Origin of the sequence: Mesorhizobium sp. CAU 1741 (assembly GCF_039839275.1) — a bacterium.
Lineage (GTDB): Bacteria > Pseudomonadota > Alphaproteobacteria > Rhizobiales > Rhizobiaceae > Aerobium.
On sequence record NZ_JBDOQP010000002.1, the window covers coordinates 335,138 to 392,808 of the forward strand.

46 protein-coding genes, 1 tRNA gene, 2 pseudogenes and 1 riboswitch (2 of these 50 running past the window's edge) are annotated in these 57,671 nt (G+C 62.8%); of the genes and pseudogenes, 20 read left to right on the forward strand and 29 right to left on the reverse strand.

The features are described from left to right. The 3 genes in view from AAFN84_RS08565 to AAFN84_RS08575 are tightly spaced (at most 28 nt apart) and all read right to left on the reverse strand, a layout consistent with a single transcriptional unit that may run on beyond the window. On the reverse strand, positions 1–396 hold the 5' portion of the coding sequence (locus AAFN84_RS08565; RefSeq protein WP_347514143.1) for a TRAP transporter small permease subunit. It extends 135 nt beyond the left edge of the window; the window shows 396 of its 531 coding nt (coding positions 1–396); its start codon is at positions 394–396; its stop codon lies beyond the left edge, outside the window. Further along, a complete protein-coding gene (locus AAFN84_RS08570) occupies positions 393–1,385 on the reverse strand; it encodes a TRAP transporter substrate-binding protein (RefSeq protein WP_347514144.1) in 993 nt (330 codons plus the stop codon). Before AAFN84_RS08570 ends, AAFN84_RS08565 begins: the two co-directional genes overlap by 4 nt. 28 nt (positions 1,386–1,413) lie before the next feature. After that, positions 1,414–2,736 (reverse strand): TRAP transporter large permease, encoded by a 1,323-nt coding sequence (locus tag AAFN84_RS08575; protein WP_347514145.1) that lies wholly within the window; start codon positions 2,734–2,736, stop codon positions 1,414–1,416. Between the two features lie 125 nt (positions 2,737–2,861). On the opposite strand from AAFN84_RS08575, the gene AAFN84_RS08580 reads away from it, so the two are divergent. Next, a complete protein-coding gene (locus AAFN84_RS08580; RefSeq protein WP_347514146.1) occupies positions 2,862–3,521 on the forward strand; it encodes an XRE family transcriptional regulator in 660 nt (219 codons plus the stop codon). A gap of 5 nt (positions 3,522–3,526) precedes the next feature. On the opposite strand, the gene AAFN84_RS08585 is transcribed toward AAFN84_RS08580, so the two are convergent. From AAFN84_RS08585 to AAFN84_RS08615, 7 genes and pseudogenes are all read right to left on the reverse strand, one after another. Next, positions 3,527–4,666, reverse strand: coding sequence for a DUF1501 domain-containing protein (locus tag AAFN84_RS08585; protein WP_347514147.1), 1,140 nt, complete (start codon positions 4,664–4,666; stop codon positions 3,527–3,529). A 3-nt stretch (positions 4,667–4,669) separates the two neighbouring features. Next, positions 4,670–6,024 (reverse strand): annotated as a pseudogene (locus AAFN84_RS08590) (DUF1800 domain-containing protein). Positions 6,025–6,105: 81 nt separating this feature from the next. Continuing rightward, entirely contained in the window at positions 6,106–6,576 is a 471-nt protein-coding gene (locus AAFN84_RS08595; protein ID WP_347514148.1) for a periplasmic heavy metal sensor, read from the reverse strand. Continuing rightward, entirely contained in the window at positions 6,573–6,977 is a 405-nt protein-coding gene (locus AAFN84_RS08600) for a hypothetical protein (protein ID WP_347514149.1), read from the reverse strand. The genes AAFN84_RS08595 and AAFN84_RS08600 overlap by 4 nt, the downstream gene beginning before the upstream one ends. A 2-nt stretch (positions 6,978–6,979) precedes the next feature. After that, positions 6,980–7,528: pseudogene (locus AAFN84_RS08605) on the reverse strand (RNA polymerase sigma factor); the annotation flags it as partial. A 186-nt stretch (positions 7,529–7,714) separates the two neighbouring features. Next, entirely contained in the window at positions 7,715–9,523 is a 1,809-nt protein-coding gene (locus tag AAFN84_RS08610) for an FG-GAP-like repeat-containing protein (RefSeq protein ID WP_347514150.1), read from the reverse strand. 214 nt (positions 9,524–9,737) lie between these two features. Then, positions 9,738–9,811, reverse strand: a tRNA-Gly gene (locus AAFN84_RS08615). 351 nt (positions 9,812–10,162) lie between these two features. Here AAFN84_RS08615 and AAFN84_RS08620 point away from each other — a divergent pair. The 6 genes from AAFN84_RS08620 (at position 10,163) to AAFN84_RS08645 (ending at position 28,393) form a co-directional block, all read left to right on the forward strand. Next, positions 10,163–10,819: a response regulator transcription factor gene (locus AAFN84_RS08620; RefSeq protein ID WP_347514151.1), complete on the forward strand. Its 657-nt coding sequence runs from the start codon at positions 10,163–10,165 to the stop codon at positions 10,817–10,819. Between the two features lie 733 nt (positions 10,820–11,552). After that, positions 11,553–23,507, forward strand: a complete 11,955-nt coding sequence (locus tag AAFN84_RS08625; RefSeq protein WP_347514152.1) for a CBM35 domain-containing protein — start codon at positions 11,553–11,555, stop codon at positions 23,505–23,507. A gap of 165 nt (positions 23,508–23,672) precedes the next feature. Continuing rightward, complete coding sequence (locus AAFN84_RS08630) at positions 23,673–25,400, forward strand: type I secretion system permease/ATPase (RefSeq protein ID WP_347514153.1); 1,728 nt, start codon at positions 23,673–23,675, stop codon at positions 25,398–25,400. Next, on the forward strand, positions 25,390–26,700 hold the full coding sequence (locus AAFN84_RS08635; RefSeq protein WP_347514154.1) for an HlyD family type I secretion periplasmic adaptor subunit: 1,311 nt from the start codon (positions 25,390–25,392) through the stop codon (positions 26,698–26,700). Before AAFN84_RS08630 ends, AAFN84_RS08635 begins: the two co-directional genes overlap by 11 nt. Further along, complete coding sequence (locus AAFN84_RS08640; protein WP_347514155.1) at positions 26,697–27,431, forward strand: hypothetical protein; 735 nt, start codon at positions 26,697–26,699, stop codon at positions 27,429–27,431. Before AAFN84_RS08635 ends, AAFN84_RS08640 begins: the two co-directional genes overlap by 4 nt. A gap of 173 nt (positions 27,432–27,604) precedes the next feature. Continuing rightward, complete coding sequence (locus tag AAFN84_RS08645) at positions 27,605–28,393, forward strand: ion transporter (protein ID WP_347514156.1); 789 nt, start codon at positions 27,605–27,607, stop codon at positions 28,391–28,393. A gap of 6 nt (positions 28,394–28,399) precedes the next feature. Here the strand turns inward: AAFN84_RS08645 and AAFN84_RS08650 are convergent, their stop codons facing one another. Beyond that, positions 28,400–29,491 (reverse strand): 2'-deoxycytidine 5'-triphosphate deaminase, encoded by a 1,092-nt coding sequence (locus AAFN84_RS08650; protein WP_347514157.1) that lies wholly within the window; start codon positions 29,489–29,491, stop codon positions 28,400–28,402. A gap of 76 nt (positions 29,492–29,567) precedes the next feature. Then, a riboswitch (SAM riboswitch) is annotated at positions 29,568–29,645 on the forward strand. Between the two features lie 44 nt (positions 29,646–29,689). Here AAFN84_RS08650 and AAFN84_RS08655 point away from each other — a divergent pair. The 3 genes from AAFN84_RS08655 to phoU all read left to right on the forward strand — a co-directional run bounded on the left by AAFN84_RS08655 (position 29,690) and on the right by phoU (position 32,797). Continuing rightward, on the forward strand, positions 29,690–30,883 hold the full coding sequence (locus AAFN84_RS08655) for an O-succinylhomoserine sulfhydrylase (RefSeq protein WP_347514158.1): 1,194 nt from the start codon (positions 29,690–29,692) through the stop codon (positions 30,881–30,883). Between the two features lie 45 nt (positions 30,884–30,928). Next, entirely contained in the window at positions 30,929–31,975 is a 1,047-nt protein-coding gene (locus tag AAFN84_RS08660; RefSeq protein ID WP_347514159.1) for an ATP-binding protein, read from the forward strand. A gap of 93 nt (positions 31,976–32,068) precedes the next feature. Beyond that, positions 32,069–32,797 carry a phosphate signaling complex protein PhoU gene (gene phoU, locus AAFN84_RS08665; protein WP_347514160.1) on the forward strand — a complete coding sequence of 243 codons (729 nt, stop codon included), beginning with the start codon at positions 32,069–32,071 and terminating at the stop codon, positions 32,795–32,797. A 124-nt stretch (positions 32,798–32,921) separates the two neighbouring features. Here phoU and AAFN84_RS08670 read toward each other — a convergent pair whose 3' ends face one another. Further along, a complete protein-coding gene (locus AAFN84_RS08670; RefSeq protein ID WP_347514161.1) occupies positions 32,922–33,431 on the reverse strand; it encodes a GcrA family cell cycle regulator in 510 nt (169 codons plus the stop codon). A gap of 387 nt (positions 33,432–33,818) precedes the next feature. Here AAFN84_RS08670 and AAFN84_RS08675 point away from each other — a divergent pair, with 387 nt between their 5' ends. The 6 genes from AAFN84_RS08675 (at position 33,819) to AAFN84_RS08700 (ending at position 37,819) form a co-directional block, all read left to right on the forward strand. Further along, on the forward strand, positions 33,819–35,024 hold the full coding sequence (locus tag AAFN84_RS08675) for an aspartate aminotransferase family protein (RefSeq protein ID WP_347514162.1): 1,206 nt from the start codon (positions 33,819–33,821) through the stop codon (positions 35,022–35,024). Next, complete coding sequence (gene argF / locus AAFN84_RS08680) at positions 35,021–35,941, forward strand: ornithine carbamoyltransferase (RefSeq protein ID WP_347514163.1); 921 nt, start codon at positions 35,021–35,023, stop codon at positions 35,939–35,941. Before AAFN84_RS08675 ends, argF begins: the two co-directional genes overlap by 4 nt. A 125-nt stretch (positions 35,942–36,066) precedes the next feature. Beyond that, positions 36,067–37,059, forward strand: coding sequence for an Hsp33 family molecular chaperone (locus AAFN84_RS08685; RefSeq protein WP_347514164.1), 993 nt, complete (start codon positions 36,067–36,069; stop codon positions 37,057–37,059). Positions 37,060–37,116: 57 nt separating this feature from the next. After that, positions 37,117–37,284, forward strand: a complete 168-nt coding sequence (locus tag AAFN84_RS08690; RefSeq protein WP_347514165.1) for a hypothetical protein — start codon at positions 37,117–37,119, stop codon at positions 37,282–37,284. A 63-nt stretch (positions 37,285–37,347) separates the two neighbouring features. Next, a complete protein-coding gene (locus AAFN84_RS08695; protein WP_347514166.1) occupies positions 37,348–37,602 on the forward strand; it encodes a hypothetical protein in 255 nt (84 codons plus the stop codon). A gap of 73 nt (positions 37,603–37,675) precedes the next feature. Then, positions 37,676–37,819: a hypothetical protein gene (locus tag AAFN84_RS08700; RefSeq protein WP_347514167.1), complete on the forward strand. Its 144-nt coding sequence runs from the start codon at positions 37,676–37,678 to the stop codon at positions 37,817–37,819. A 6-nt stretch (positions 37,820–37,825) separates the two neighbouring features. Here the strand turns inward: AAFN84_RS08700 and apaG are convergent, their stop codons facing one another. After that, positions 37,826–38,218, reverse strand: a complete 393-nt coding sequence (gene apaG / locus AAFN84_RS08705; protein ID WP_347514168.1) for a Co2+/Mg2+ efflux protein ApaG — start codon at positions 38,216–38,218, stop codon at positions 37,826–37,828. Positions 38,219–38,380: 162 nt separating this feature from the next. Here apaG and ppk2 point away from each other — a divergent pair, with 162 nt between their 5' ends. Further along, positions 38,381–39,280, forward strand: coding sequence for a polyphosphate kinase 2 (ppk2, locus tag AAFN84_RS08710; RefSeq protein ID WP_347514169.1), 900 nt, complete (start codon positions 38,381–38,383; stop codon positions 39,278–39,280). Here ppk2 and AAFN84_RS08715 read toward each other — a convergent pair. Continuing rightward, the gene (locus tag AAFN84_RS08715; protein ID WP_347514170.1) at positions 39,202–41,253 is read right to left on the reverse strand and encodes a glycosyltransferase family 2 protein; all 2,052 of its coding nucleotides are present in this window, start codon (positions 41,251–41,253) and stop codon (positions 39,202–39,204) included. The two genes, ppk2 and AAFN84_RS08715, sit on opposite strands and share 79 nt — an antisense overlap. A gap of 354 nt (positions 41,254–41,607) precedes the next feature. Between AAFN84_RS08715 and AAFN84_RS08720 the strand changes: the two genes are divergently transcribed. After that, on the forward strand, positions 41,608–42,456 hold the full coding sequence (locus AAFN84_RS08720; protein ID WP_347514171.1) for a transporter substrate-binding domain-containing protein: 849 nt from the start codon (positions 41,608–41,610) through the stop codon (positions 42,454–42,456). A 1-nt stretch (position 42,457) separates the two neighbouring features. Here AAFN84_RS08720 and AAFN84_RS08725 read toward each other — a convergent pair whose 3' ends face one another. Beyond that, positions 42,458–42,871 (reverse strand): tellurite resistance TerB family protein, encoded by a 414-nt coding sequence (locus tag AAFN84_RS08725; protein ID WP_347514172.1) that lies wholly within the window; start codon positions 42,869–42,871, stop codon positions 42,458–42,460. 154 nt (positions 42,872–43,025) lie between these two features. On the opposite strand from AAFN84_RS08725, the gene AAFN84_RS08730 reads away from it, so the two are divergent. After that, the gene (locus AAFN84_RS08730) at positions 43,026–44,684 is read left to right on the forward strand and encodes a lysine--tRNA ligase (protein ID WP_347514173.1); all 1,659 of its coding nucleotides are present in this window, start codon (positions 43,026–43,028) and stop codon (positions 44,682–44,684) included. Here the strand turns inward: AAFN84_RS08730 and AAFN84_RS08735 are convergent. From AAFN84_RS08735 to AAFN84_RS08760, 6 genes are all read right to left on the reverse strand, one after another. After that, positions 44,607–45,389, reverse strand: a complete 783-nt coding sequence (locus tag AAFN84_RS08735; RefSeq protein WP_347514174.1) for a thermonuclease family protein — start codon at positions 45,387–45,389, stop codon at positions 44,607–44,609. The two genes, AAFN84_RS08730 and AAFN84_RS08735, sit on opposite strands and share 78 nt — an antisense overlap. Continuing rightward, positions 45,390–46,031, reverse strand: coding sequence for a helix-turn-helix transcriptional regulator (locus AAFN84_RS08740; protein WP_347514175.1), 642 nt, complete (start codon positions 46,029–46,031; stop codon positions 45,390–45,392). Between the two features lie 80 nt (positions 46,032–46,111). Further along, positions 46,112–46,726: a 2-hydroxychromene-2-carboxylate isomerase gene (locus AAFN84_RS08745; RefSeq protein WP_347514176.1), complete on the reverse strand. Its 615-nt coding sequence runs from the start codon at positions 46,724–46,726 to the stop codon at positions 46,112–46,114. Between the two features lie 93 nt (positions 46,727–46,819). Beyond that, on the reverse strand, positions 46,820–47,368 hold the full coding sequence (locus tag AAFN84_RS08750; protein WP_347514177.1) for a thioesterase family protein: 549 nt from the start codon (positions 47,366–47,368) through the stop codon (positions 46,820–46,822). Positions 47,369–47,378: 10 nt separating this feature from the next. Continuing rightward, a complete protein-coding gene (locus tag AAFN84_RS08755; RefSeq protein ID WP_347514178.1) occupies positions 47,379–47,687 on the reverse strand; it encodes a DUF2218 domain-containing protein in 309 nt (102 codons plus the stop codon). Between the two features lie 91 nt (positions 47,688–47,778). Continuing rightward, a complete protein-coding gene (locus tag AAFN84_RS08760; protein ID WP_347514179.1) occupies positions 47,779–49,992 on the reverse strand; it encodes a 3-hydroxyacyl-CoA dehydrogenase NAD-binding domain-containing protein in 2,214 nt (737 codons plus the stop codon). Between the two features lie 154 nt (positions 49,993–50,146). Here AAFN84_RS08760 and AAFN84_RS08765 point away from each other — a divergent pair, with 154 nt between their 5' ends. Then, the gene (locus AAFN84_RS08765; protein WP_347514180.1) at positions 50,147–50,923 is read left to right on the forward strand and encodes an EAL domain-containing protein; all 777 of its coding nucleotides are present in this window, start codon (positions 50,147–50,149) and stop codon (positions 50,921–50,923) included. Positions 50,924–50,952: 29 nt separating this feature from the next. On the opposite strand, the gene AAFN84_RS08770 is transcribed toward AAFN84_RS08765, so the two are convergent. From AAFN84_RS08770 to AAFN84_RS08805, 8 genes are all read right to left on the reverse strand, one after another. Then, positions 50,953–51,096 carry a hypothetical protein gene (locus AAFN84_RS08770; protein WP_347514181.1) on the reverse strand — a complete coding sequence of 48 codons (144 nt, stop codon included), beginning with the start codon at positions 51,094–51,096 and terminating at the stop codon, positions 50,953–50,955. A 12-nt stretch (positions 51,097–51,108) separates the two neighbouring features. After that, on the reverse strand, positions 51,109–51,753 hold the full coding sequence (locus AAFN84_RS08775) for an FMN-binding negative transcriptional regulator (RefSeq protein ID WP_347514182.1): 645 nt from the start codon (positions 51,751–51,753) through the stop codon (positions 51,109–51,111). 2 nt (positions 51,754–51,755) lie between these two features. After that, positions 51,756–52,964: an acetyl-CoA C-acetyltransferase gene (locus AAFN84_RS08780; RefSeq protein ID WP_347514183.1), complete on the reverse strand. Its 1,209-nt coding sequence runs from the start codon at positions 52,962–52,964 to the stop codon at positions 51,756–51,758. 67 nt (positions 52,965–53,031) lie between these two features. After that, positions 53,032–54,204 carry an acyl-CoA dehydrogenase family protein gene (locus AAFN84_RS08785; protein ID WP_347514184.1) on the reverse strand — a complete coding sequence of 391 codons (1,173 nt, stop codon included), beginning with the start codon at positions 54,202–54,204 and terminating at the stop codon, positions 53,032–53,034. Beyond that, positions 54,201–54,629, reverse strand: coding sequence for an endonuclease domain-containing protein (locus tag AAFN84_RS08790; protein ID WP_347514185.1), 429 nt, complete (start codon positions 54,627–54,629; stop codon positions 54,201–54,203). Before AAFN84_RS08790 ends, AAFN84_RS08785 begins: the two co-directional genes overlap by 4 nt. 134 nt (positions 54,630–54,763) lie before the next feature. Then, positions 54,764–56,554: an acyl-CoA dehydrogenase C-terminal domain-containing protein gene (locus tag AAFN84_RS08795; protein WP_347514186.1), complete on the reverse strand. Its 1,791-nt coding sequence runs from the start codon at positions 56,552–56,554 to the stop codon at positions 54,764–54,766. A 296-nt stretch (positions 56,555–56,850) separates the two neighbouring features. Further along, positions 56,851–57,273: a VOC family protein gene (locus AAFN84_RS08800; RefSeq protein ID WP_347514187.1), complete on the reverse strand. Its 423-nt coding sequence runs from the start codon at positions 57,271–57,273 to the stop codon at positions 56,851–56,853. 260 nt (positions 57,274–57,533) lie between these two features. Further along, positions 57,534–57,671 carry the final stretch of a MerR family DNA-binding transcriptional regulator gene (locus tag AAFN84_RS08805; RefSeq protein WP_347515083.1) on the reverse strand. 306 nt of this gene lie beyond the right edge of the window, so only the last 138 of its 444 coding nucleotides appear in the window; its start codon lies beyond the right edge, outside the window; the stop codon is at positions 57,534–57,536.

Sequence of the window (57,671 nt, forward strand, 5' to 3'; positions counted from 1 at the left end):
GCGCGCCGACATGCGCACCATGAAGCTGCGCGCCGGATCGAAACCCGCGCCGAACAGCGAATAATAGAGGATCGGCACGATGAAGATCGCGGCGGTCAGGCCGATCGCCAGCTTGGCGACCATCGCCCGCCGGTCGCGCGCCGTTTCATCCACGCGAACCACCGCGGGATCGGCGGCGCGCCTGAACGCCGCCGTCGCGCCAAGAAGTCCGCCCCAGACCATAAGATATCGTGCGAGTTCCTCGGTCCACACCGGAGGCTGGCGCAGGCCGTATCGGGATACGACCTGCACCATGATGACGCCGACCATGCCGATCAGCGCCGCCTTTGCCAGCGCAAGGCAGACACGGTCGACTGACGCGCTGAGCGCGACGATGGCGGCGCCGGCCTTTTTCATTGACGGGTCTGCTCGGCGGCGGCCGTGAAGTCAGCGATGGCGTCCTCGGGCATCAGGCTCGGCCATGCCGCCTTGGAACGCTCGACGAATTCGGCGCGGGCTTCAGGCGACAGGCTGGTCACTTCGACGCCCTTTTCGCGGAGCTGCTCGATCTCCATCGCAGCCGCCTTCATCGTCCATTCGCGGTTCTTGGCGTTGGCATCGGCCACGGCGGCATCTACCTTGGTGCGGTCTTCGTCTGAAAGGCCCTCATACCAGTCGTTCGACATCAACGCGGAACGGAATGGCGTGCCCGAGCCTGAGTCGGTGTAGAACTTCAGAAAGTCGGTGTGCTGGAAGATCAGCGCGACCACCGGAGGATTGACGTAGCCATCGACCATGCCCTGCTGGAGGCCGGTCATGAATTCCGGCATGTCGATGACGACCGCCGATGCGCCCCATTCCTCGATGAGCTTGGTCTGCGTCGCGTCGATGGCGCGGATACGCATGCCTTCCATGTCGGCCAGCGACGTGATGGGCTTCTTGGAGTTGAAGACGCCGACCGTGCCGCCGAGGCCGGTCAGGCCTGCAATGCGAATACCCTGCGCCTGCATGTTGGCATCGATGGAGTCGAGAATGTCGGTCTCGTCCAGCGCACGGAACATGTGCGGCATGTCGTCGAACATGTAGGGCGCGATGAAGCCCTGCACGCGCGGGTCAATCTCGTTGATCATGACGAAGTTTGTGACGCCGAACTGCAGCAGGCCCTGCGCCATCTGGTCGACGAGTTCCGGGTCCTTGCCGAGCGAGCCGCCGGTATAGACGCCTGCCTCGAGCCCCTGTTCCTTGAGCTTGGCAGCAAGGTCCTCCGCCCAGACCCAGTCGCCGCATGCGGGCACCGCCGGGCAACCGACGGCGATGCGGATTTCCTCGGCCTGCGCCGACGCGCCCCAGGCCGCCGACGATGCCAGGAACGCGGCACCGAGCAAGAATCGTGATGAGATGTTCATTTGCATTCCCCTTTTTCTGGTCGATCTATCATTGGACGAAGCCCGCCTGTCTTGGGATGTAGAGGGTGATTTCGGGCACCAGCACGAGCACCAGCAGCATTGCGACAAGCAGGATGAAAAGCGGCAGGATCGCACGCGCCAGCCTCAGGTAGCTGACGCCGCTCATCGTGGAGACGACCATCAGCACGCCACCCACCGGAGGCGAAACGAGGCCGATCGTGAGATTGAGACAGACGACGACGCCGACATGCACCGGATCTGCGCCGCCGGCTATAGCCGTCGGGATGAGCAATGGCACCAGCAGCACCATCGCCATCATGTTGTCCATGAACGCGCCGATGATGAGGAACAGCACCGTGATCATCAGCAGGTAGCCGACCCCGCTGATGCCGGCGGCGTCGATGATCGCCGCTATCTGCTGCGGCAGGTTCTGGATCGCGACCAGATAGCCGAAAATGGCGGCGGCAAACAGGATGACGAAGATCGCACCGGTGAGGATGGCGGCACGCTCGAGCGCTGCGCCGACATGGCCGGCGAAGTCGCGCAACGCCTGGCGTGAGCTGACGCCGGGTTGCAGGTAGGCGTAGGCGGCGCCGGTCGCCGTGGCGATGACGACGGCAAGTGCGGCCGCCTCCGTAGGCGTGACGATGCCGAAAACGATGCCGCCGAGCATGACGGCTGGAACCATCAACGCAGGCAATGCCCTGAGCAAGGTTTCCACGACCGGAGGCATCTCGACATCGCGGCCGCCTGGAAGGTCATAGCGAACGGCAGCATAGGCGTTGTAGGCGAAGAGTCCCGCCGCAATGAAAAGGCCAGGCAGGATGCCCCCTGCGAAAAGCGCAGCGACAGACACGTTCATCAGCGCGCCGTAGAAGATCATCACCACGCTTGGCGGGATCAGCGGGCCAAGTACGGAGGATGCGGCCGTCAGGGCGGTGGCATATTCCCTCGGGTAGCCGCGCTTTGTCATTTCCGGCACAAGAGCACTCGTGGTCGCGGCGGCATCGGCGACCGCCGAACCCGACATTGACGACATGAAGACACTGGTCGCCACGTTGACGTGGCCGAGGCCGCCGCGGAAGCGTCCGACCACCAGCATCGCCAGATCGATCAGCGCACGCGTGATGCCGCCTCGGCTCATCAGTTCGCCGGCGAGGATGAACAGCGGCATCGCGAGAAAGGTAAACACGTCGAGCTGGCTGAGGACACGTTGCGGCAGGATCGCGAGGTGGCGCGCCTGGTCGGCAGCAAGAAAGCTCAGCACCGCCGCCGCCCCCGTCACGTAGGCGATCGCGGCGCCGCCGCCCAGCGACAAGGCTACGAAGACAATGATCGCGATCCAGGCCATTCAGCTCCCCTCAGCTCGGCTAAGGATTTTCCTATTAGAAAATTTTGTCAAACAGATTTTCTGATGTTAAAACTGATTTGTTGAATCTTGGGCTCCCGACCCGCGCGTCATTGAAGGATCATCCGGTGGAAGAAGGGGTCGTTTTCGGGCCGCATCTGCGCACGCTGCGTCAGGCTGCCAGCATGACGTTGAAGCAGGTGGCCGACCGGGCCGGGCTGGCCGTATCGACCATCTCGAAGATCGAGAACGACCGGATGTCGCCGACCTACGACGTGCTGTTGAAGCTGGCGCGCGGGCTCGAGGTCGATCTCGTCACGCTGATGGCAGGACCGGCGCGTGCGGCGTCGGAAGGCCCTGCCGGCAGAATGGACGTGACGCGCGCTTCCGAGAGGCGTGCCTATCCTACCGGTACATACGTCTACGAACCGTTCGCGATGCGGCTCACCAATCGGCTCATGGATCCGACCTTCGTGCGGGTGACGGCGCGCTCGATCGACGAGTTCCCGGATCTGGTGCGCCATCCGGGCGAAGAATGCGTCTACATCCTGTCAGGCAGCGTGGAGTTGCATCTGGAGTTCTACGCTCCGATCCGGCTCGAGGCTGGCGACAGCGTCTACTTCGACGGTCGCATGGGCCATGCCTACATCTCGCTGAGCGCGGTCGACGCGGAACTGCTGAACATCTGCGCGGGTTTCCGCGAACAGGATCTTCACCAGCTCACCAACGGCGCGCTCGGCCGGCCGCAGGTGCGCAAGGCGGTGGAGCGTGCCGAGCCGGACGCGTAGGGCCGTCAGTTCCTGACGATGCCCGAAAGTGCTGCACTATGGCGCCCGTCCGGAAACAGGGTGCGCATCGTCCGTTGCGGGTCGAGGCCGAATGTCTCGGCAGTCGTAACGGCGATCAAGGCGTCGAGATCAAGTGTCGGCGCAAGGTCGCGCCCCTCATATAACGCGCTCGTCGCCAGGCCCGGCCAATCGGCCATCACCCGGCCGCCATTGACCGCGCCGCCGGCAAGCAACGCGGCCGACGCCGTCCCGTGGTCCGTGCCACCGGTACCATTGGCGGCAGCGGTACGCCCGAATTCCGTCGCAACAAGCACGGTCGTCTGCGCCCAGGCGTCGCCCAGTCCGGTACGCAGCGCGTCGATGAGGGCATCCAGCGCCCGGAGCTGGTTTGCCAGCCGGCCCGCCTGCCCGCTATGGGTGTCCCAGCCGCTCGTCTCGATCATGGCGACACGCGGCCCATCCGGCCGGGCTAGGAAGCTCGCTGCAGTCTTGCCGACGCTCGCGGCATCCCGCCTCTTTTCCTCCGGAGCGCCGAGTGCGCGGGCCTCCATCGCCGTGTTCCACAGCGAATGGAGCTGCTCGTCGGCCTCATAGAGCTTGCCGACCCGCAGGATCAGGTCGTCCGGCGCCTCCGGCAGTGCGGATGGAGCAAATGAGGCGACCGTCCTATCACCTCGCAGGGCCAGTGGAATGGTGGGCGCAAAGGCGATTGCCTCGGACTGGGACTGGGGCAACATGCCGACCAGCCGGTTGAGCCAGCCGTCCTTGCGCTGGTACGGCGAGGTGCCGCCGCTTTCGAGCACGTTCTGCCCGTCGAAATGCGATCGCTCGCGATAGGGCGACGCGACGCCATGAACGAACAGGGCCTGCTGCTCCTGATAGAGCTTGCCGAGGCCGGCCAGCGACGGATGCAGGCCAAACATACCGTCGAGCCTGATCGAATCCTCAATGGCGAGGCCGCCGCGCAGTTTGCCGTACGCCGGATCGGCATAGGGCACGATCGTGTTGAGCCCGTCCGCGGCGCCGCGCTGGATGATGAAAACGAAGCGCCGGTCGCTTTCGACATTGGCAAAGACGATGCGCGGAGCGATCAGCATGGAGCCCAATCCGGCACTGGCGAAGGTCAGGAACTGGCGGCGTTTCATGGCTCACCTCCTCTGGAAATCTGGAGAAACAAGCAGCAGGGCGAGAGCGGTACGCGGGCTTTCCGCGCGTTCGATCTCGGCTGCGGTCATCGCACTGAGCGAGCCGGCGAATATCTGGTCGCCGAGCGTGCGTGCGTCGAGATCGCCATGGCGCGCCGCGATCAGTCGCGCTGCCTCGACGCGACGCACCAACGCATCGGGCGCCCTCCACCCGCCGGCCGTGTCGTCGTACCCGGCCGGGGAGCCCGGTCGCCAGACCGGCTGCCTGAGCTGGTTCAGCAGTTGCACCGGGCGCGGCCTTTCCTCCGCGTCCGCGCCAACGGCGCGCAATGCCGAGATGGTCCATTCCCATGGCGTCTTGAATTTCGCCGGTGCCGGTTCCCAGGCTTCCGCGCTGTCGATCAGTGCCCGGTAGACGATCGTCAGATCGCCCGCGACCGCCGAAACGCCTCAGCCAGCCGCGTGACCACGGCGGGCGGTGGATCGTCGGCAATGAAATGGCGGGCGAGCTTGGTGGCGACATGCATCGCAGTGGCGTCCGCGACCGCAAGATCCGCCAACACCGTACGCGCCTGCCGCTGGCCGCGCTGATCGTAAACCCTGCCAAGGATCGAGCGCGTGCCGGGCTCATGCATCCCCGGCCGAAACACATAACCCCCGGCCGCGCCGCCGCGTGCCCCACCACCAACGCTGGCGCCGGTCAGCGCCAGCGCGAATTCCGCGACGTCTGCCTGGCCATAGCCCGAGCGTACACCGAGCGTGTGCAACTCCATGATTTCGCGCGCAAGGTTCTCGTTGATGCCGCGCTGGCGTCCCCGCCCCGCGGCGCGGCCCGCAATCCTGGAGTTGGGGCCGATCGAACGCACCTGGTCGAGATAATGCAGCATGGCGGGATGCCGCACGGCTGCAACGAGCATGTCCTCGAAGCGGCCCAACACATTCGGGCGGATCGCCTCACGTTCGAACGCCCCGGCCATCAATGTCACTTGCGGCTTCTGCGCCGATATCGTGAAGTGGTTCGACCAGAAATGCACCAGCCTTTCGACGAACGGCGCCGGCGCTTCGAGCGCTGCGCGCACCCGCATTGCTATTTCGGCGCGATAGACCGCTTGTGCTTCGCGCCGCATCTTCTTTCGCGCGGCCATGCGTTCAGCGGCCTCGATGTCGCGCACACGCGCCATCGCTTCGGCATATTCACCGCCCAGTGCGGCGGCATTCCGTGCGCCTTCAAAGGCCGCTGGCGCCGGCTCATACGCGTCGAGCTGATCGCGAAGCCAGGCGCGTGGATCAGCCGGCACCGCCTCGTCGTGCCGCGCGCCGAGGCCGAAGCGGTTGAGTGCGATCGCGGCGTCGTTCATGTCTGCCAATCGGGCCTCCTTCGCGATGATGGTTCGAAGGGTTTAACGTGGCTCGCCCGAAAATCCGTCGCGCGCAGAGCGCTATTGTTGGTCGGTCCCCCGCAGCATTCCCGTGCGCGCCCGCAATCCATCGGCGAGACGCGCGCGTTCATCAGGCGTGAGGCCGGCTGCAAACCCGGCAATCGCCTCTTCGAGGCGGGCACGCAGGGCCATGTCGGATTGTCGCGTCGCCGCGAGCGCCGCTTCCACCGCAGCACGATCGAAGGGCTCGGTGGCCAACAGGCGCGCCACCTCCTCGCGCCCGGCACGAGCGCCATCGATGTCGGAAGCCGATTGCCGGCGCGCGTCCGCCAGAGCCCCCCGGAACGCCCTGCGCTGGTCGCGCGACAGTTCTTCTGCGGCAAAGCGCAGGCCGCGCTGTTGTCCTGCGCCCGGCGCATCCGGCTGCCCCTGCGCCAGCCACATGAAGCCTGCCCCGACGACCGCGCCGAACACGAACAGGTTGATCGCCAGAGATGCGGCGAGCAGAAACCGTGGCGCACGGTCGCTCATGGCAGGTCCTCCGAAACGTCACCGAACACGGTCAGTTCATAGGGGTCGCCGACATAGCTGGGTGCGTCGAACGGCAGCAGAGCGGCGACAGCAAGGGCTCCGGCAAGCGCGCCGGCCGCACCGATGCCTGCGAAAGCAGCGCCGCGCAGAAGCGGCCGGAACCGTGAACGGGAACTAGGAAAGGCAGAAGCCGCGATGCGCCTCGTCAGCGTTGCATTGGGCGATGCCACACGGTGAGCCGAGAGCATCGCGTCAAGCTTGTCCTGCGATGCGATGGCCGCCCGACCTTGCCCGGGATTGGCCTCAAGGAAGTCGAGGGCAGCCGCGCGCTCCGCCTGGGGCCATCGGCCTGGCGCGCCGCCATAGGCAGCGACGAGTTCTGCGAACCTCTGCGGCGTCATGGTCACTCTCCTTGGTCAATGAGGGTTGCGCGCAACTGCCTGCGGGCGCGCGCGAGAAGACTTTCCAGCGCCTCGACGGAAATCTCCATCACGTCGGCGGCGTCCTTGTTGGACAATTCCTGGTAGTAGTGCAGCACGAGCGCCTCCCGCTGGCGAAGCGGCAATGTATCGAGCGCGCGCTGGACGAGGCGCTGTTCTTCCGCTGCGAGCAAATCCGCCTCCGCGCCCTGCCGCTCGTCTGGCCGATCCGGCGGTACGGCAACCACGACCTCGCGTCGCTTCCTGAGGCGGTCATGGCAAAGATTGAGGGCGACGCGATGCAGCCAGGTGTCGAAACGAGCCTCGCCGACTTTCCATTCCGGCGCAATCCGCCAGATGCGGATGAAGGCTTCCTGCGCAACGTCCTCGGCGTCACCCCGATCCCCGAGCATGCGCACGGCAAGCGACAGCAGGCGCGGCAGCTTTCGATCGACCATTGCCCGCGCTGCAGCCGCGTCCTTGCGCGCGATCAGTGCCAGTAGCCGCTCATCCGTCTCTTCCACATCCTGCCTTCTCGTCCGGTCGCTCGACGGCGAGACAACCGCCGCGGCCTTGCCAAACGTTCAACGCGCGGCGGCGGCTATTCCGTCGCAACGCGCGTGAAAAATCGTCAGCAGGCTGGGTGCGCCCAGTACCGCTCAGCGGTCGGGTTACCCGGATCGGTGCGAGTACCGGCGAAAACCGGCACAAGACGGAAGCTAGGCGTACCAGATACCGTCCGCGATCGCTGGCGCGACACCGGTGACGTTTTCCGGGCTTTCCGAAAACCCGGCGAGCACCTGTGCGCGCGTGACGCCGCCTTGAAGCTGTCCCACCCAGAACTCGATGCCCGCAGCCTCGCCGTCCCGCCCGAGCACGTTCTCATACAGCGTCGAAACGAACGTTTCATTGCTGGCGTCTGCGCCGTAGACATCGGCGAATTCCGCCGAACTCACGAAACCGCTCGCGACGTCGATCAAGGCTGTTCCGGCATCCATGCTCTTGATCCAATAGCTCAGACCGGCAGTGTCCGGTGTCCGATCGAAGGCGGCCTGGTAGATGCGATAGGCCTGGCCTGCAATCCCATCGAGATCGAAGGCGAGCGTGCCATCGGAGAATCCCAGGCGCTCGACGGAACTCAAGGTGACGGTGTAGGCATCGCCCGTCAGACCGATCGATCCACTGCCATTCTTGGAGATTGCAAACGCGGATCGTGCAGCGTCGAAGGTTGCGGTATCGACACCTCCGAGGCCATCGACAGTCAGCGTACTCGTACGAACGCTGATGGAGTCATTTGCAGCCGTCCCTGTCTGGCTGGCATCTGGCGGCGTTTGGTTGAGGAAGATTGTCGTGAAACCACCCCCCTCGATCGTGCCGAAGTCAGGCGTTCCGTTGCCATCGAAATCGCCGACGAAACCCAGATTGGACGTGGCAAAATCCAGGCTCGTACGCGCAAACTGGCCACCATCGTTGATCCAGAGTTCGGGCCTAGGTGCATCGGAACCGTTGTAGGTGGCAAAGATATCAAGGTCGCCGTCGCCATCAAAGTCGACAAGTTCGTTCCAAAGCCGGAAATATGGCGCTTCCTCGTTGTCGACGCCGAAGCGGAGAAGCGCCTCATCAATGAACGAGCCGTCGGCCTGCTGGACAAGCATCTGGGTGCCGACGCCGGTGAAATCATAGCGGTAGGAGTTCACCAATATATCCGTGCGGCCGTCTCCGTTCACATCGAAGAAATCGATATCGATGGCCTGGGAGTCTCCTCCGAAAGCAGCGGGGAGACTCGTGCCCGTATCGGCAAATTTGCCGGTCCCATCGTTCCAGAGGATGCGGTGGTAGCCCAAGGCCGAACCCAGAAACAGATCCGGCGCGCCATCGCCGTTGATATCGCCGAGTTCGAGATGAGAGTAAAATTCGTTTGGCGAGGCGTATGCGGATGAGGGAAGTGCGCCAGCCGCAATCGAGAAGTTTCCGGCACCATCATTGGCCAGGATATAGGGACCGTAGACCTCGTCTCCGGCCATATTTCCGACCATGATATCCAGATCGCCATCGCCATCTACATCCGCGGTCGATGTCGAGTGCGTGAAGTCGGGAAAGTTCGGCAGTCGAGCCTCGGAGAAACTCAGGCCGCCGTTTTCGGTCAACAGCAGACGATTGAGCATTCCCGGAAACGGCTCGGAATCATACCCGTGATCGGCGATGAACACGTCTTCAAGGCCATCGCCATTGAAATCAACCGTAATGATCTCTCGTGGGTGTACAACCGTTGGAATGCCGCCTGCGATGCTGTCTGTCACATCGCTGAACGTGCCATTGCCGTTGTTCCGTACGACGATCGTCGGGAGCAACTCCTCTGTAGGGGGCCAATTGAGCGGGCCGACGACCAGGTCGTCGTACCCATCCCCGTTGAAATCGAAAACACCGGCTGCACCTGCCGGAGCACCAGACCTCGTATCCACGACAAACGTGTAAGCCTGTACGAACGTGACCATCGTCAGTTGCCCCCAACCGGAAGGAATCTCCAAGCTTAGCGTTTTTCCATTCGTGAGGCGGGTGTGCAACAAAAAGTTGTCAGGCGTGAGCGACTGGGTTGTTGCAGCAGGATTTGAAAGTGCAGCGACCGCTAATCAGCGATTGATCTCACAGATAGCCTCGCAGTCGCACTTTTCGACGCGGCAAGCCTGCGGAAGAGCGTTATGGCGTGAGATATTGTGTCAGCTCGATCAGCACATAATGCTCTGGAGCGGGTGAAGGGAATCGAACCCTCGTATTCAGCTTGGGAAGCTGCTGCTCTACCATTGAGCTACACCCGCGACCACCTCATTTGTCCGCGCGACCACTGCCGTGTCAAGCAGCTTGCGTGGGATCGAGCGAGGCCGATTGTTACCCAGCGCGCCCGCGGTATCATTTTGCGACCCGCAAGGGGCTGCGCGGCCCGGCCTCGGCAAGAACTGCGCTTCGCAAACAGGTAATTCACGCCTGCGCACGAAACTTTGGGCGCCCCAGAAACGTTTAGATACTCGCGCAACGTCGTCTGATGCCGTGTTTTTGCCGGCGAAAGCTGCGAGCGGAACCAATATTAACTTTAACGCCTGGTAAATTCATCCTCCAGCTATATCTCCCCCGGCTTTAGGATTAACACTTCGCTAACGTAGGAGCGGCTCATGCCTTTGACCAGAGCGATCATTGTTAGCGATAGTTCGCTTCTCTCTTCAGCGCTGGCGGGAGCAATCTCCACGCACTTCAAAACTGTATTAAAGTTTAACAGTCTATCTGCAATCCTAATCGACGAGGATTGGGAAAGTACGGTTGTCATCATCGACGCCCCCTATCCTGCCGCTTCAATTGAAACTCTCAAGTCGCTTGCCACGCGCGCCGATCTCAGCCGAACGATATTGCTGCTACGTGGCAATCAAACGCCAAACGAGTTCAAAGGACTGGTTGGTCTCGTCGGCGCAATATTGCCTAACAGCTTCACCCTGGAAGAGATTGGCCTTGTTGCCCAACTCGTCCGCGGAGGACTGTTTCTGCTGCCGGCTGACATGTTGCCAGCGATAGCCCTAAACGAAGCGGGACCGTCCCGCATTGGGGGGTCATTCGAGCAATTGACGGAACGAGAACAGAGCGTTCTCCTGCAGATCTGCGAGGGGGCCGGAAACAAGGCAATCGCGCGCAAATTGAACATCAGCGACAGCACCGTGCGGGTGCATGTGCGCGCAATCCTACGCAAGCTTGGCCTTCAAAACAGGACGCAAGCCGCGCTCCACGCCTTCAAGAACAGTTCCGGTGCGGGTGGAAAGAGCGCCCCACCACCACAATAGCGGATCAGTCGACGTCTCGTATGTCAGGCCAATAGCTTGACATACGTCAAGGTCACGAAAACGATATCTCCCGTCGTTTATCGCGGTATCGGTGCAGTTTCTCGCCGAAGCCGATCAATTGCCGTTGGTGCAGCGTAACGCCCCGTATCAACGTTGAGAGCGTGCAAAATTTGTGGCCTCACCACAAGCCTCCAATGAGCGAAGTTCAGTACTCATTTGGACTAGTCACGCCAATCGGCGCATCAGCCACAACACCCAGATCCAAGGAAGCCGAGGACAGGGACTCGTCTCGCGAGGACACCGCGTCATCGACCGCCTGACGAAACAGCCGCGCGAGGCGTCCGCCTAAACATTTCGATCACAGCATTTGACACGTTCTACGCCTTTATTTCCGGGCGATCGGCAATATACACGATGGTCACATCGCAAGCTTTAGTTGAAGCTTAACAAGTTATTAATGGATGTGACTTTGTGCTGCCTGCAAGGCAGCGTTGCGACACGAATGCGGGCACCGACGGCGACGGGCCGTGGGCCTGCAGGGTAAAGCGAAATCCCCGACCTGGCACTCAGATCTAGCGCTCGACGCGTGATGTGGGCCGTCGCCGATTGGCTTGTCAAGAAAGTGAAAATTCAGCGCACGCCCCGCCGGCTCGGCGGGGCTGGGCGGAGCTATGAAGAAAATAAGCGCCTCAGGCCGTGACGGCCGCGGCTGTGTCAGTTCAGGGAGTTACAAATGGCTAGCATTCAGGGAATTTACGTCGCGCTGTTCGGCCGTCCCGCCGACCCTGCCGGCCTGGAATTCTTCAACGACCTCACCAATGAAGGGGCAGACCTGACACCGATCATCGGCGCGCTGACCGCAACGGACGAGTTCGTCGCCCGGTTTGACGGTATGAGCGATGCCGCCGTGATTAACGCGATTTACCTCTCTCTCTACGGACGCGACGCCGACGCCGGCGGCCTCGCCTTCTTTCTGGCCGAGTTGCAGGCCGGACGCCAGACCATCGAGACGATCGCGATCAATATCCTCGACGGCGCACAGGGCGACGACCGCGTGACGCTGCAGAACAAGCTCGACGCTGCCAACATGTTCACGGCACAGCTCGACATGGATACGGAAGTCGACGCCTATGCCGGCGACTTCGCGATCCAGGTGGGGCAGGAGTTTCTTGAATCCGTCGGTTTCGGGGCCAGCACCCGCGCCACTGTTGCCTCCACGGACGACGCGATCCTGCGCCTGTTCCCTGACGAGGGCCAAGAGCCCGGTGACGGTGGCACGCCGGGTGACGGTGGCGGCGATGGCGAGCCGCCGGTCAACCAGCCGCCGACATCCGTCATGCTCACCGCTGTCACGGTCGCCGAGAACGACGCCGGCGCCGTGGTTGCAAACATTGTTATCGTCGACCCGGACAGCACCTACACCGCCGCCAACATCACCGTGAGCAACCCAGCGATCTATCGCGTCATCATGGGCGAAGGCGGTCTCCAGCTCGCGTTGCAGGAGGGTGTCTCGTTGGACTTCGAGGCGAGCGTCCAGCCGAGCGTTACCATCACGGCAGGCGGCGTCACCTCGGCTGCGTTCGCGCCCACGCCGAGCGACGACGAGTCCGATAATGGTCCCGTCGACCCGGAGGCGCCGACGAATATAGTGCTGTCCGGCGCGACAGTCGCCGAGAACGATGCGGCGGCCATTGCCGGTACACTGAGCGCGACAGATCCCGATGGCAATTCGGCGGCGATCGTCTTTTCAACGACGGATGAACGCTTCGTCATCGACGGCACCACTCTTCGCCTCGCAGATGGCATCAGCCTGAACCATGAGGTTGACGCCAACGTCAGCGTCTCGATCGTCGCAACCGACGAAGACGGGGTCTCGACAACCAGCAGCGTGACGATCGCGGTCAGCGACGTCAACGAGGCGCCGGTTCTCATTGCCGGTGCAGACGTCGACGATGTGACTCTCACGGAGGGTTCTGGCCAGACGATCGACCTTGCTGCCGCTCTGGGTGCAACCGACCCGGACGATGGTGATACCGTCATCTACGAGGCAACGCTTGCCGGCGGGGCTGCGCTTCCTGCGGGCATCACACTGGACGGAACTGACCTGGTGGTCGGCAATACCGTTGCGGCCGGAACCTACCAGATCAGCGTCCTTGCCACCGATGGCGAACTGGACTCGGAATCCGTCTCTTTCACTGTTGAGATCGAGGAAGAAGACGAGCCGGTCGACCAGCCTCCGACATCCGTCACGCTGACGGCAGTCGCGGTCGCTGAGAACGTCGCCGGCGCCGTGGTTGCCACCATCGCGATCGTCGATGGCGACAGCACCTACACCGCGGCCGATATAACGGTGAGCGACCCGGCAACCTATCGCGTCATCATGGGCGAAGGTGGCCTGCAGCTTGCGTTGCAGGAAAACGTGTTGTTGGACTTCGAGGCCGACGACCAGCCGAGCGTTACCATCACGGCCGGCGGCGTCACCTCGGCTGCGTTCGTGCCAACGCCGAGCGATGACTCATCCGACAATCCCGTCGGGCCGTACGTCTTCGAGGTTCAGGGCGAAGAGTTTCTTATCACTGATACGGAGGCCACCCCGGATACGGTCTACCGCGTGCCAGGTGCAAATACCGATGAGCCGGGTGCAAATGCCGGCAACAGCGGTCCTGGGCTGACCTACGACGCATTCGGCCTCCGGCCCGGCTACGAAGGTCAAGGCTATCTCGACATGGGCGGGGAGGTCGGCGACGCCGGCTCGTTCGCCGTCACCCCGCCAGCCGCGGGCACCTACCAGATGACCGTCCGTTATGCGAATGGCGGCACTAGCGACCGTCCGATGACGGTTACTGTCAACGGCGTGGTCCAGACGATTGATTTTGAGAGCACCATTCCCACTGGCGGCACCGCAGACGCCGGCTGGGCCAACTGGACCGACGTGACGATCGACGTCGTGCTTCAAGATGGCCAGAACACCGTGTCCTTCGCCAACACGATCACCTCCGGTCCGAATATCGACGTCGTCACGATCAGCGGCGATGGCGCAGAGCCTCCGGTCAACCAGGCGCCGGTGCTTGCTGCTTCAGCAGAAATTGACGACGTTACGGTAAGCGAAGGGACGGCCCAGACGATCAGCATCGCCGCCGCCCTCAGTGCCACCGACCCGGATGGTGACACCGTCAGCTACGAGGCAGCCCTTACCAACGGGAACCCGCTTCCTGCGGGCATCACGTTTGACGGAACCAACCTGGTGATCGGCGACACGGTTGCAATCGGCACCTACCAGATCAGCGTCCTTGCCACCGATGGCGAACTGGACTCGGAATCCGTCGACTTCACCGTGACGGTTCAGGAAGACGATGCTCCGGTGCCGTTCAATCCGCTGGTCATCCAGGCTGAAACCGGGACCATCGCACTGGCCCAGGCGCCGGACGCAAATCGCACACAGGTCCGCGACGCCAGCAATCCCGAGGCCGGAAATTTCAACGGATTGCGGCCCGACTTTTCCGGAACCGGCTATCTCGATTTCGGCAATGATGGCGGCGACACCGCCACCTATACCGTGAGCGTCGCCGAGGCCGGCACCTACGACCTCAATATCCGCTACGCATCGAACGACCTGCGACCACTCAATCTTGCCGTCAACGGCACGGTCGTTGCGACGCCAGACTTCACGTCGACCGACACCAACGCTGCCGGCGTGGCGCCAGAGGGCTTCGACGTCTGGGATTTTCTGACGGTCCCGATCACGCTGCAAGCTGGGTCGAACACCTTCTCCTTCGCAATCCCCGCCGGTGCCACGAAGGGCCCCAATTTCGACCGGTTCGAAATAACGGAAGCAGGCACCGGACCGATCGTCGTCGACACTTCCGCCGACGCAGATGGCAATCTGGCGCTCGTTGCGCCCGCGTCCGCTGTAGACGTTGATGACGCAGCAGCGATCACCCTCACCGTCAGCGGCGTCGACGCGGACATCGTCAAGGTCGAAATCAGCCTCGACGGAGGCACGACGCGTGTCGACATCACGGATCTGATTGGAGACGACGGCACTTACGTCTTTGACGGCAGCGCACTGCCGGAAGGCACCACAACCGTGACCCTCATCGTCACCGACGATGCCGACAACGAAGCCCAGGCTACCGACACCGTCACCATCGTCGACGGCGAAGAGCCTGTCACGGTCGATCCGTTCACCATCCAGGCGGAAGATTTGTCGCTGGTGACGGTCTCGGACACGACGCCAACCGGCACCACAGGGTCCCCGACCCGTGTGGTCGATGCGCAGAACTTCGATCCCTTCGGTAATTACCGCGCTGGCGCCGTCGGCGGGGGATACATGGATTTCGGCGCCGAGCCGGGCGATGCGATCTCCATCAGTGTCGATGCGCCTGCGGCCGGGACGTATCTCGTCACCTTCCGCTACGGCAATGGCGCGGCTGATTCACGATCTTTGGCGCTGACGCTCAACGGAGATGCGGTCACGACCCTTCCCTTTGCACGTGGTCCGGGTACGGGCGATGCGGCCTGGAACAACTGGGTCGAGCAAACAGTCGAGCTGGAACTCGTCGAGGGACAGAATACCATTGGCCTGGCGATTCCCGCCGGCAATGTCGGCGGACCAAACATCGACCAGATTTCCTTCGCGTATCTCGACGGAAACAATCCGGTACAGCCATTCTCGCTGACGATAGAGGGCGAGACTTTTACTCCCGATGATACCACCAGCGCCGTGGCCCGGGTCCCCGGCACCCCTGAAGCCAGCATTCCTGCTGGCGGCGACACCAATGGCGATGGCCTGTGGGACGGCTTCACGGGCACCGGCTATCTCGACATGGGAGGGCAAGTCGACGACGGCGCATCATTTGACCTCGATGTGCCCGCAGACGGTCTCTATACGATCTCCTTCCGCTATTCGAACGGCGGAGGCGGCGGCAACGGCGATCGGCCGATGCAACTCACCATCAATGGTGAGGTATCCGACGTCGACATGTCGTTCCCCGGCACCAATGTGGACGGCTGGAACAACTGGCAGCAGACCGTCGAACTCGAAGTCGAGCTCACCGCCGGCTCCAACACGATCCGCATCGCCAATACGGTCGCCAACGGACCAAACATCGACAGCGTCACGATCAGTCGCGATGACGTGCCCGTCGATCCGGAGGAACCGAGCGAGCCCGGTCCACGCGAGGAGATCAAGATCAACTTCCAGGACGGCACGGTGTCGAAGGCCCCGGGCTATCTTGTCGCCAACTTTGTCGGCTACGGCGATCGCGGCAATGGACTGTCTTACGGTTTCGTCACGCAGGCTTCGGCAATCGATGCCGACGGCTCAACCGCGACACCGATCAACGGCGCATCATATCCGGCGATCGCGATCAACGAGCGTTCCGGCCAGGGCGAAAGCTCCAATGTCGATGACGGTCGCAATTTCGACAGCTATGACCCGCGCCTCACCGGTTACGCGCACTTCGATCTCGGTGGGACCTTCCCGGCCGGCGAGGCGAATCGCGTTGCCTTCGAGGTCGGCCTGGAGAACGGTTGGTACGAGGTCACCGCGGCCGTCGGCGATACCGGCGGCTCCAACGACAGCAACAACCAGCTCGTGATCGAAGGCACGCTTGCATCCAGCTATACGCCGACAAATTTCTACAAGACGGAACTGACGACGGTTCTGGTCGAAGTGCAGGACGGTCACCTCACCCTCGCAGCGCCGAATGGGTCTATCACCGAGATCCAGTATCTCGACATTCGCGCGCTGCCGGATCTGACGCCTGACGACAACCGTGAAGCGCCCGAGGATTATGCGTCGTTCACAAACCCTATGGCAATCGGAGGCATTGGCGAGGATACCGTCACGGTCGACCTTGATCCGGCAAGCGGCGCCGTGATTGACGTCGATCCCACGTCGGACCTCATTCTTGGCATTCAGGTTGCTCCCGGTCGCGGTGGCGCCTTGCTGGAAAGCCTGACGGATGGCTCGATCAAGCTCTACGAAACGCTCACCGGTGACGAAGTCGGCTTCTCGGTCAACACCACGGCGGGCTTCGACTCCTTGACCATTTCGCCCACCGGCGGGCTCGAGGAATTCACCAGCTATACGCTGCTGATCGACGGCTTCCGCGATCGCGGCAGCAATGCCGACCTGGATGCCCCGACGCGCGAGTTCCAGAAGTTCTCGACCACCTTCACGACCACGGCCCAGCCGGAGGTCGAAGCGCGCGAGGTTGCATTCGTCGAAACCATCGAGATCAACGGAGCTGCGGACGATGCATCCCTGTTCACGACGATCGAAATGTCGCCGGACGGGCAGTATCTTTACGTCGGCACGTTGGACGGCCAGATCAAGCGTTGGGACGTCAGCGCGCAAGATGGGTCGCTCTCCAACGAGCAATCGATATCACTGCCGTATTTCCGGGACGGCAACGATGCACGTGGGATAATAGGCTTCGTGTTCGACCCCAATGATTCCAACACCATCTGGGTGACGGACAACTACAAGGTCCCACTCGACGGGCGCGACAACGGCGTGCCTGATTTCTCGGGCCGGGTGTCAAAGGTCACGATCGGCGATGGTCCGAACCTGACGGCAACGGCAGAAGCTTACATTACCGGCCTGCCGCGCTCGAACGGTGACCATGTCACCAACAGTCTTGAATTCCGTGAGAACCCTGATGCGGGAATCGACGGCGCGCCGAGCCACCTGCTCTACCTTATCCAGGGCTCGAACTCCGCCATGGGGCAGGCAGACTCCGCCTGGGGCTTCAGGCCGGAACGCCTTCTCAACGCCGCCATCCTGGAAATCGACCCGACACGCGATGCGCCCCAGGGAGGTTTCGATGTCTCCACGGAGCCGCTGCCAGACAATAATGCTAACCGCCGTTTTGGCTACGACTTCGTGAACGGCCAGTATGCACCGACGGATGACGGCAATCTGAAGAATGGCGGCATCGCGATCAACAGCGGCGAATTCGCCGGGAATTTCCTTCATTTCGACGCCAACGGCGTTGCGTCGGTGCGCGACGGGGAGCTCGCCTCAAGTGCTCTGGTCGAGGACTTCTACAACCCCTATGCCGAAGACGCGGTGCTGAAGATCTTCGCCACCGGGCAGCGCAATGGCTACGACCTGGTCTGGCACTCGAATGGCAATCTCTATGTATCCGCGAACGGCTCGGCCGCTGGCGGCAACGTGCCCGACGATCCAAACACAACGGCAAACGAAGGCCGCAACAATGTCGGCACGCAGCATGACTACTTCTTCCGAATCGAGGAGGGAAAATATAGCGGCCACCCCAATCCGCTTCGCGGCGAGTTCATCCTCAATGGCGGCAATCCGACTTCCGGCAATGATCCAAACCAGGTCGGCGAATACGCGGTGGGAACACAACCCGATCCCGACTATGATGTGGACGCCGCTTTCTCGCTGGGCTTCAACCGGTCTCCGAACGGCGCCATAGAATACAAGAGCAACGTCTTTGGCAGCGGCTTGCAGAATGCGGTCCTGTTCACGGAGTATTCGAGCGGCAACGATCTGCGTGCGATGATCCTCGACGATGAAGGCAACGTCGTCGACAACTTCATCATTCGCGATCCGAACGGCAACGTCATCTCCCACCCGGACCCACTGGACGTCATTGAGGGTGCTGACGGACGTCTCTACCTGATGACGCTCAACCGCAGTAACGGTCAGAGCCAGATCGTCCGGCTCGATCCAGCACCAGGCGGCATCGTCGTCGACAACACCGCCGATGCCGGTGGCGATCTCGCCATCGTGGTGGTCGATGGTTCCGACCCGGCCGCGACGCTCTTCCAGGTCAACGGGCTCGACGACGACATCGTCAGCCTAACGGTAACGTTCGATGGAGGAACGACCCAGCAGACTGTAACCCTCAATGGGCAGGACCGCTTCACGACCGATGTCAGCACCTTCGGCTCGCCGGTGACCGCGGTATTGACCGTCACCGACGCGGTCGGCAACACCGCCACGGATGACGTGGCCTTCGTCCCAGGCGAGGCGCCTACGGAGCTGATTTCACTGATCGTGATCCAGGCAGAGGACAGAACGCCTGCAGACGGCACCTCGGTGACGACGCCCAACGACGTCGACTCACAGATCGAAATTCGCGATGAGGACGCACCGGAAACCGGCTCAGGAGCCGGATACGTCAACGGACTGCGCCCGGGTGCCTTCGGGATTGACGGCAATACCGACAATCTTGACGGAACGCCCGGCGGCTATGCCGATTTCGGGTCGTCCAATGCCGATTTCATCACCTTCAACTTCGAGGTTCCCTCGGGGAGCGCGGGCGCCTCGGTGCTGCGCTTGCGCTACTCCAATGGCGGCGACGTCAGCCGTCCGCTGCAGATCGAAGTCAACGGCACGATCGTCCAGGCGTCACAGGCCTTCGCGCCGACCGCGACACCAACGGTCACCGACGGCTGGACGGTCTGGAGCACCGTGGACATCCCGGCAAATCTGGTGACCGGCTCGAACCAGGTGACGCTGCGCTCGATCGCCAATACCGGGCCGAACATCGACCAGCTCGAAGTCTTCGTCGCACCAGGCGGTGTCGGTCCCAACGACGGCGAGGAAGTCGTCGACGGCATCACCTACGTCGTCTACGAAGCCGAGAATGCATCGTTCACCGGCGACCCTGCGGTCGTCAGCGAAGATCGCACCCAGTCCGGCGACTTCGTCGACTTCATCGGCCCCGATACGGAGACGATCACCTGGACCGTCGACGTGGAGGAAGCGGGCAGCTACGCGCTCGACATCCTCTACTCGCTCGGCACCAACAAGACCGCACGTCCGATGACGCTCACTCTCAACGGCCAGTCTGCGCAGACCCTGGCATTCACGCCGAACAGCAATACCGCGGAAACCGAATGGGGTCCGCAATCGGCGCTCGTTGACCTTCTTGCCGGCGAGAACACGATCACGATCTCCGCTCCCGGCGGCGTCGGACCGAATGTCGACTATCTCCGTCTCTCGAAAGAGCCCATCTCCGTATTCGAACCGGACTACGCCGACATCACCGGCGCGGGACGTATCGAGCTCGAAGCACAGGACGGGTCGACCAACACCGTCAACGGCAGCACCGTCGACTTCTACTTCACCGTTGGAACAACCGGCTTCTACAAGCTGGACGTGGCGGCCAATGCCGGCGCCACGAACGGCCAGGGATTGACCTGGTTCCTCAATGGCGCGGAAATCGACGAAAGCGATTTCCCGGGAACGGGAGAGGCAGGCGAAGAGTCGGTCTACATCCAACTGACGGCTGGTGAAGAATACCAGCTTCGGGTGGTCTCCGACGCGCCCGGCGCAAATGGCATCGACTATCTCGACCTTTCGCCGATCAACGGCAACGCCAATGCCGACATCAGCATCGACAGTCTCGATCCGACATTCCTCAACGATCGCCTGCAGTTCTCCTATCTGGAGGATCCGAACGGCGTCGGCGCGGGAGACCGGGACTTCAAGGACAGCGGCACGGTTCGCATTTCCAACACGGGCACCGAGCCGCTCGAAGTAATCGAAGCGGAGCTTTCCGGCCCGTTCAAGCTGTCCAATCCGGATGTCTTCACCGGTCTGACGCTGGCTCCAGGCGCCTCGATCGACGTGGTAGTGCTGTTCGATCGCGAGGCCTATTCGCCGCCGACGAGCAACATCGATGGGACGTCGACCATCTTCAGGGGTGACCTGGAAATTCGCACGAACGACGCGGACACCCCGGTCGTCACCGTCGATCTCGCCGGTTTCTGGCAGGCACGCGACGAAGGCAATCAGGAACCCAACGTCAACGAAGTCTGGAACGTCTTCGGCTTCGGCAATGTCATCCCGGGACTGACCACGCTCGGCGGTGGGCAGAACTCGGTGCTGAGCACAAACGACGTGTTTGCCAAGACCGACCCCAACGAGGTCCTGTCGCCGTACTGGAAGATCGCCGAAGGCTTCACCGAGGCAAAGATCACGCAGATCGCGGCGTTCCACAGCCCTGGTGGCGCAACCATCGGCATCCACCAGCCAAAGACGTTCGCCGATACCGGCACACCGATCCAGAACCAGGGGCTCGGACAGAACATAAACTTCTGGAACCATGAAGGCACCGACAATCAGCAACTGCTGCCCAACGGCGCCAACGGGACCAGCTTTGCCACCCGGACATTCACCAACGCCGATATCACCGACAGTTGGCTCGGCAATGAGATCTTCGGGATCAGCGTCGCCGGTCAATCCACCGATCCGCGTCTCAATCCGCGCGGCGATGTTGTCGTCGCCGGTGCCCAGCAGGGCCACACAGTCAAGATTTTCCAGGCGTTGGACGGAGACGGGAATGTCATTCCGAACGTGTTCCTCGGGATCATGGACTACACGGGCATCAACTACGACTACAACGACAACCTCTTCGTCATCGAGGGCGTCGCCCCTGTAGGGTTCGGGCAGTCGATGGTGGTTGGCGGGCTGGACGATGCAGCCGCCGATGATAGACTGGTCTTCACCTCCATCGACACTCCGGCGAACGCTCAGCAGAGCGTGCGCGACGAGGCGGTCGTCACCATCTCCAACGACGGCTTCGCCGCGCTCAACATCGATGGCATCACCATCGGAAATTCATCGGCCTTCGAGATCGTCGGGACAATCCCGACGACCATCGCGGCCGGTGGGAGCGCCCAGATCACGGTCCGCTTCACCGGAAACCATACCGGCACGACCGCCGGGGCCGAGCTCTTCAACTCGACTCTCACCATCGCCTCGGAAGACCTGCCGCTCGGCAACAAGGTCATCCAGCTCGCGGGCCTCGCCCAGGAGTTCTCGGAGAACGGCTCCGAGCCTACTGTCGCCCAGATCGTCGCGGCATTCGGTTACGGTACCGACGTCGCCCAGGCGCAGATCCCCGGTGGTGGTCAGGTCGAGACCGTCGGTGACGAGGTGCTGATGCCCTACATGCAGCGGCTCGACGGCTCCAGGCCGGTGGAGGTGATCCAGATCGCCGCCTTCCTGCAGCAGAACAACGTCGCCCGTCTCGGCTTCCATGGCCTCGAATCCGACCAGGTCACCAACCTGTTCGCACAGGATGACCAGGAGTATCAGACGGTTTCTCCGAGCTCCCTTGTTGCGGGGACCGGGTCCGGTTCGGGCGTGGCCCGGGGGACCATCAACCAGAACGGCCCGTTCGGCCTGTTCATCTCGGTCGACGGACGTCCGACCTACGCCTCCTGGAGCGATCCTGAAGCCAACAAGATCGATCCGAACTTCGGGCAACTGGTCGGCAACGACCAGGGCCACCTGATCCGCTACTTCCAGGCGCTGGACTCGAACGGCAAGGTCATCGAGGGCACCTATATCGGCATTCAGGATTATCCGGGTGCAGGCAATTACGACTACAACGACCACATGTTCGTGGTGAAGAACGTCCAGCCCTACGCACTTTCGGATGAAGACGATGCCAATGGCGACGGCGTCAACGACGCCCTGCAGACGGACACCGACGGCGATCTCATCGTCGACTTCTTCGACGACGACACGGTATCCGGCAACAGGGGCGACTATGTACTGGGCATCAACTTCGGAGGCGGCGCAATCGCCAACGATCCGGTGCTCGGAGTGGCACTTGTCGGCCAGAATGACTCGCGGGTAGCCCTGTCGGGAAGTATCAATCCAGGGGCGGGCGTTGATGCGCCTTCCAACGCAAACGGCGCCAATGCAACGCCTGGATCTGCCTTTGCCACATACGAAGACGGATCGGACTGGACGGCGACCATCTCGGTGCCCAATGGCGTATACGTCGTCGTACTGCACACGCAGGAAACCTACTGGAACGCCGCCGGTCAGCGCCAGTTCGACGTTGCCGTGAACGGCCAGCAGGTCATCACCAACCTCGATCCATTCGCTGAGGCGGGCGGAGACGAGCCTATCGCAGTCGAAGTCATCGTTACCGTCACTAACGGCCAGATCGCCATCGACCTGTCGGCGGATATCGACAACGCTGCCCTGAATGCGGTGACGATCTACGAGTATGTCGAAGCGGGTTCGGGCCAGCAGCCGGTCAACGGCACCCCGTTCCTGGTCGACAGCGACGGGGTCACGATCGACGCTCTCGACTACGATAATGGTGGACAGGGTGTTGCCTACAACGACAACACGGCTGGCATCGTGCAGGGCGCTAGCAATGGTGGCCGTGCGGGAAGCGACGTCGAAGCGACCTCGAGCGGCGACGTCGGCTGGATCGATCCGGGCGAGTGGCTGGAATACACCGTCAATGTCGGCACGGCGGGAGAGTACGACCTCGATCTCCTGCTCGCCAATGGCGGCGGTGCAGGCCGATCGGCGGTGGTAAGCTTCTACCGAGCCGGCGAATCCCAGCCCTATGCGACGACCGGTGCGATCGCCAACCCGCAAACGGCGAGTTGGACAAGCTTCGCGGAGCGTTCGGTGGGCGGGATCGAGCTGGAGGCCGGCGAGCAGATCGTGCGCGTCGCCTTCTCCGGGGGCAGCCAGGACTTCCGGTCATTCAGCCTGACGCCAGCAAGCTCGGCGCCGCAGCAGATGATGTCCCTCGCCATGCTCGACAGTGTGGGAACGCCATTCTCGCAGTTTGGGATCGATGACGACATCATCCAGTTGCCGGACGGCCTGGACGATGACGGACCAGGCTTCGGCGGCGATGGAGCGCTCGGCTACGACCTGCTCACCTAGGCGACGGTCGACGCGTTGCCGGCTCGGTTCGATATCGAGCCCGCAGCGTGACGCGAAGTGTCCCGCGCAAACGCGCCGGACACGGAATTCCACAGAACCGAACTGGCGTGCCGCACCCTCCCCTTTCCGGAGCACCGCGCGGACGCTGCAGACAAGGCAAGTAACATGTTGAAGCGTCGAGCCTCACCTTCGGTCGGGGAAGCGATCAAGACCGCGAGGTCTGCCTTTCTAGGCATATTTGTCGTCAGCGCGGTCATCAACGGCCTGATGCTGACCGGCCCGCTCTTCATGCTGCAGGTCTATGATCGTGTGCTGGCGAGCGGCAGCGTTCCCACCCTGGTCGTGCTTTCGGTGATTGCGCTCGCGCTTTACCTCGTCAGCGGGATGCTCGACATCCTTCGCTCTCGTGCGCTCAACCGCATCAGCATGCGGGTCTACAACGCGCTGTCGAACCCCGTCCTGCGCGCGAATATGCAGATGCCGATCGTCGGCGGCCAGAAGGCATCGAGCGTTCAGCCCGGCAGAGACCTCGACGCCGTGCGCCGCTTCCTCGCCTCGCCTGGTCCGGCGGCGGTGTTCGACCTGCCCTTCATGCCGTTCTATTTCCTGCTGATCTTCCTCTTCCATCCGTGGATGGGGTTCTTGGCGCTGGCCGGTGGAGCATTGATCTTCACGCTGGTGGTATCCAACGAACTGACCTCGCGGGCACCGACGCGCGAACTCAACGGGCGCAGTGCGAACCAGTCCAAGATGATGGAAAGCTCCCGGCGCAACGCGGAAGTCGTCGGTGCGATGGGTATGCTTGACCGGATTTCCGATCGGTTTGGCGACATGCTCGCACCTTATTACGCGGCGCAGGAAGCCGCATCGGACCGAAGCAATTTCTACTCCTCCGTGATCAAGATGCTGCGCCTGGTGTTGCAGTCGGCGATGCTGGGCCTTGGAGCCTATCTCGCCATTCATCAGCAGATCACGGCAGGCGTGATGATCGCGGCGTCGATCATCATGGCGCGCGCGCTGGCTCCAATCGAGCAGGCCGTGTCGCACTGGCCGTCATTTGTCGCATCGCGGCAGGCATCAGCGCGGCTCAACGAAGCCTTCAAGCAGTGCCCGGAAGACAACGGGCTGGCGGGACTGCCGCTGCCGACGCAGGAGGTTCGGATCGAACAGCTTGCCACGGGCGCACCGGGAGATGGCCAGGTCATTTTGCAGGGCGTCGATTTCACACTCCATGCCGGCGACGGGCTCGGCGTGATCGGTTCCTCCGGATCCGGGAAGACAAGCCTCGTACGTGCGCTGGTCGGCGTTTGGCCGATCCTCCAGGGCGCCGCCAGATTTGACGGTTCGACGATTACCCAATGGGCCGAAAACGATCGCGGACGGTTCATCGGCTACATGCCCCAGGACGTCGAACTCTTCGATGGGACGGTGGCCGACAACATCTCGCGCTTCGCCAAGGATCCGAATGTCCTCGACATCGTCGCCGCCGCCAAGCTGGCCGGCGTTCACCGGCTGATCGTTGGACTGCCGGAAGGGTACAACTGCATGGTCGGCGAGGGCGGAGCGCGCCTTTCGGCGGGCCAGCGCCAACGCATCGGCCTTGCCCGCGCGCTCTTCGGCAATCCGTTTCTCCTCGTCCTGGACGAGCCGAATTCCAATCTCGACGTGGAGGGCGAACAGGCTCTCACCCTCGCGATGAACGCGGTGCGCGAAAGAGGCGGCATCGTCGTCGTCGTGGCGCATCGCACGAGTGCGCTCGCCGCGGTCAACAAGGTTCTCATCCTCCAGAACGGCCAACAACTGAGCTTCGGCGCGCGTGAAGACGTACTGGCGAACGTTACGGTTCTGGCGCGCCCGTCCGAATCAGGAAAGGTCTACAGCCATGCGCTCTGAGGATATCGACAAGTCGATAGCAAAGTCGCTTCGCAAGCAAATATCGACGGCACTGATTGTCTGCCTGGCGCTGGTGGTCGGTTTCGGAGGCGTCACCGCCTATGCCGAAATCAGCGGCGCGGTGATCGGCTCCGGCAAGATCATCGTCCAGGGCCGGACCAAGCACGTCCAGCATCCCGATGGCGGCATCATCGGCGAGATCAGCGTCGCGGAAGGCGACAAGGTTGAAGCGGGACAGGTTCTGTTCCGTCTCGACGGCACCTTGGCACTGGCCAGCCTCAACATCATCGACAGCCAACTCGACCAGTTGCTGGCGCAGGAAGCCCGCCTCCTGGCGGAACAGGCACGCTCCCCCGACATCGAGTACCCGGCGCAACTGACCGACGACGACACCGACCGCGCCATCCTCTTGATGGAAGGCCAGCGAAATCTGATGTCGACACGCCGGTTGACGATACAAGGCCGCAAAGCGCAGCTCGACGAGCAGACCAGTCAGTATCGCGAGCAGGTTACCGCTCTGGAGGCCCAGCGCGACGCGATTGGCGAGAATGTCACGCTCCTGGACGACCAGATCGCCGACTTCAAGATCCTGCACGAGCGCGGCCTGGTGATCGACTCACAGATGATCACCATCCGGCGCGAGCGAGCCTCCCTCATCGGCAGCCAGGCGTCGTTGACCGCCGAAATCGCTGAAGCGAAGCAGGCGATTACCCAGACCGCCTTGCAGCGCGTCCAGGTCGACGAGGAATTCAACGAAGCCGTATTGACCGAGCTGGACCAGAAGCGGACGGAGATCGCCAGGCTGAGCGAGGAGCGTATCGCCGCCCTCGACCGTCTCAACCGGCTGGAAATTCGCTCTCCCCTGGATGGTTATCTCCACCAGTTGGCGGTCACCACGGTCGGCGGAATCGTGTCCGCCGGCGAAACCCTGGTCAGCGTAATTCCCGCCAACGACTCGCTGATTGTGGAAGCGAAGCTTCTGCCGACGGACGTGGATCAGGTCTATCACGACCAGCAGGCGAGAGTGCGGCTCAGCGGGCTCAATCAGCGCATCACGCCGGAGCTGTATGCCAGTGTGATCGACATATCGCCCGATCTTTTGACCGACGAGCAGACCGGCGTTTCCTACTATCTGGCACGTCTCTCCATCAGTGACGAAGAATTTGCGCGGATCAATCGCGACGAACTGCGGCCGGGCATGCCGGTCGAGGTCTTCGTCGAGACCTCAATGCGCTCGATCCTTTCCTATCTGGTCAAGCCGATCGCCGACCAGTTGAACCGGGCAATGCGCGAAAGTTGAGCGCTGCACCGACTACAGATTACGGTTTTCGAGAGATCACACAGATGAAAAAGCAACTGAAGCAGACTGAAACGAAGACCGACGACCGCTTGCAGATCGAAGGGTTCGAGCCGAGCCCCGCGCCCCCGCAAGAGCCGGTCGGCATCGCAGCGCGAACGACGCCGAGCGTCATGCCGGCCATGGAGAGGCCGCGCATCCTGCGCGTCGGCGCGGGCAGCAAGAATGCACCGCGCGTGGAGGCAGCTCCCGATCCGTCATTGAGGCTGCTGGAGCGCGTCTATGACGATCTCGCGGGGCTCAAGCAGGGCCTGCTCGAACAAGCCGGCGCTTCCGCCAACGGCGATACCAAAGGTGCCACGGTCGCACTCGATGCCGTCGAGGCACAACTCAAGGCGATCGCCCAATCGGTCGAGTTCACCGAGGCCTATGTCACCGCCGGACTGGCCAACCGTATCGGCGAGATGCTGCGCGAGGAAACGGCCACATCATTGAAGTCAGCTCAGACGACGATGCGCGCCCAGCGTCACACACGGATCGCGCTTTTGCTGGTCGGCGCACTTGGCGGGTTGCTCGCGGCGGAAATAGCCAGCGATGCGGTCAGCACCGGCGGGACGAATTTCGCCCTTCATTATCAGGCCGCCATTAAACCAGCTCTGATCGATTTCTTTACCTGGACGACCTTTGTCGTGGGGGAAGGCGCAGCACAAATTCGGGCGATGACGGGCGGATAGGGCCAATCAGGCCTTTGTACCTTGGCCGGCGCCGGATTGGCATCTGACGATGCGTCCTGCAGGGCCGCCCACCTTTCGAGCGGCATAAATCCGATCGGTGGCGCTTGCAGCGGCTTGACGCGCGGACGCGCGCGTTTCACTGGTGCGGTTGAAACTCACGGAGACGACCGACCTTGAACGCGCTGAAGTCGCTGATCGAATCTCGCCGATTCGAATTGGTGATCACTGTCCTGATCATCATCAATGCCATCACGCTGGGCCTCGAAACCTCACCGACGATGATGGAGCGGTTCGGGCCGTTGCTCGTGCTTCTCGACCGGGTGGTTCTCGCGGTTTTCGTCGCCGAATTGCTGGCCCGGTTCGTCGTCTACCGCGGCAGGTTCTTCCAGGATCCGTGGCGCATCTTCGACCTGGTCGTCGTGGCCATCGCGCTGATGCCCGCGACCGGCAATCTGTCCGTGTTGCGCGCGCTGCGCATCCTGCGTGTCCTGCGTCTGGTCAGCGTCGTTCCATCGCTGCGGCGCGTGGTCGGCGGGCTCATTGCCGCCCTGCCCGGCATGGGCTCGATCGTCCTGCTCCTGGGCCTCGTCTTCTACGTGTTCTCGGTGATGGCGACAAAGTTGTACGCGGCAACCTTTCCGGACTGGTTCGGATCGATCGGCGAGTCCGCCTATACGCTGTTCCAGATCATGACGCTCGAAAGCTGGTCGATGGGCATCGTGCGGCCGGTGATGGAGGTCCATCCCTATTCTTGGATGTTCTTCATACCCTTCATCGTGCTCACCTCGTTCGCCGTGCTCAACCTGTTCATCGGTATCATCGTCTCCGCGATGCAGGAGGAGCACGATGCGACGGCGTCCGAAGAGCGCTCGGCGATGCAGCACGAGCAGGAGATGATACTGACCGAAATCAGGGCACTGCGCGAGGACGTGCGCGCGCTCAAGGGCGAGCGCAGCCGCTAAGCCGCCTCACCCCGCGCGGAAGTGCTTCGAGAGCTTGAGGCCCTGCGCCTGGTAGTTCGATTTCAAGTCCACGCCATAGAGCCTGTCTGGCCGCGCCAGCATGTGCTCGTAGACCAGTCGGCCGACAACCTGGCCATGCTCCAAGATGAACGGGACTTCGTGGCTGCGCACTTCCAGTACCGCGCGGCTGCCGGTGCCGCCGGCGGAAGAGTGGCCGAAGCCGGGATCGAAGAAGCCAGCGTAGTGGACGCGGAACTCGCCCACGAGCGGGTCGAAGGGCGTCATTTCGGCGGCATGATCTGGCGGCACATGCACCGCCTCGCGCGACACAAGGATGTAGAACTCGTCGGGATCGAGGATCAGCTCGGTTTTGCCGCGCGCATAAAGCGGCTCCCAGAAATCATGCAGGTCCTGGGCACCACGCACGTCGACATCGACCACGGCGGTGTGGTGCTTGCCGCGATAGCCGATGAGCCCGTCCGCCCCTCCCGTCAGGTCGATCGAAAGCGCGATGCCGCCGCCGGAAATGTTGGGCTCCTCGGCGGCCACCAGCGTCTCGCGCGCGTGCAGGCCCTGAAGCTCGGCTTCCGACAAAAGTGCATGGCCCTTGCGAAAACGGATCTGCGACAGACGCGAACCGGCGCGCACGACGATCGGGAAGGTTCGCGGGCTGACCTCGATGAACAGCGGACCTTCGTAGCCGGCAGGCATCTTGTCGAATTCCTGCGTCCTGTCGGCCATCACGCGGGTGAAGATGTCGAGGCGCCCGGTCGAGCTCTTGGGGTTGGCCGAGGCCGAGACGCCTGCAGGCAGGGCGAGCCGTTCCTGAAGCGGTACGATGTAGACGCAGCCGGTCTCGAGCACCGCGCCGGCGCTCAGGTCGATCTCGTGCAGCTTCAGCCGTTCGAGCTTGTCAGCAACGGTGCTCGCCGGACCGGGAAGAAAGGAAGCACGAACACGATAGGCCTTGTTGCCCAGCCGCAGGTCGAGACTGGCCGGCTGGATCTGGTCTTCGTCGAGTGGCCCCTGGCTCTTCAGCGCACCTGCGTCGAAGAGTGCCGCGATGTCTCGGTCGGGTAGTATGCCGGTCGTGCGCAATGCCCCATCCCTGATTGTCCGCCGGGAGGTTTAATCACGCCACCGATTGACGCAAGGCGTCGCGAGGCGTAAAGGGCGCTTATCCCGTGGTGATTTGCCGGTCGGCTTGCAGCCACGTTAAACAAGTCGCTAAAAGGGACCGATGAGGAAACCGGCATGCGACTTCGCGGCCGGTTTTTTTGTTTTTGGGGCATGATGATGACAGGTGAAACGAAGCGAAACTGGAAGCCGGCGACCGCTCTGGTGCATGGCGGGACGACGAGATCCGAGTTCGGCGAAACGTCGGAAGCGCTGTTCCTGACGCAGGGGTTCGTCTATGATAGCGCCGAAGCGGCGGAAGCACGCTTCAAGGGCGAAGAGCCCGGCTTCATCTATTCCCGCTACGCCAACCCGACCGTCGACATGTTCGAACGGCGCATGTGCGAACTGGAAGGCGCGGAGGATGCCCGCGCCACCGCATCGGGCATGGCGGCCGTGTCGGCAGCGCTCCTGTGCAGCGTCAGGGCCGGCGACCATGTCGTCGCCGCACGCGCATTGTTCGGCTCGTGCCGATGGGTCATCGAGGTGCTGATGCCGAAATACGGCATCGAGACCACGCTCGTCGACGGCACCAATATGGACGAGTGGCAACAGGCGATCCGGCCGAACACCAGGCTGTTTTTCCTTGAAAGCCCGACCAACCCGACACTCGAAGTCGTGGACATCGCGGCCGTGGCAAAGCTGGCCAATGGCATCAGCGCACGTGTCGTTGTCGACAACGTCTTCGCCACGCCCTTGCAGCAGAAGCCGCTGGAACTCGGCGCGCACGTCGTCGTCTATTCCGCCACCAAGCACATCGACGGACAGGGGCGCTGCCTTGGTGGCGTCATCCTCTCGGACAAGAAGTGGATCGACGACAATCTGCACGACTATTTCCGGCACACCGGACCGTCGCTTTCGCCATTCAATGCCTGGACGCTGCTGAAAGGGCTGGAGACTCTGCCGCTGCGTGTCAGGCAGCAGACGGAGTCCGCAGGACAAATCGCCGACCACCTCGCGCAGCATAAGGCCATCGAGCGGGTCATCTACCCGGGGCGCAAGGACCATCCGCAGGCCGACCTTATCGCCCGCCAGATGAAGGGCGGCTCGACCCTCGTGTGCTTCGACGTGAAGGGCGGAAAAGCGGGCGCCTTCGCCTTCCTCAACGAGCTTGGCATCATCCGCATCTCCAACAATCTCGGCGACGCCAAGAGCCTGATAACCCATCCCGGCACGACGACGCACAAGAACCTGTCGGAAGATGCGCGTGTCAGCATCGGCATCCTGGGCGGCACGGTGAGGCTTTCCGTCGGTCTCGAAGACGTCGAAGACCTCATCCAGGATATTGACCGGGCGCTTGGCAAGGCATCATAGAAGGCCGCATCCAGGCGAACGGGAAATCCGGCGGCGATGGCAACAATGGCGAGCGAGGGAAACAATCCGGTCGACGTGCTGACAGCGCGCGCGTTGGCGGCCGTCGTGCCGGACCCGATGGTCGTTTGCGACGCCAGGGGAGCCGCGCTCTATGCCAATCCAGCGGCGACGAATGCGTTCGGGCAAATCCCACGCGGCAGCATTCTGGCGCACAAGTTCCGCACGCCGGAAATGCAGCAGCTCATCGGCAACGCGCTGAAACAGCGACGCGCCGGCACGATCGACTATGTCGAGCGGATTCCGATCGAGCGGGTCTTCAAGGTGGCTGTCATGCCGGTCGACGACGGCTCCGGGCTGTTCGTGATCCATTTCAAGGACCAGAGCGAGACCCGCCGCATCGACAGGATGCGCGCCGACTTCATCGCCAATGCGAGCCACGAGCTGCGCACGCCTCTGGCATCGATATCGGGGTTCATCGAGACCCTGCGCGGGCCGGCGCGCAACGACGAGAAGGCGCGCGACAACTTTCTCCAGATCATGCAGACCCAGACGGCACGCATGGCCCGCCTCATCGACGACCTGCTGTCGCTCTCCCGCATCGAGATGAAGCCGTATGCACGCAGCGACGAGAAGATCGATGTCGTGCAGATCGTTGCAGGCGTGGTGGAGTCGCTCGGCCATCTCGCCGGCGAATACGGGGTCCAGGTCAATCTGGAGCGCCCGGACAAACCGGTCCTCATTCCGGGCAATCGCGACGAGCTGATCCAGGTCTTCGTCAACCTGCTCGAAAACGCCTGCAAGTACGGCCAGTCAGGCGGCCGCGTCGACATTTCCATTTCAGCGGCGACCGGCGGCCCCACGCCGGAAATCGCCGTGGCGATACGCGACCACGGTCCCGGCATCGCGGAGGAACATATCCCCCGCATCACCGAGCGGTTCTATCGGGTGGATGTCGAGTCGAGCCGCGTCAAGAACGGGACGGGGCTGGGGCTGGCGATCGTCAAGCATATCCTGACGCGGCATGACGGGCGCCTCACCGTGCGCTCGAAAATCGGCGAAGGGTCGACCTTTACGGTGCATTTGCCCGTCTAGACAGGCCTGCAGAGACCGGAACGCTTTCTTTTTCCTGTCATCCGACTACCTTAGGGTCTTCTCAAGGGAATCGCTTCGGGCAGTTCTTCAACCATGACCACGCATCACATCGTCAGCGCCTATGATGAGGAACTCGCGTCCCTCGGCAACCGGATCGCCGCGATGGGTGGGCACGCCGAGCGGATGGTCGAGCAGGCGGTCGCGGCTCTCATCAATGCCGACCAGGCGCTGGCCCGCAAGGTCATCGCCGACGATCTCGTTCTGGACGAGGGGCAACGCTGGATCGACGACCAGTCCATCGTGCTGATCGCCAAGCGCCAGCCGATGGCGGACGATCTGCGTGAAATCATCGGGACGATCCGGATTGCGGCCGACCTCGAACGCGTCGGCGACCTCGGCAAGAGCATTGCAAAGAGGGTGGTCGCCGTCGCCGATGCGCGCCAGCCGGTGCAGCTCTTTCGTGGCCTGGAGGCCCTGGCGAACCTCGCGCTGACGCAGCTCAAGCAGGTGCTCGACGTGTTTGCCTCGCGTGACGTGGCGGCCATCAGCTTCATGCGCGACCGCGACGAGGAAATCGACGCGATGTACACCTCGCTGTTCCGCGAACTCCTCACCTACATGATGGAAGACCCGCGCAACATCTCGCCCTGCACGCACCTCCTGTTCTGTGCCAAGAACATCGAGCGCATCGGCGATCACGCCACGAATATCGCGGAGACCGTCTTCTACATCGTCACGGGCGAGCAGCTCCCGCTGGAGCGCCCCAAGGAAGACAAGAGCCACAAGGTGGTGATGATCGGCGGGAAGGTCATCCGGGCCTGAGGGCGAATGCGCCGCTCAAAACCGCGGCCATCAGGCAGAGGCAGTCGCGCCATCTGGCGCTCGGCGCTTAAGGAGTTATGCCCTCGACATTACTCCTTGGAAACCCGTGTCACGACAAATGTGTCTACCGCGCGCGGCGACGCTCGGAAGCGGGCTGGTACGCCACCTTCGAATGGTAGCCGCAATACGGGCCGCTATCGCCGGCTTCGTTGCCGCAGAAGCTGAATTCCTCCGACAGCGGGTCGCCGTTCGGCCATTTGCATGTCCGCTCGCTCAACTGGATGAGGGAGAGCTTGCGCGAGATCGGCACCACCACGTTGGCCGACGGCCGCAACATCTGGCGCGCCACCGGCTCGGCATCGAACTGGACGGCAAGGGCCGTTGCGCCGACGCTGGCGGTTACGGTGCGTGTCTGACGGCTGACGCTCTTGGCTGGAGCGCCCGCGGATGCTGCCTTCTTGGCGCGTGGCTGCGCCGAAGAGGTGCGACCGCGTGCCGACAGCTTGAGGCGATGCACCTTGCCGATGACGGCGTTGCGGCTGACGCCGCCGAGCTGCGTGGCGATCTGGCTTGCGCTCAAACCCTCCGCCCACAATTTCCTGAGCAACTCAACGCGTTCGTCGGTCCAGTTCATGGGACAGGCTCCTGCTCCTGCGTGCCCGGAATCCGAATCCCTCGCCGCCCGGCTGTAACCGGCACGACACCATATCTACAGGGGTGATTAGATCCGCCGCACGAAATCTAGTTATTTCTTGGCTTCAAACTACAGTATCGGCTGACTCCGTGACAAGAGTCCCCGGGCAACACCGAATCTGTTTTTTCGGTTTTCCCCAACTTGGCATCGGCATTGCCTTGGAGCATTCACACTTCAGACGGCCGCGGGACGCCTCAAAAAGACGTTTCGTTTGACACAAATGCCGGAAAAGCCGATATAGTTTGGCCAACGCCGCCCCTTGGGCGGCTTTTTGGTTTTTCCGGCGCGGCCCCGTCCAGGCGCGCCTTGCTTTCGGAGAGGCATATAATGAGCGGCTCAGCGCTTTACGAGACCTTTGCCCGCGTACCCCTGGTCTTCGACCGGGGAGAGGGAAGCTGGTTGGTAACGCAGAGTGGCGAGCGATATCTCGATTTTGCGGCGGGCATCGCCGTGAATTCGCTGGGCCACGGCCATCCGCATCTCGTGGCAGCACTCACCGAGCAGGCCGCGAAGCTGTGGCACATCTCCAACCTCTACGAAATCCCGGACCAGAGCAGGCTTGGCGAGCGGCTGGTCGAGAACACGTTCGCCGACAAGGTCTTCTTCACCAATTCCGGCGCCGAGGCCCTGGAATGCGCGATCAAGACCGCGCGGCGCTACCAGTACGTCAACGGCGCCCCGGAACGGTTCCGCATCATCACCTTCGAAGGCGCGTTTCACGGACGCACGCTGGCGACCATCGCGGCCGGCGGACAGCCGAAATACCTGGAAGGCTTCGGACCCAAGGTCGAGGGTTTCGACCAGGTTCCGTTCGGCGACATGGATGCTGTCGAAAAGGCGATCGGCGCCGAGACGGCCGCGATCCTGATCGAACCCGTGCAGGGCGAAGGCGGCGTCCGCCCGGTGCCCGCGCCCTTCATGCAGAAGCTGAGGGCGCTGTGCGACAAGCACGGCCTCATGCTGATCCTCGATGAAGTGCAGAGCGGTATCGGCCGCACGGGCAAGCTCTTCGCCTATGAATGGGCCGGCATCGAGCCCGACATCATGGCCATCGCAAAAGGCATCGGCGGTGGCTTCCCCGTCGGTGCATGTCTTGCGACCAACAAGGCCGCGATGGGCATGACACCGGGCGTGCACGGCACCACCTTCGGCGGCAACCCGCTTGCCATGGCGGTGGGCAATGCCGTGCTCGACGTGGTGCTCGACGACGGCTTCATCCAGTCGGTCAACGACAAGGCGCTGGCCGCCAAGCAGGGGCTTGCGTCGGTCGTCGACGAGTTCCCCGACATCTTCGAAGAGGTGCGCGGCGCAGGCCTGCTCCTCGGCCTCAAGTGCAAGCTGGCTAACACCATGGTCAACGGCGCGCTGCGCGACGAGAACCTGCTTGCCGTGCCGGCCGGCGAGAACGTCATCCGGCTGCTCCCGCCCCTTACGGTGAGCGAAGAAGAGATCCGTGACGCGGTGGGGCGGATTCACACCGCAGCCGCCAAATTGCGGGCGGCACATCAAGAGTCGCCGAAGGCCGCGTCATGAGCGGCAGCTTCCGGCACTTTACCGATCTGTCGACGATCGAGCCAGTCGACCTGCGCGCCATGCTCGACGATGCACGGGCACGCAAGCAGCGTCTCAAGTCGGGAAGCGAGACGGAACGTCCGCTCGCCGGCAAGGTGCTGGCGATGATCTTCGAAAAGCCGTCGACCCGCACGCGCGTATCCTTCGACGTCGGGATGCGGCAGCTCGGCGGCGAGACGATCATGCTGACCGGCACCGAGATGCAGCTTGGCCGCTCGGAAACCATCGCCGACACCGCCAAGGTGCTGTCGCGCTATGTCGACGCGATCATGATCCGCACCACCGAGCACGAGCGCCTGCTCGAGCTGACGCAGCATGCCACGGTGCCGGTCATCAATGCACTGACGGACGACACCCACCCCTGCCAGATCATGGCCGACGTGATGACCTTCGAGGAACATCGCGGCCCGGTGAAGGACAAGCTTTTCGCCTGGACCGGCGACGGCAACAACGTGCTGCATTCGCTCATGGAAGCGTCGGCGCGGTTCGGTTTCCGCCTCAACGTCGCGGTGCCCGAGGGCAGCGAACCGGCGGATCACTTCGTCTCCTGGTCAAACGCCAATGGCGGCCGGGTCGCGGTGATGCGCTCGCCGGAGGAAGCGGTCACGGATGCAGACTGCATCGTGACGGACACCTGGGTCTCCATGGGTCAGGAACACCGCGCCCGCGGGCATAACGTGTTCACGCCCTATCAGGTGAACGGCAAGCTGATGTCGCATGCCAAGGCGGACGCGTTGTTCATGCATTGCCTGCCGGCACATCGCGGCGAGGAAGTGACGGACGACGTCATCGACGGCCCGAATTCCGTGGTGTTCGACGAGGCCGAAAACCGCCTGCATGCCCAGAAGGCCGTGCTTGCATGGTGCCTGGGCGCTTGATCGGGCGAAGACGCATTCCTATCTGATGGACTTCGCCCATCATGTTTGGTGAATGAGAGACCCGCGCGTCGCCTTGCGATGCTGGCCGGTGACGGCTCAAGACGCGCTTTGACAGGAATTGTCCAGTGGCTGAAACGGAAAAGCAGCTCGGCGAATTCGGCTTCGCCGGCGATGACCATGTGGTTCCCTTCGAGGTATCGACGCTCGATGCGCGCGGGCGCGTCGTGCAGCTCGGCCCTATCCTCGACACGATCCTGGCACGGCACGACTACCCCGAGCCGGTGGCACGGCTGCTCGCCGAGGCAATCGCGCTCACCGTGCTTCTGGGCACGTCGCTGAAATTCGACGGCAAGTTCATTCTCCAGACGCGTTCGGATGGCCCCGTCGACATGCTGGTCGCCGACTTCGCCACGCCGCAGTCGCTGCGTGCCTATGCCCGCTTCGACGAGGAGCGGCTTGCAGAGGCGATTGCGGACGGCAAGGCGACGCCGGGTGATCTTCTCGGCACGGGCGTGCTTGCGCTGACTATCGACCAGGGCGCGTGGATGCAGCGCTACCAGGGCATCGTGCAACTGGATTCGACCTCGCTCGAAGACGCCGCGCGCACCTATTTCCGCCAGTCCGAACAGATCCCCACCGAGGTCCGGCTTTCGGTCGCGCGCCAGATGGTGCGCGGGCAGGACGGCAGCCTGCTCGAAGGATGGCGCGCCGGCGGGCTGCTCGCCCAGTTCCTTCCCGACGCGCCGGAGCGCTTGCGCCTGCCTGACCTTCCGGGGGGCGAAGGCGACGACGGCGATGCGCCCGACCCGACCGACGATGCGTGGGCCGAGGTGCAGGCCCTGGTCGGCACGGTCGAAGCCGACGAACTGCTCGATCCGACGGTCGGCGCAGAGCGCCTGCTCTATCGGCTTTTCCACGAGCATGGCGTTCGGGTATTCGAAGGAACCCCGGTTGCCGACGACTGCACGTGTTCGCGCGAGAAGATCCGCTCGATTCTCGATGGCTTTTCGGCCGAGGAGATCGAGGAGAGCACCCAGGACGGCATCATTCACGTCGCCTGCGAATTCTGCTCGAAGGAATACACGTTCGACCCTTCGGATTTCACCGCAGATGAATGATTGATCATTGCGCCGGTTGACGTGGCGGACAGCTTCGTTGATCAATGCCGGCGCATAATGACGGTCAAACTCATCATAATCATGCTAACGGCAGCCGCCTTCGGCTGGGGCTTCTCGAACCTCGTGGAGCACTCGGACCAGTCGATGCGGCCCGGCATGCCGCAGAACACCTGTGACGAATGGCAGGGCGACGACTGCTCGACCCAATTCGACCGCCAGCCTTAATAAAGTGTCAATGCATGACATGCATGCTCCGGCCATCGTGGGCAGGATTGACGGGCGAACAGCATGCCGGACTCATTTCCGACACGCGCAGAAATGCGCGAGGAGACAGCGGAAGCGGTATGCGAGATCGCCATCTGCCTTGCCCAGGCCATCCACGAACTTGACCCGCAGGCGCACCGCCGAATGAATTTCAACGCCGGCAAGGCCTATAACAGGCTGCTGGACGAGCGGCGCGAACTCGCGGCCGACATACTTTATCGGTTCGGGCGCGCGCTGATGGACCGGGATCTATTTCCCGAAGAGTCCGATCGCGACTGAGAAACACCTGCTGCAGGGAACCTTCGGCGTCCGGCGCTGTTGCTTCGTGATCCAACCCACCGGAGACACGACGATGAGACTGCTGCTGCTGATATTCGGCGCCTGGGCCGCCTGGAAGATTGCCGAAGAGAACGGGCTCACGGAGCGCGAGCCGCTGCTGCCAGCCCGCTCCACCCCACTTCCCGCGCGTGCGGCCGCCCGTTCGCGGAAGCGCTGAGGCGCTTTAGTTCACGGAACGGGCTTCGTTGGGCAGGTCGAGCGAAAAGGCCGGGATGGCGACCTCGAAGACGTTTCCATCACCGTCCCGCATCGTATAGCTGCCGACCATGAACCCGGACGAGGTGCGAAGCGGGCATCCGGATGAATACTGGAAGCTGTCGCCGGGATTGAGTTCCGGCTGCTCGCCGACAACGCCGGCGCCCCGCACTTCCTCCACGCGCCCGGCAGCGTCCGTTATGCGCCAGTAGCGCGACATCAACTGAATGTGCGTGGATGAATTGTTGATGATCGTGACGCGATAACCCCAGACATGGCGTCCATCCTCAGGTGTGGACCGCTCCGGCAGATAGAACGGTTCGACTTCGACGTCGATCTGGTGCGTGGTGCTTCGGTACATCGTGCTTCCGGTTCTGGACCATCAATGTGATGCGCGACCTCTCCTGGTCAAGGTCATACGGCGATTATGCGCGCGAAGGTGCCTGCGAGTGGGCGCCGAATCCTCTGGACCCATGCACGCGTGATGCATAGCATCCGGCCATGCACAGGAGGAAAGACCAGAATGCCCACCACGACTGCATCGAAGTTCGAGGTCCCGACCAAGCCGATCACGCTGACGATCGACGGCAAGAAACGCGTCTTCGATATCGATGATCCGCAGCTTCCTGACTGGATAGCCGAGAACGAACTTTCAGCGGGCGGGTACCCCTACGACGACAAGCTCAAGGGCAAGAAATACGAAAAGAAGCTCAAGGCGCTGCAGATCGAACTGGTTAAACTGCAGAGCTGGCTGCAAGCCACCGGCGAGCGGGTCATGGTGCTTTTCGAGGGCCGCGATGCGGCCGGAAAGGGCGGCACGATATTCGTCACTCGGCAATACATGAACCCACGCACCGCGCGCAACGTGGCATTGCCGAAGCCGACCGAGACCGAACGCGGCCAATGGTATTTCCAGCGCTACGTGGCGCATTTCCCCACCGCCGGCGAATTCCTGACCTTTGACCGCTCATGGTACAATCGCGCCGTTGTCGAGCCGGTGATGGGTTTCTGCACGCCCGAACAGCATGAGCTCTTTCTCGACGAAGCACCCAACTTCGAAAAGAGCATCGTCGCCGACAACATCCGCCTGTTCAAGTTCTGGCTGTCGATCGGCCAGGAGACCCAGTTGCGCCGCTTTCACGACCGCCGGCACAGCGAGCGGAAGATGTGGAAGTTCTCGCCCGTCGACGTCGCGGGCATGGAAAAATGGGACGACTACACGAAGGCGCGCGACGTGATGTTCGAGCGTACCCATACGCCCCATGCGCCATGGACGGTGGTGCTGGCCAACGACAAGAAGCGGGCTAGGCTGGCCGTCATCCGCAGGATCCTGCTGTCGGTACCTTATGACGGGCGCAACCTCGACAACATCGGGGAAGAGGACGAGAAGATCATAGGCGAACCCTCGGACGCGCTGACCTGACGCTCATCGACGCGCTGGCCGCGCAGCAGGCTCGGACGGCCCTTGCGATGCGGTGTCTTGTTCCACTGGTGAGGGCGCCGGTAAAGTTCGAAGATCGCCCACCATGCGGCCCAGGACAGAAGCAGCCAGTGCACCGGCGTCAGCGCGACGATCCGCCAGAATTCACGTCTTTCGGCGCGCGACAGGGTTGCCCTGCCTACCGCCAGGAAGGCGCCGTAGCCGAGTGCTATGGTGAACAAGCCCGTCGTTGCGATCACGACCTGCGTGATGTGCACGACATCGCTCGCCATGAATCTCGCAAGCACATAGGCGATCGTCCCCAAGGCTAGCGGATGAACCAGCACCGACACGATGGTCCCTAGAAAAAGCGCCTGAAAGGCCAGGAACGAGGCCGTCCCAAGCTCGCTCCAAAGCCGAACGGGTGCGCGCATGTGCACCAACCAGGTCTGCAGCCAGCCCTTGAACCAGCGCGTGCGTTGCGGGCGCCAAGTGGCGAAGTCCTCCGGCGCTTCCTCGAAGGTCGGCAGGCCGATCACCCCCACGCGATAGCCGAACCGCTTCAGCCGCAGGCCGAGATCCGCGTCCTCGGTGACATTGTGCGGATCCCAGCCGCCGACCGCGTCGAGCGCGCTGCGGCGAAAATGATTTGAGGTACCGCCCAGCGGCAGCACGAGATCGTGCTTGGCAAGCCACGGGAGGATGCCACGAAACAGGCCCGCATATTCGAACGCGAACATCCGCGACAGCGCGCTGGTGGCGGGATTGGTCGCCACCAGGGGTGCCTGCAGACACGCAAGATCGTCGCCGTCGGCGCGAAAACGATGCCATGCCTCCAGCAATTGCTGAGGATGAGGCATGTCCTCCGCGTCGTAGAGGGTCACATATTCCCCCGAACACAGCGGCAGCGCATAGGCGAGCGCCTTCGGCTTGGTGCGCGGCTCTCCCATCGGCACTTCGACGATCTCGATGCAGGAACTCAATGCGTGGGCGCGCAATACGGAAAGCGTCTCCTCGTCGTCCTCCTCGCAGACCAGCTTGATCTCCAGCTTGCTGCGCGGCCATTGAAGCTTGCCGAGGGCCACGAGCAACTGGGGCAGCACCTCCCTTTCCTGATACAGCGCGACCAGCACGGAATAGACCGGCAGTTCGCCCGCTATCGCGGCCGGCGGTTCCTGCAGCCGCAGTGGCCGTGCGGCACCAAGCGCCAGGAAACGCAGGACCACGCAGGCGAGGAAAGCAACCATGCCGACGACCTGAACGACGAGAAGCGTCTGCATCGGTGCGAACGCCAACGCCATGCAGAGCACGGCAACCAGCACACCGAAAAGCACGCCCTGCCAGGCATTCGCGACGATGCGTGCGGAGAATTCCGGCAGGCGCAGGAACAGTCTGCTCTGCGCGTCGAACAGCAGGCGCTCGCGCGCGCGGGACAATATCGCGCCGCGCAGTGCCGATGGCGGCGCGATCAGCAACCGTCGCTTGAGATCGGGCTGCCTCGCCAGCCGAAGCCGCAATGCGGCAAGGCCAATATCTACCCGCGCCACAATGAACAGCGGTGCGGCGTCCGGCTGCTCGAGCAGCGCGAGCGGCAAGCCCACCTGGCTGCGGAGCGCGGACCGGCAAGGGCCATCCTCGAGCGTCAGTCTCGATGGATCGATATCGGCGATGAACATCAGTTCGAGTTCGGCGGCGATCGCCTCGAAGAGGCGCGCTTCGCCTACCACGCCGGACGCGAGAAGTTCCTGGACGAAATGCGTCCCGTTGACCACCGTGCGTTGCGCTGGCCGCTCGGCCTCGCGTTCGAGCCGTAGCCTCGAAAGGACCGGCCGCCACTCGTCGAGTATGGCACGAGCCCTGACGCCATCGACGCGGCTTGTCGCGGGCGCAGGCCTACGCGCTGCTGGCGCCCCGACGGCACCGCGTCCGCCTTCCCGCTGTCGGCCCGCTCCAAAATGCCATGCGACGAACGGCATCTCTGCCGGCCCGCGGGACCCACGCCCACCTGTTTCGTAAGGTGGAGCCATTTCAGGAAAGACTTATATTGCGGCGCTGGCAAAAGAACACCGAAGACACACCCCACTTACTCATCACACGTTCCCCGCCACGTACCCCGGAAAGATAAGCCGTCTATCCGTTCACGTACTGTTAACCATGTCATTTCAGTAAGTGGCATTTTTCTACTTGATGCAACCGCAAAAATGACTCGCGCGTGCATTCGATTGCCAGACAGCACTGCGTTGGACTTACCGCTCTCGTGCCGGTCCGTTGGTTGACAGCCGGCAGCAGCGGAGGAATAAGGTCACACGCTTTCCCGATGGGGTCCGACCGTGTGCAAGCCTTCGACATCTCTGTTTTTCGGCCTTGTCGCCGCGATCTGGCTGTCGACCGTCGGCGCACTCGTGGCGCAACCTTCGATCCCGAACTACTGGGACGCGAAGGAGCGATTGCCCAAGCCCGACCTGTCGGGTGTCGAGCGGGTCCGCTTCCTCACGACGATCGACTTTCCGCCGTTCAACTTCCTCGATGCCGACCGGCGCCTCACCGGCTTTCACATCGAGCTTGCACGCGCCATCTGCCGGGAACTGGACATCGAGCCGCGCTGCCAGATACAGGCACTGCCGTGGGAGGAACTCGACGAGGCCATCGCATCCGGGCAGGGAGACGCGCTGATTGCCGGCACGTCGGTCAGCACGCAGACGCGCGAACTCTATGCCTTTTCGCGACCCTACCTGCGCTTTCCGGCGCGCTTCATCGTTCGCAGCGACTCGACCGTGGAAGAGCCCATGCATCGCGCCGTCGAGGGCATGCGCATCGGCGTGGTCGGCGGCTCAGCCCACGAAGCGATGCTGAGAAGCTACTTCCCCGCAGCGCGGCCGGTGGTCTTCACGCGGCTGGACTGGCTTTATGACAGCCTTCGAGAAGGCAAACTTGACGGGGCCTTCGGCGATGGCATGCGGCTGTCGTTCTGGCTCGCGGGGACAGGCTCGCAGAATTGCTGCCGGTTTGCCGGCGGTCCCTACATTGCGCCCGAATATCTGGGCGCGGGACTGGCCATCGCCGTCCCGCACGATAAGGCCGTCCTCGCGCAGGCTTTCGACTACGCGTTGCGCGAGATCAGCATGAAGGGAATTTTCGCCGAACTTTACCTGAAATATTTCCCGGTCAGCTTCTACTAGGTCAGCGTGTGACGCGGTGGCGGATCGCCGCGGCACGCTCGATTGCGGCAACCGCGAGCGGGTCGAGGTCGAAACGCTCCTTGATGATGTCCAGCATGCGGGTCTCTTCCTCTCGCACCGACAGGTCTGCGGCCGCCACATCAACGGCCAGCGCATAGGCAGTCTCGCGAAGATCCTCGCCCAGGGCGGACTTGACCAGCGAGAGCAAACCCTCGAGCCCCTCTTCTTCCTGGAGCAGTCGCTGGCAGACCTGGGCCACGGCCAGCGTGCGCGCCTGGTCGAAACCACGGAAGACCGGCAGGGTACGGACGATGGCGCCGATGCGTGCAAGTTCATCGTCGCCCATGTCTCGGTCGGAGGCCGACATGATGACCATGAGGTAGACGAGCGCTTCCTGCGGGGTGGGATTTGACATCGGGGGTTGCTCCGTTGGTGCCGTTTCGGCTGCAACGTAGGAAGGCCAAGGCCCGACCGCAATGAAAAAGCCCCGCCACGATTGACGCACCGGATAAGCGGGCCTAGACGTTCACCGCCCCTAAAGGGCCGAAAAACTTCACGGAAAGCCAGAAATGACCCAGTCGCGATCGAACTCGCTGATGCACTCGCCCGAAATTCTTGCCGCTGCGCAGGAAAGCAAAGCATGGCCGTTCGAAGAAGCGCGCAAGATCATCAAACGCTACGAAGGCAAGGACTGGCCCGAGGCGATCCTGTTCGAGACCGGCTACGGGCCGTCCGGCCTGCCGCATATCGGCACCTTCGGCGAGGTGGCGCGCACGACGATGGTGCGCCATGCCTTCCGCCTCCTGACCGAGGACAAGGTGCCGACGCGACTGCTGTGTTTCTCCGACGACATGGACGGCATGCGCAAGATCCCGGACAACGTGCCCGACCGGTCCTTCCTCGAGCCGCACCTTCACAAGCCGCTGACCGTCGTGCCAAACCCGTTCGGCGGCGACCATGACAGCTTCGGCCATCACAACAACGCGATGCTGCGCCGGTTTCTCGACACGTTCGGATTCGACTACGAGTTCGCCAGCGCGACGGAATACTACAAGGCCGGTCGTTTTGACGCGATCCTCAAGCGCGTCGCCGAACGCTACGACGCCATCATGGCGATCATGCTGCCGACGCTCGGTGAGGAACGCCGCGCGACCTATTCGCCCTTCCTGCCGATCTCGCCGAAGACGGGCCGTGTGCTCTACGTGCCGATGAAGAAGGTCGATGCCGAAGCCGGGACAATCACCTTCGATGACGAGGAAGGCGAAGAGACGACCCTTCCTGTCACCGGGGGCAAGGTGAAGTTGCAGTGGAAGCCTGATTTCGGCGCCCGTTGGGCCGCGCTCGGCGTCGACTTCGAGATGTTCGGCAAGGACCACGGGCCGAACATGGGCGTCTATGACCGCATCTGCGAAGCGCTCGGCGGCCGCGCGCCGGAGCATTTCGTCTACGAACTGTTCCTCGACGACAAGGGCGAGAAGATTTCGAAGTCGAAGGGCAATGGCCTGACGATCGACGAGTGGCTCACCTATGCGCCGACCGAGAGCCTCGCGCTCTATATGTTCCAGAAGCCAAGGACGGCCAAGAAGCTCTACTTCGACGTCATCCCGCGTGCCGTCGACGAGTACTACCAGTTTCTCGCCGCCTATCCGAAGCAGGCATGGAAAGAGCGGCTGGGCAATCCCGTCTGGCACATCCATGACGGCAACCCGCCCGAAACGGTTCTGCCGGTCAGTTTCGCGCTGCTGCTCAATCTCGTCAGCGCGTCCAATGCGCACGACAAGTCGGTGCTGTGGGGCTTCATCTCGCGCCATGTCGATGGCGTGACGCCGCAAACCCACCCGGAACTCGATCGGCTGGTGGTCTATGCGATCCGCTACTTCGACGATTTCGTCAAACCGACCAAGGTGTTTCGCGCCGCCGACGAGATCGAGGCGGCCGCCCTGCAGGCGCTGTCCGCGAGGCTCGCGACACTTCCGGGCGATGCCGATGGCGAGGCGATCCAGAACGCATCGCTCGACGTCGCACGCGGCATCGAGCGTTACCAGGACCATTCCAAGAAAAGCCCGGAGGGTGGTCCCGGCGTCTCCGTCGCCTTCTTCCAGATGATCTATCAGGTGCTCATCGGGCAGGAACGTGGGCCGCGCTTCGGCTCATTCGCTGCGCTCTACGGGATCGACAACACCCGCGCGCTCATCGACAAGGCCCTGAGGGGCGAACTCGCCGCCTGAGGATGGCGGCGGCGCCGGCGCCGCCGGGGCCGGGCCGAACAGGCCTCGACGATCGGCGCGCGCCTGGCTTCCGATTTCCGCATAGGGACCGGCCGCGGTTGCGCGCGCCCAACCTTGCGAGACCAGCCATTCAGCCGGATCTTGAGCGGCGCGGGCGCATTTGGCGACCACCACATCATCCGGGGCGACGCGCGGCACGACACAGGTCAGCGCGCGCCCGCGCAGCCAGTTGCGGAACGCGGTTCGCGCGTGCACGCCGCAGGGCCACTCCTCCGGGCCACACACTTCGTCGGCCGCCGTCACGTCGATCCCTTCGAGCGCCACGCGATAGCCCATCGCCTCGAATGCGCCGGCGGCCGTCGCCACGGGGCGATGCAGGATTTCCTCGCGCGGCGGGCCTTTGGTGGGGTCCTCGGCAAGGCCGATCGGGCTGAGCGGCTGGCGCTGTTCGACGCGTTCTAAAGACTGGCGATCGACGTTGGGCACGGCGACGATGTCGGGCGCAACCGGCCGAATCAGGGATGGTGGCGCCGGCGCGACAGCCTGCTCTTCCGGCACAACCGACTCGGGCATGGCGACATCGGTCTGCGGCGCAGGAAGCGATGGTTCCGGGGCCGGGACAAGGATACTTCCCGCAGCCAGGTTGAGTCCCACCACCGCAAGGGAGAGGCCACCGGCCGCCACTGCCAGAACGAACGGCCGCATCTACTGCTTGGCCCAGACGATGCGTGCCATCCACTCGATATCCGCGACCGGAATGGTGCGGTCGGGGTGGGCGGGGTTAAGGGAGACGAGCACCACCGCTTCGGCATTGCGCCGCTCCAGCACCTTCGCCATGACCTCGCCGCCTCGGGTGCGGGCCACGACCCGATCGCCCTTGCGCACCGCCGCGCCCGGCTCGACGATCAGTATGTCACCGTCGCGGTAGAGCGGCAGCATGGACTCGCCCTGGACCTTCAGTGCATAGGAACGCTCGCCGGTGGCGGGGAGGTCGACCTCTTCCCACCCCTGGCCCACGGGGAAGCCCGCATCATCGAAGAACCCCCCTGCCCCAGCCTGTGCGAAGCCCAGCAGCGGCACGGTGGCGCGGGCCGGAGCAACGTCCACCCGCTGACCCCGCACTTCCACGAGTTGTGTGAATTCGGACAGGCTGGCGCCGGTCGCCTCGATGATCTTGGCGAGCGACTCCGTCGACGGCCAACGCGGACGGCCATCGGCCGACAGCCGCTTCGACTTGTTGAAAGCCGTGGAATCGAGGCCGGCACGCTTGGCCAGCCCCGAAGCGGAGAGCGCGTGGCGCTCCGCCAGCGCATCGATGGCTGCCCAGACCTGCTCGTGCGAGAGCATGCGCAAACCTCACCACAGGAAAAAATACCTCTGATAGGTAATGCCTGCGGCGCGACGTGTCCAGCCGACGGCCGGCTTTTCTAGGGACGAAACGGTGGCCTGCCCGACTCCAGCGCATGGGCCAGATATTCGAGACGATCCTGGCCCCAGAACGGCTCGCCGTTGAGCACATAGACCGGCGCGCCGATCGCGTCGGCCTCGCTCGCCTCCCTTGTGTTGCGCGCCAGCGTATCGGTTGCGTCCTGCCCCTGGGCAGCGGCAAGGATGGTTTCCGCCGGATGCCCTTCAGCTTCCAGATAGGCGGTCAGTTGCGCGGGATCGGCAATGTTCTCCTCGTTTGCCCAGACGCCCGCATGGGCGCGACCGATAAAGCCCGAGGGGTCCCTGCCCGCCTGAACCAGCGCGATCACGCTTCTGTCGGCAAGGCCGGGATCGACCGGGAAATGTTTCGGCTCGAGATTGATCGGCACGCCGCGAATATCGGCGATCCGCTGCATCTCGATGCGGCGGTAGCGCTGGCGCAGCGGCGTGCGCTGGGCGAGAGGCACGGAGCCCGACTTCTCCCAGACACCGGCAAGATTGATGGGCTTGTAGCGTATTTCGAAATTGTGCGCCTCAGCCAGTTGATGGAACACCTTGTGTCCAAGATAGGCGAAGGGCGACGAGGATATGAAATAATAGTCGATGGCAGTCATGGACTCTTGCTCCTGCAACGGGGCGCATACGACCGCAAATCGCTCCGCGCCGCAAGCCGAACGTGGGGAAATGTCGGGGCGGCGCCGTTCCGGCTAGAGGGATTGCGCCTTCGCCAGCTTGCGCAAGCCAGCGTGGGAATCCATGAAAATCCGCTCCTCCGCGCTCGGCGGACGCGGCTGCGCATCCGAACCGAGTTCAGCAACGATATCGTCGATTTTCACGAAAGCCCTGTTGCGGGAGTCGTAGACCCCTGCCGTCGTCAGGACGAGCGCGGCGGTACGCCCGTCTTCCAGCACGAAGCGGTGCCGGCCGATCACCTGCGTGTCTTCCCAGGTCTCGATGGTCGAGACCACGTCAAACTTCGTCCAGAGCCTGATCTCGCGGACATAGACCGACTGCAAACCGCCCATCATCGGCGCCCAGCGATTCCGCCGCGCCAAGGCGATCAGCCCGGCACGATGGAAGATGTCGATGCGTCCGACATCGGCCAGCATCATGTAGCGCGCATTGTTGAGGTGGAAATTGGAATCGATGTCGGTGGGAAGGCAGCGAAAGGTCAGGCGACTTTCCTCGCCCATGCGATAGCGGCCACGCGACTTCGCGGTGGCGATCATGCGGGCAAGGCGCAGCCAGACATACATCCGGGGTGTTCTAGCCGTGCGGGGACGCGGACGAATCCTCGTCCCATTTCACGACGAGTTCCTCGCGGAAGGCGAAGCGGACCAGATGGGCGACGATGACGCCCTTCATCTGTTCGCCACGGGCCGGGTCCGCCGCTTCGAGGCGCAGCTTGAGGCCTTGCGGGTCGGCGTCGAGATGGCAGACGGTATCGGTATCGAACGCGATCCGCCCGTGCGACGGATCGAATTCGACCTCGAACTTGTGCCCCCAATGCTTGCACAACTGCTGCAGGTAGCGGCTGGCGTTCGTGGTCTCGGCATAGCCCGGATAAACGGCCATTTGGTCTCCTAGGACAAAGACATGCGACAACATGGGAAGCCAAAGCGCGGGATGCGAACTCGAAAAATCGGCCCGCGCTTTAGCGGCGGCCTCAGGCCGCCTTCTTCGCCTTCGGATACGGGTTGAACCGATCGTAGAAGGTCTCGCCCTTGTCAGCCATGTCCGACAGAAGCTTCGGTGCCTTGAACTGCGCGCCGTATTTCTTCTGAAGGTGCTTCGACAGCTTCAGGAACGTCTCCAGCCCCATGCCGTCGATGTAGCTGAGCGCGCCGCCGGTATAGGGCGCGAAGCCGAAAGCGAGGATCGAGCCGACATCCGCCTCGCGCGGATCGGTGACGATGCCTTCCTCCATCACGCGGGCCGCCTCGAGAGCGATCGTGACGAGGAAGCGCTGCTTCAGTTCCTCGACATCGATCTTGTCGGCATCCTGCTGCGGGTAGAGCGTCTTGAGTTCAGGCCAAAGATGCTTCTTGGCCGGCTTTTCCGGATAGTCGTAGAAGCCCTTACCGTTCTTGCGCCCGAAGCGGCCATGCTTGTCGACCATGGTGTTAATGAGCTCGAACTGGTCCTTGTCGACCGCCTTCTCGCCCATGTCGCGAATGGTCTGCTTCATGATCTTCTGGGCCAAGTCGATGGCAGTTTCGTCGGTGAGTGCCAGCGGGCCGACCGGCATGCCGGCCATCTTCGCCGCGTTCTCGATCATCGCCGGCGGCACGCCCTCGATCAGCATCTGGTACGATTCCGACATGTAGCGCAGCACGCAGCGATTGACGTAGAAGCCGCGCGTGTCGTTGACGACGATCGGCGTCTTCTTGATCGCACGGACATAGTCGATGGCCGTGGCGATCGCCTTGTCCTCGGTCTTCTTGCCGAGAATGATTTCGACAAGCATCATCTTGTCGACCGGCGAGAAGAAGTGGATGCCGATGAAGTTCGCCGGACGCTTCGAGTTCTTGGCCAGCGAGGTGATCGGGATCGTCGAGGTGTTCGAGGCGAAGATGGCATCCTTGGCGATGACGGCTTCCGTCTGCTCGGTGGCGCCCTTCTTGACTTCCGAATCCTCGAACACGGCCTCGATCACAAGGTCACAGCCATCGAGGTCCTTGTAGTCGACCGTCGGGGTGATGAGCGACAGAAGCTGCTCCTTCTGCTCTTCCGTGGCGCGGCCCTTCTTGATCGCGCCATCCATAAGCCCGGCCGAATGGGCCTTGCCCTTGTCAGCGGACGCCTGGTCGCGATCGAGCAGCACGACGGGGATTCCCGCCTTGGCCGTGACATAGGCAATGCCCGCACCCATGAAGCCGGCGCCCAGCACGCCAATCTTGGTGAACTTCGATTCAGGCACGCCTGCCGGACGGCGCGCGCCCTTGTTGAGTTCCTGCAGGGAGACGAACAGCGAGCGGATCATCATCCGCGCTTCGGTCGACCGCAAGATCTGCGCGAAATAGCGCTGCTCGATGCGAAGAGCGGTATCGAACGGCACCAGCAGGCCTTCATAGGCGCATTTGAGGATCGCGGCCGCACCTGGATAGTTGCCATATGTCTCGCGGCGCAGGATGGCGATCGCCGGCGGCCAGAGATTGGCGCCAGCAGCCGAATAGACCGGCCCGCCGGGCAGCTTGAAGCCCTTCTCGTCCCACGGCTGGACAGGCTTCAGGCCTTTCTTGATCATCGCCTTGGCGGTCTCGATCAGCTTGGACGGCTCGGCGATCTCGTGGATCAGGTTCATGCCCTTCGCCTTCTTCGGCGACAGGTTCTGCCCTGACGTCAGCATCTGCAGCGCCGACTGAGGATCGGCCAGGCGCGGGACACGCTGCGTGCCGCCGGCGCCTGGGAATATCCCGACCTTGACTTCAGGCAGTGCCATCTTGACCTTGTCGCTGTCAGCAGCCACGCGGCCGTGGCAGGCCAGCGACATCTCGAACGCGCCGCCCATGCAGGTGCCGTTGATCGCCGAGACCCACGGCTTGCCGCTGGTTTCGAGCTTGCGGAAGAGTTTGCTCATCCGGCCCGCATTGTCGAACAGAAGCTGGATGGCCTTCTGTTCGTTCTTGGCCTGCTCCTTGGCGAAGACGCTCAGCATCTTCTGCAGCATGGTGAGGTCCGCGCCGCCCGAGAAGCTCTCCTTGCCGGAGGTGATCACCGCGCCCTTGACCGCCTCGGTCGAGGCGACATGATCGATGATCGTATCGAGTTCATCCATCACCTCTTCGGTGAAGACGTTCATCGACTTATCGGGCATGTCCCAGGTGACGAGCGCGATGCCGTCGGCATCGGTTTCGACGGTGAAGTTAACATATGACATAGTCTTACCACTCCAAAGATGATCTTGGGGCAAAAGATGACTGTGCGTCATCGCATTTAATTGCATCGAACAGAAGTTCGGACCTTTTATTCACTCTTCGGCAACGGTTTGCCGCTTGAACTGAGCGCAACGAAACCGTGCCCATGGAACGCAGATGAACGGACAGTGTGAAGGCTGCCAGACCGGCGAGCGCCTCGACTTCGAATTCTCGATGGCATTTCAGCCAATCATCGACACGGCCGCGAGCCGGGTGTGGGGCTATGAGGCGCTGATCAGGGGGCCGTCCGGCGAGGGCGCGCCGTCGATCCTGGCGCGCGTTCGCCCCGAGCAAAAATACAAGTTCGACCAGGCTTGCCGCGTCAAGGCGATCGAACTGGCTGCAAGGCTGTTTCCGCGGGAAGGCGCGATGCCCAAGCTGTCCATCAACTTTCTGCCGAACGCGGTGTACGAGCCCGCGGCCTGCCTGCGCGCCACGCTCGCGGCGGCGCGCAAAAGCGGATTTCCGCGCGAAGCCATAATGTTCGAGTTCACCGAGAACGAAGTGGTGCGCGATACTGGCCATCTGCAGTCGATCATCACCGAATATCGCAAGCAGGGCTTCATCACGGCGCTCGACGACTTCGGCGCCGGATTTGCGGGACTCGGGCTGCTGGCCGACTTCCAGCCGGATCTCATCAAGCTCGACATGGAGCTCATACGCGGCATCGACTGTAGCCACCCCCGGCAGGTGATCGTCGCCGGCATCATGCACATCGCGCGTGAACTGGGCATTACAGTTCTTGCCGAAGGCATCGAGACCGAGGCCGAATTCACCGTGCTGAGAAGCGCCGGCGTGACGCTTCATCAGGGCTATCTTTTCGCCAAGCCCGGCTTTCAGGTGCTGCCGGCGATCGGCGGCACCTTTGGAGAGACGATGCGCGCGGCCGCCTGAAGGACGCATTGCGCGGGCTGCCACGGCGATCACACGCGCTCGATGATGGTTGCGGTACCCATGCCCGCGCCGATGCACAGTGTCACGAGGGCGGTGTTGAGGTCGCGGCGTTCGAGTCCGTCGCGCGCGATGCCGTCGGCATCGGTTTCGACGGTGAAGTCCTTGTAGCTCATGCTTCCAACCCTTCAGATTTCGGTGGCGTGGCGTTGATTGCCTGCGCGCATCAATTCTGCGACAGAGCGCGCATCCTGCGCGCCGCTCGCGGAAAGTCCGGCGATGACGCCGGAGCGATCCGTATCGGATTTGTGCTGGTTGAGTTTCCAGCTTCCTTCCAGTTGGGTGACCTTGAACCGCAACCCGACGATTCCCCGGGTCATGGACGTGATGTATTTTTCCGGCGCATCGCTGACGGCCCACGGCAGGTCGCGAGAGGCTTCGTTCTGCTCCGTCAGACGGGTGACGTGCTCGATCAGTTCGGCCTGATCCTGGAAGGTTTCAAGCACGCCATGGGCATGCACGACGACATAGGTCCATGTGGGCACGACCTTGCCGTGCTCCTGCTTGCTCTCGTACCAGCCCGGATGAACATAGGCATGTGGCCCCTGAAAAATGGCCAGGGACTGCATGCCTTGGTGCCGCCAGTGCTCATTCCCGCGCGCGACATGCGTTTCCACGACCAGATCGTCGCCGATCTCCCGGACCACCATGGGTATGTGGGTCGCGTGCATGCCCTCTGCGCCGGCCGTGACCAGCGCTGCGAGCTGGATATCACGCATAGCCGCGATGAGGACGTCTCGGCGCTCTTCACGGAACTGCGTCGGCACGTACATGGCTAGACCCGCTCGATGATGGTCGCGGTGCCCATGCCAGCGCCGATGCACAGCGTCACCAGGGCGGTGTTCAGGTCGCGGCGTTCGAGTTCGTCGAGCACGGTGCCGAAGATCATCGCGCCGGTGGCGCCCAGCGGGTGGCCCATGGCGATGGCGCCGCCATTCACGTTGATCTTGTCGTGAGGGATGTCGAACGCCTGCATGTAGCGCAGCACCACGGACGCGAACGCCTCGTTGAGCTCGAACAGGTCGATGTCCGACAGCGTCATCTTGGCCTTCTTGAGAAGCTTCTCGGTCACGTCGACCGGCCCCGTCAGCATGATCGCCGGCTCGGAGCCGATATTGGTGAAGGTGTGGATGCGCGCGCGCGGCTTCAGGTCCATCGCCTTGCCGGCCTTCTTGGAACCGAGCAGCACGGCCGCCGCGCCATCCACGATGCCCGAGGAGTTGCCGGCGTGGTGCACATGGTTGATGGCTTCCACTTCCGGATGGCGCTGGATGGCGACGGCATTGAAGCCGCCCATTTCGCCCGGCATCACGAATGAAGGATTGAGCGAGGCGAGCGACTGCATGTCGGTCGACGGTCGCATGTGCTCGTCATGGTCGAGGATGGTCATGCCGTTCTGGTCCTTGATGGGAACCACCGACTTCTTGAAGTAGCCCTTCTTCCACGAACGGGCGGCACGCTTCTGGCTCTCGACGGCGTAGGCGTCGACATCGTCACGGGAGAACCCGTATTTCGTCGCGATCAGGTCGGCCGACACGCCCTGCGGCACGAAATAGCCGGGCAGTCCCACCGAGGGGTCCATGAACCAGGCGCCGCCAGACATGCCCATGCCGACGCGCGACATCGATTCCACGCCGCCGGCGATGACGATCTCGTCGGAGCCGCCGGCGATCTTCGCGGCGCCGATGTTGATGGCGTCCAGGCCCGAGGCGCAGAACCGCGACAACTGAATGCCGGGCGCCTTGTTGTCGTAGCCGGCCTCGAAGGTCGCCGCGCGCGGGATCACAGAACCCGCCTCGCCGACAGGATCGACGCAGCCGAAGATGATGTCGTCGACCTGGCTCGTGTCGAGATTGTTGCGATCGCGCACCGCTTCCAGCGTCTTGGCGGCGAGACGGACGGCCGGCACCTCGTGCAGCGAACCGTCCTTCTTGCCGCGGCCGCGAGGCGTACGCACGGCGTCGTAAACATATGCGTCAGACATTCGTTTCTCCCTTGATGGCCGACATGAGCAGGACGTCGGCCTTGAGTATATAGCGTTTCAGCCTGCCTTAGAGGCTCCTCGCGATGAGCAGCTTCATGATTTCGTTGGTGCCGCCATAGATGCGCTGGACGCGGGCATCGCGCCACATGCGGGCGATCGGGTACTCGTTCATATAGCCATAGCCGCCATGCAGTTGCAGGCACTCGTCTATAATCTTGCCCTGCAGGTCCGACAGCCAGTACTTGGCCATCGAAGCCGTGACGGGATCAAGACCGCCGGCGATATGGCGCGCCACGCAGTCATTGTAGAACACGCGGCCGACGGTCGCCTCGGTCTTGAGTTCGGCAAGCTTGAACTGCGTGTTCTGGAAATCCATGATCGACTTGCCGAACGCCTTGCGCTCCTTGACATAGTCGATGGTCAGCGCCAGCGCGCGCTCGATCATGGCAATGGCCGTCGTGCCGATCTGCAGCCGCTCCTGCGGGAGTTGCTGCATGAGCTGGACGAAGCCCTGCCCTTCCTCGGAACCCAGCAGGTTCGACGTCGGCACGCGCACGTCGTTGAAGAACAGTTCCGAGGTGTCGTTGGACTTGAGGCCGATCTTGTCGAGGTTGCGGCCGCGCTCGAAACCCTCGACCTCATCGGTTTCGACGACGATGAGCGACGTGCCCTTGGCGCCGGCCGCCGGGTCGGTCTTGGTCACGACGACGATGAGATTGGCAAGCTGGCCGTTGGTGATGAAAGTCTTGGAGCCGTTGAGCCGATAGTGGTTGCCATCCTTCTCCGCGCGTGTCTTCACGCCCTGCAGGTCGGAGCCCGCGCCCGGTTCGGTCATGGCGATGGCGCCGATGAGCTCGCCGCTCGCCATCTTGGGCAGCCACTTCTTCTTCTGCTCTTCCGAGCCGTAGTGAAGAATGTAAGGCGCGACGATCGAGTTGTGGAGTGCTATGCCGAAGCCGTCGACGCCGACATGGCTGATCGCCTCGATGATCGCGCTTTCATGGGCAAACGTGCCGCCAGAGCCGCCATACTCTTCGGGTATCGACGCGCAGAGAAGGCCGTTCTCGCCAGCCTTGCGCCAGCTCTCGCGATCGAAGATCTCGGCCTTCTCGAATTCGTCGTAGCGCGGCGCGATCTCGGCCTCGAGAAAGCGCGTCGCCATGTCGTACAGCATGCCGACCTCGTCGTCGGCCCATGCGGGCTTGGGGAGGTTCAGGATCGTGGCGGGTGAGGTGGTCATGGCTTCATCTCCCCCTCCCCCTTGAGGGGAGGGTGGCCGCGAAGCGGCCGGGTGGGGTCGCTGACGAGGACCGCGACGTTGTCCTTTATCAACTGTGCAACGTGCCAGGCATTGTGAATGACATCCGGCTCGTCAACTCTCAGAACGTGATAACCGAGTGAGCGCAGCCAGGCATCCCGGTTTGCATCATGCCGTTTCCCGCCATTGCTCTCGTGCAGATCGCCATCCACCTCGACAACCAGACGTGCGGCGGGACAGACGAAGTCCACGATATACGGCCCGAGCGGTGACTGACGACGAAACTTTATTCCCTCCGACTTAAGGCCGCGAAGCTCATACCACAGCAGCGTTTCCGCACGGGTCGCGTGGTTGCGCAGACTGCGTGCCTTGTGGCGCATTTCTGCGCTGACGCGCGTTCGCGGCATATTCCTCCCCCATGCCGATGGTCGGAGCGCATAAGAGCGCTGGAACTCGGCCGAGGCAACCCCACCCGTCCATCCGCCTGCAGCGGATGTCCACCCTCCCCTCGAGGGGGAGGGAAAGGCGGCGGATGGCATCATCAAAACGCCTCGGCCTCCAGCGCCATCATCGAATCCGCGCCGGCCGAGATGCGGGCGAGATGCGCGCCGGTTTCGGGCATGATGCGCTCCATGAAATAGCGTGCCGTGACCAGCTTGGAATCATAGATCGGCAGAGACGCGCCCTCGGCGAGCTTGTCGTGGGAGACCTTCGCCATCCGGGCCCACATGTATCCGAGCGCCACGAGACCGAAGAGATGCAGATAGTCGGTCGAGGCGGCACCGGCATTGTCGGGCTTGGCCATCGCGTTCTGCATCAGCCACATCGTCGCGGCCTGCAGGTCGTTGAGGCCTTTCTTGAGCGCCTTGGTGAGCGGAGCCATCTTCTCGTCGGCACGGTTCTCCTCGCAGAAGTCGCCGACTTCCTTGAAAAAGGCCTGGATCGCACGGCCGCCATTCATCGCCAGCTTGCGGCCGACAAGGTCGAGCGCCTGGATGCCGTTCGCGCCCTCGTAGATCATGGCAATGCGGGCATCGCGCACGAACTGGCTCATGCCGTGCTCTTCGATATAACCATGGCCGCCGAACACCTGCTGCGCCATCACCGCATGCTCGAACCCCTTGTCGGTGAGCACGCCCTTGATGATCGGCGTCATCAGGCCGAGATGGTCGTCGGCGGCCTCCTGGTCTTTGGCGTCCTCCGATCGGTGCGCCACGTCGGACTTCAGCGCCGTCCAGAGGATAAGCGCGCGACCGGCCTCGTTGAAGGCCCTCATGTTCATGAGATTGCGGCGGATGTCGGGGTGGACGATGATCGGGTCCGCCTTCTTTTCCGGCGCCTTCGGGCCGGAGATGGAGCGGCCCTGAATGCGCTCCTTCGCATAGGAGACCGCATTCTGATAGGCGATCTCGCCGATCGACAGGCCCTGCATGCCGACGCCGAGCCGGGCCTCGTTCATCATCACGAACATCGCCTTGAGGCCGCCATTCTCGGCGCCGATCAGGTAGCCCTCGGCTTCGTCATAGTTCATGACGCAGGTCGAATTGCCATGGATGCCCATCTTTTCCTCGATGGAGCCACATGACACGCCGTTGCGCTCGCCGGCATTGCCATCGTCATCGAGCTTGAACTTCGGCACGATGAACAGCGAAATGCCCTTCACGCCTTCCGGAGCGCCCTCGATACGGGCAAGCACCAGATGGATGATGTTTTCCGCCATGTCGTGCTCGCCAGCCGAGATAAAAATCTTCTGACCGGAAATCTTGTAGCCGCCACTGCCGTTCGGCACCGCCTTGGTGCGCAGGAGGCCGAGATCGGTGCCGCAATGTGGCTCCGTCAGGTTCATCGTGCCGGTCCAGACGCCCTCGGCCATCTTTGGCACATAGGTCTGCTTCTGCTCGTCGGAGCCATGCTCGAGGATCGCGGCGATCGCGCCTTGCGTCAGCCCCGGATACATCATCAGCGCCATGTTGGCCGACGACATGTATTCGCCGACGGCCGAGTGGACGGTGTAGGGCAGCCCCTGCCCGCCATATTCGGCCGGGATCGAAAGCGACATCCAGCCGCCCTCGCGATACTGGTCGTAGGCCTGCTTGAAGCCCTTGGGCGTCGTCACACTGCCGTCGGCGTTGCGAACGCAGCCTTCCTCGTCACCGACCCGGTTGAGAGGATGCATGACGTTTTCCGCGACCTTGGCGGCCTCACCGAGAATGGCCTCGAGCATGTCCGGCCCGGCATCCGCGAAACCGGAAAGATTCGCGTATCGCTCGTAGCCGAGCACGTCATTGAGCACGAACAGGGTATCGGCGACGGGCGCCTTGTAGGTCGGCATGAAGGGTCCTCCAGGAAGCGGGCGAATCTTCGCGGCGCAGACTTACAGATACCGCGAAACTGGGATCGTGATACCATATCAACAATTGACGTTTTCGTAAACGTCAATCTGAAGGCTGGTGTGCGCAATCCCGCGAAAATCTGATGTGAAAATGCAAGGATTGCCGCTCCGGTCAGGACACGCCGTTGCCGCAAATTCGCGGTCACTCGCGGCGCATCCGTGGAGGTTGAGGCTGGGGCAATTAGGAGAAAGGGCCCGTCCATGACGAGCCCCTGAACATGGACGCGACCTATCCGCTACACCCCGAAAGTGATCAGCCCGCGCTCATCGATGGTCCAGGCGGGGTTCCATGCGATTTCCCATGCGTGGTCGTCCGGGTCGGCCACATAGCCCCGGAAGCCGCCATGCGGCGGCGCATCAGCCTTCCGGATCAGCCGACCGCCCGCCTGGATCAATTGTCCCATCACGATGTCGACATCCTCCCGGGCGGGGACGTTGTGGGCCAGCGAGAAGGCGCCGGGAGCGGAAAGCCTCTTGCGGCCCATGTCCTGTTCCAGCGCCGGCTTGTGGAAAGTGCCGAGCACGAAGCCGTTCATCTGGTAGAAGATGATTTCATCATTCTCGAACACCGGACTCCAGCCAAAGCCCTCCACGTAAAACCCGCGGGAGACGGCCATGTCATTGACGCCGAGCGTGATGATGGAAATCTGTTGTTGCATGTCCAAGTCCTTCTCTCGCCGCGCGCGATTGCGCAGGCGTTCAAGGTCTTGGGCCGTCGCATGGCAACGGAAGGACCCGCTTGTCGCGGGGGCCGGGCCAACCGCACCGGCCTAACCTGTTTCAGACGAGCCAGAGGCTCTCACATTCCCGGCAGGCAGGCAAGATAGACCGTCGCGCCCCCCATGGACGACGCGCCGATGGAAATGAAAAACCCCGGGCGCCAGACCGGCTCCCGGGGTCTTGAAGGGAAGCGCCGGCTTCAGCCTGCGGCAGTTGCCGATTGACGCGTCTGGAGCGCCGAACGCCAATTGGACATGGCGCCCTTTAACTCGTTGATCGCTTCGTCGAGGGAAGCGCGCTGCTTTTCCAGCTTCACGAGCTGACGTTCCGACTTGTC

Coding starts and splice junctions, on each gene's coding strand:
- AAFN84_RS08570 (WP_347514144.1), bottom strand. CDS start 1,385: ATGAACATCTCATCACGATTCTTGCTCGGTGCCGCGTTCCTGGCATCG.
- AAFN84_RS08575 (WP_347514145.1), bottom strand. CDS start 2,736: ATGGCCTGGATCGCGATCATTGTCTTCGTAGCCTTGTCGCTGGGCGGC.
- AAFN84_RS08585 (WP_347514147.1), bottom strand. CDS start 4,666: ATGAAACGCCGCCAGTTCCTGACCTTCGCCAGTGCCGGATTGGGCTCC.
- AAFN84_RS08595 (WP_347514148.1), bottom strand. CDS start 6,576: ATGAGCGACCGTGCGCCACGGTTTCTGCTCGCCGCATCTCTGGCGATC.
- AAFN84_RS08600 (WP_347514149.1), bottom strand. CDS start 6,977: ATGACGCCGCAGAGGTTCGCAGAACTCGTCGCTGCCTATGGCGGCGCG.
- AAFN84_RS08620 (WP_347514151.1), top strand. CDS start 10,163: ATGCCTTTGACCAGAGCGATCATTGTTAGCGATAGTTCGCTTCTCTCT.
- AAFN84_RS08625 (WP_347514152.1), top strand. CDS start 11,553: ATGGCTAGCATTCAGGGAATTTACGTCGCGCTGTTCGGCCGTCCCGCC.
- AAFN84_RS08630 (WP_347514153.1), top strand. CDS start 23,673: ATGTTGAAGCGTCGAGCCTCACCTTCGGTCGGGGAAGCGATCAAGACC.
- AAFN84_RS08635 (WP_347514154.1), top strand. CDS start 25,390: ATGCGCTCTGAGGATATCGACAAGTCGATAGCAAAGTCGCTTCGCAAG.
- AAFN84_RS08655 (WP_347514158.1), top strand. CDS start 29,690: ATGACAGGTGAAACGAAGCGAAACTGGAAGCCGGCGACCGCTCTGGTG.
- AAFN84_RS08660 (WP_347514159.1), top strand. CDS start 30,929: ATGGCGAGCGAGGGAAACAATCCGGTCGACGTGCTGACAGCGCGCGCG.
- phoU (WP_347514160.1), top strand. CDS start 32,069: ATGACCACGCATCACATCGTCAGCGCCTATGATGAGGAACTCGCGTCC.
- AAFN84_RS08670 (WP_347514161.1), bottom strand. CDS start 33,431: ATGAACTGGACCGACGAACGCGTTGAGTTGCTCAGGAAATTGTGGGCG.
- AAFN84_RS08675 (WP_347514162.1), top strand. CDS start 33,819: ATGAGCGGCTCAGCGCTTTACGAGACCTTTGCCCGCGTACCCCTGGTC.
- argF (WP_347514163.1), top strand. CDS start 35,021: ATGAGCGGCAGCTTCCGGCACTTTACCGATCTGTCGACGATCGAGCCA.
- AAFN84_RS08690 (WP_347514165.1), top strand. CDS start 37,117: ATGACGGTCAAACTCATCATAATCATGCTAACGGCAGCCGCCTTCGGC.
- AAFN84_RS08695 (WP_347514166.1), top strand. CDS start 37,348: ATGCCGGACTCATTTCCGACACGCGCAGAAATGCGCGAGGAGACAGCG.
- AAFN84_RS08700 (WP_347514167.1), top strand. CDS start 37,676: ATGAGACTGCTGCTGCTGATATTCGGCGCCTGGGCCGCCTGGAAGATT.
- apaG (WP_347514168.1), bottom strand. CDS start 38,218: ATGTACCGAAGCACCACGCACCAGATCGACGTCGAAGTCGAACCGTTC.
- ppk2 (WP_347514169.1), top strand. CDS start 38,381: ATGCCCACCACGACTGCATCGAAGTTCGAGGTCCCGACCAAGCCGATC.
- AAFN84_RS08715 (WP_347514170.1), bottom strand. CDS start 41,253: ATGCCGTTCGTCGCATGGCATTTTGGAGCGGGCCGACAGCGGGAAGGC.
- AAFN84_RS08725 (WP_347514172.1), bottom strand. CDS start 42,871: ATGTCAAATCCCACCCCGCAGGAAGCGCTCGTCTACCTCATGGTCATC.
- AAFN84_RS08730 (WP_347514173.1), top strand. CDS start 43,026: ATGACCCAGTCGCGATCGAACTCGCTGATGCACTCGCCCGAAATTCTT.
- AAFN84_RS08735 (WP_347514174.1), bottom strand. CDS start 45,389: ATGCGGCCGTTCGTTCTGGCAGTGGCGGCCGGTGGCCTCTCCCTTGCG.
- AAFN84_RS08740 (WP_347514175.1), bottom strand. CDS start 46,031: ATGCTCTCGCACGAGCAGGTCTGGGCAGCCATCGATGCGCTGGCGGAG.
- AAFN84_RS08745 (WP_347514176.1), bottom strand. CDS start 46,726: ATGACTGCCATCGACTATTATTTCATATCCTCGTCGCCCTTCGCCTAT.
- AAFN84_RS08750 (WP_347514177.1), bottom strand. CDS start 47,368: ATGTATGTCTGGCTGCGCCTTGCCCGCATGATCGCCACCGCGAAGTCG.
- AAFN84_RS08755 (WP_347514178.1), bottom strand. CDS start 47,687: ATGGCCGTTTATCCGGGCTATGCCGAGACCACGAACGCCAGCCGCTAC.
- AAFN84_RS08760 (WP_347514179.1), bottom strand. CDS start 49,992: ATGTCATATGTTAACTTCACCGTCGAAACCGATGCCGACGGCATCGCG.
- AAFN84_RS08765 (WP_347514180.1), top strand. CDS start 50,147: ATGAACGGACAGTGTGAAGGCTGCCAGACCGGCGAGCGCCTCGACTTC.
- AAFN84_RS08770 (WP_347514181.1), bottom strand. CDS start 51,096: ATGAGCTACAAGGACTTCACCGTCGAAACCGATGCCGACGGCATCGCG.
- AAFN84_RS08775 (WP_347514182.1), bottom strand. CDS start 51,753: ATGTACGTGCCGACGCAGTTCCGTGAAGAGCGCCGAGACGTCCTCATC.
- AAFN84_RS08780 (WP_347514183.1), bottom strand. CDS start 52,964: ATGTCTGACGCATATGTTTACGACGCCGTGCGTACGCCTCGCGGCCGC.
- AAFN84_RS08785 (WP_347514184.1), bottom strand. CDS start 54,204: ATGACCACCTCACCCGCCACGATCCTGAACCTCCCCAAGCCCGCATGG.
- AAFN84_RS08790 (WP_347514185.1), bottom strand. CDS start 54,629: ATGCCGCGAACGCGCGTCAGCGCAGAAATGCGCCACAAGGCACGCAGT.
- AAFN84_RS08795 (WP_347514186.1), bottom strand. CDS start 56,554: ATGCCGACCTACAAGGCGCCCGTCGCCGATACCCTGTTCGTGCTCAAT.
- AAFN84_RS08800 (WP_347514187.1), bottom strand. CDS start 57,273: ATGCAACAACAGATTTCCATCATCACGCTCGGCGTCAATGACATGGCC.